We start from the raw sequence: 41,702 nt of genomic DNA on the forward strand, positions 1-41,702 counted from the left end.
CCTCGGCGGACGAGGTGAGCCAGTACAGCTCGTCCAGGACCACCGCGGTGAACCGGTCGGGGTCCTCGAAGGCGGTCTGCCGGGCGATCGCGGCGATCAGGTAGAGCACCGCCCGGCCGATCAGCGCCTCCAGCGGCTGTTGGTGCAGGATCTCGGGGTTGGCGAACGCGGCCTTCGGGGGCAGCTTCAGACCCGTGGTGGTGATCACGATCATGTCGGAGGCGCTGGAGGCGTCCAGCCGCACCGGCGGCAGCGTCGGGTCGAAGACCATCGCCGCCAGAGAGTTGGTGGCGACGACCCGGATGAGGCCGGCGAGGGTCGCGGCCGCGTCCTGCCGCTTGCCCGCCTCGCGCGTCGCCATCTCCTCGAGGACCTCAAGGACACGGTGGATGGACGGGGCGCTGCTGAGGGCGGCCTGTTCGACGGCGTGGTGCAGGACCTCGCCACTGGTGCTCATCGGGCCGATGCCGAGCTGCAGGGTCAGATAGGACAGGGCGTAGTGACGGCCCTCGGGCCCGTCGAACATGCGCAGCGGGTCGATGGACACCTCGGCCTGCGCGGCATCGATGATCTGGACCCGGCCCTTGGCCGCAGTGCGGGCGAAGGTCGCCCACTCGCGGACCGGGGTTCGGTCGATGCAGATCGCGCAGCCGCCGCGCGCCCACACCGCCTCCGCGATCAGCTTCTGCAGGACACTCTTGCCCGCGCCCAGATCCCCGACGATGCCCATCGACGCGGAGGCGTCGACCTTGGGCGCGTCCGCCACGTTGATCATGACGGGGCGGGTGGTGCCGCAGTCCAGGTCGATGCCGAGGAACATGCCGCCCGGGTCGCCGACCTCCGCAGCGGTGAAGGCGCCGGCAAGCGCCCAGTCTTCGGAGACCTGGTGCTGGGTGAACTCCCGCACGACCCCCGGCCGTACCGTGCCGGGCAGGCCGAGAGCGAAGAGAGCTTCCTGCAGGCCGGCCGGGCGTACAGCCCGGTAGTCGGCGCCGCCGAGCAGCGCGGCCAGGGCGCGGGCCCTCGCGTCGCAGACGGCGGCGGTCGGTCCCCACACCGTCAGCACGGTGACGGACTGCACCTCGACCTCCACGCTGGTGCGGGAGAGACGGGCATCGAGCTCGCCCAGGTCGCGGGCGGCTTCGGTCAGGGACGCGGGCATTCCGGTCGGGCGGGCGTCGTACTGGTCGGCTTGGTCGATGAGTTCGTTCTTCTTGCGCCGCACTTGGTCGCGGGCCTTCTCCGCGGGCACGAGCGTCAGGTCGACGGTGTAGTCGACGGGAAAGTCGAGCATCTCCAGCTGGGCGAACAGGTCGGCGGCATCCTGGCTGATGGCGGGCGGGCACTCGGCCAGCGCCAACTGCGCCTGGTAGCCGACCCCGTTGTCGGACTCGACCTGCAGCCAGCGCCGCCCAAGCGGCGAGCCGGTGTTCACTCGCCACCAGGCCTTACGCCCGGATCGTGTGATCTGCCCCGCGCTCTTGAGCTCGTCGACGTCGTCGAGGTCGGGGTCGATGCCGCCTTCCTGCAGGCGGACCTGGCCCAGGTCGGCGTAGCTGGGGGAGCGCAGCACGCCCTCACGGATCTGCCCGCCGTGCAACTCGCTGGTCTCGGCCTCCGCCAGCAGCGGCTCGGCAAGTCCGCGGTGCAGGGCGTGCTGGATCATCCACACGATCTCCGCCGGCCGGGCCGGGCGGAAAGCGATGCCGCCAGCGAGCGCGGCCTCCACTCGTGAGGCCTGCTCGTGATACGCGCTCACCTCCCGCCGGGCCACCGGTGCCGGCCGCATGCCCAGCATTGGTGCGACCTCGGCCCACGCAGGGCCGAGCGACGCCGACACCTGCAGGCCGCCTGTTTCCGTCTGAAGCGGCACGGCCAGCCACAGGGTGCGGCGGTGCATTTCCTGGTCGTCCAGCAGGTCAAGGGCGGCCTCGACGTTCTCCACCCACGGGTGCCGGCCCGCACCGGGTGCCTGCTCGGCCGGCTCGATGCCCTCGATCATCCTGAGGGCGATCTCACCCGGGTCGACCTGCGCGCACAGTGAGTACAGGCGCGGGGCCCCGGACAGCGAGCGCACCAAGTGGGTGATCTTTGCCAGTTGTTCGTCGCGGACCGGGTCGGGCACATAGGTGCCCTGGACGGTCTCCTCGCGGCGTCCCTGAGTGTCCGGGCCCGGGTGCAGGCGGTAGATCGCCCACACGCTGCCCTGCGTCGACCACACCAGGTGCCCGGCGATGTGACGGATCGGAACCCTCACCGCGCACCCCCTTGCTGGGCGAGCGCGAGCAGCTGCTGCACACCCGACACCGGCCCTGCCGCTGCCGCGGGAACAACCAGCTGGGTGCGGCGGGGTTTCGACGAGCGGTCTGGGGCCGGGCTCAGGTGCGGCACCCGGACTGGACGCCGCTGCACCGCACGAGAAGGTGCGGACTGCGCAAGGGGGCCGGGGGCGGGCGCTGGCGTGTCCTCGATGGTGAAGCCGCCGAGGAACGGGTGCGCAGCGCGGTCGCGGGCGGCCCGCCCGCCGATCCGCCCACCGCGGGGCTGCCAGAGAAGCAGCACCCAGCCCAATGCGGCCTGCATCGGCGCCCGGCCCCGGACCTTGGGCTGGCGCACCATCCAGATGACCAGGCCCCACCCGACGACGGGGACCGGCCCCATCCACGACCACCAGCCGATCGTCTTGACCAGAAGGAAGCCGCCCCCGACGGCGACCGCGATCTGCGCGGGCGTGTACGGGCCGAGCGGGATCCTCCAGTCGGCGACCTTGCCCAGCACCCAGGGGTGGCGGCGGGCCGAGGTGTAGAAGCGGCCTACCCGTGCCGCGGCGATCGTGCTCACAGCCAGCCCCCGACGCCCGGCGAGTGATCACGAGAGGCCGAAGGTTCGGACCGGACGACCCCAGGAGCGGCGGGCGCGCCCTTGGCCGGGTTCTTCACCTCGTCGGTGAACATGTTCGCCAGGTCGTTGCGCGAGTTGTACAGACCGAGCGCGATCACCATCAGCAGCAGGGCGCCGATCCCCGCCTTCAGCGAGAACTTCTGGATCATGATGACGACGACCAGGCAGATCAGACCGGCCTGCAGACCCTTGGTTGCCCACTCCTTGAACATGCTGATCCACGAGTTGCCGAGGTCGTCCAGCTGACCGGCGAGCACGAGGCTGTGCACGGTGTTCATCGGCCACCCCCGTCCTTGGCCATGCCGGACTGAAGCGCGGCGACTTCCCACCGGCCCGAGCGGGCCTTGAGCGTGAGCTCGTACACCAGCGGCCACCGGCCGGTCGCGTCCCGGGCTTCCACCGAGGAGAGGATCCGCACTTTCGTGCCGTCCGCCGGCACCTCCTCGGCGGCCGCGGCTTCCTCGACGGCGGACACCTCCTGGACGGCGACCGTCTGGTACGGGGCGGGAGACACGGCGGTGAGCTTCACGCCTGGGGCGAGGTAGCGGTCGACTTCCCCGGCACCCGTCAGGTAGGCGGCGAGGAACTGCCCGACGGCGGACGATAGATCCCCCTCCGGCACGGTCACGGTGTACGACGACTTCGGCACCTCGGCCCGGGCCGGGCCGGCCACCACGCCGGGCGCACCGGTCACCGTGAACGAGGAGCCCGCGTGGTCGGTGACCACCGGCACGGCGTAATACCGCACCGACCCGTTGGGGTACTGCGCAGCCACGGTCACCGACCACGCGCTGGCGCCGCGCTGCGCACTGCGCACCGCCGTCACGGAGCCCGGCGCCGACTGCGCATCGGCGGCCGGGGCGGGCAGTTCGACGTCCGGCGCCATCGAGTGCGCAAGCCGCGCCTGCGCACTCGTCTCGTCGTTCGCGCTGCTGCGCAGCCACGCGCCGACGAACACCTGCGCATAGCCGCCCGGGTCGGCGGCGGATGTCGCGGTGCGCATGGTGGTGGGCTTGGTCGCGGGGGCTGCCGCGACCGTGGTCGGGGTGGAGGCGACGGCGACGGCGAGGGCGATGGGGCCGGCCGCGATGACGGTCCAGACTGCCATGCGTGAGAGGCGTACGCGGCGGCGCATCGCCTCCAGCCGGGCGCCGGCCGCCATCGGAGCAGCGGCCTCGCTCTGTGAGGCCTGCTTGCCAGGGGACATGGTCAAACTCCCAGGTCAGAACGGATGTTGCTGACCTCGAGAAAACCCGGCGACCCCGACCCGACCACCGACCATGAACCCCCGACCATGGTCACGATGGGGACACGAAGTCCATGGTCGGGGTCATGGTCGGCCCGACCATGACCCCGACCATGGGTCAGCCGCGAGCCGGTGACAGGCCACCGCGTCCGGTGCTGTTCCCCGGACAGGCGACCGCTGCGCGATCACGTGGCGCCCGGCCACAGGGCCCCGGACACCGATGCGCAGACGGAAGCCGGCGGGGCCGTGACAGACGCCTGCGCAGTGCGCGATACGGACCTGCGCAACAGAAGATCAGGAAGTCCGGGTGGACTGCGCAGCGCCCCCATCACAACTCGACTGCGCAGGGCCCCCGGGCCGGTTGCGCAGCCCGATTGCGCAACCCCAGTCCGGGGCTGCGCAGTCGGCTGCGCAATCACTGAGCGCCCGGGCTGCAGGCGCTGTGGTCGGCCCGACCATGAGCCCGACCATGGCTGCTAGACGCCTCCGTTGCCGGATCGTGACCGATGGTCGGGGCTCGTGGCCGTCAGCCTGGTCGGGGTGGGCGGGTGAGCTGACGCCATGGAACGCACGCACGCCTCCACGCCCAGGACTCCCCGCCGCCCCACCGCGGCGGGGCCGGTGTGCCACCGCGGTCATGACGCGCGGCATGCGTCGGGGACACGGCGGTGAGCCGCTTGGGGGCGGGGATCCGCCGGGGCGTCATGGCGGCCGATCAGTTCACCCAGATCGCCAACGCTCTGTTTCGTGACTCCCGGCTGTCGTTCAAAGCCAAAGGGATCTTCGGGTACGTCTCCACGCACATCAACGGCTGGCAGGTGACGGTAACCGACCTCGTCCGCCTCGGCCCGGACGGACGCGAAGCGGTACGCACCGGCCTGCGGGAGCTCGAGGCACACGGCTACCTGATCCGTGAACGCCTGCGCCGCCCGGACGGCACCCTCGGCGAGATCGTCTACTGCATCACCGACCGACCGGCCATCTTGGACAACGCACTGCTCGAAGCCGGCTTGATGGTCACGTCCCCCGAGGCCGAGCACGCCGCCGGCCTCCCGGCGGGCATCCGGCGAGGCGTGATGGCGGCCGATCAGTTCACCCAGATCGCCAACCAGCTCTTCCGCGAGCCCCAGTTGTCCTTCAAGGCCAAGGGCCTCTTCGGCCTGCTCTCCACGCACCGGGACGGCTGGCGAATGACCGTCACCGACATCGCCCGCCGTGGCCGCGACGGTGAGGCAGCCGTCAAGAGCGGGCTGAAGGAGCTTCAGAAGCACGGCTTTCTGGTGCGGGAACGCGAGCGCGGTCCAGACGGGACCCTCGGCGCGGCCGCGTACTTCCTCACCGACCTGCCCGCTCTGCAAAGCAGCAGGTCACAACCAGAGTCGGGTTTTCCACCAGTGGATGAACCTACGTTGGCTGATCGCTCCACTAAGAACACCAACAGAAAGAAGACCAACAAGCAGAACACCAGCCCCCTCCGTCCGTGCCGCGGCGGCGCATCGCGCACACCGGGACGGACCAACCGGCCGGCCACACCGACGTCCCCGCCGGCCGCTCCCCCGGCGGATGAGTTGCACCCGGGGATCCGGCTGCTGCTCGACCTTGGGGCGGCTCGCCCCGAGCTGCTGCTGACGGGGCAGGCGCTGACCGACCAAGGCCGCGTCGTGACCGTGATGCTGGAATCCGGCTGGAGCCGCGATCAGCTGAGGCACGTCATCGCCGCCCGGCCCCTGCCCCATCCGGTACGTACCTCGGTCGGCGCGATCATCGCCGCCCGCCTGCGCGCTGCCCAGGCCTACCCGCCGCCCACCCTCGCGGCCGACCACCACGACCAGCCCGTGTGGGACGACCCGCCGCCGCAGCCGATGACCGGCTCCGCCGCCGCCCGCACGGTGAGCGAGGCCCTGACCTACCGGGCCCTTACCGAGTGCGCCGGCTGCGGGGTTCCCGGAACCGCCCCCGGCGAGGACCTCTGCCCGGCCTGCCTCGGCTGGCCGCTCTGCCGCACCTGCCCGGGACCCACACCCCGCCGCGCCCACCCCGACGGTGACGGCCGCTGCACCACGTGCGCCTCCGCCCTGACAGACCACCACCTGGAAGGAAGCACCTCGTGACGGACACGCTCCACACACCGCCACCGACCGCGCCCGCGTACCACGAGCGCCCCTTCACCCGTGACCCGCGGCGGTGGGACAGAGAACGCTCCCGCGCCCTGCGGACCGGCCACGTCCGCGACCACACCTGCTCGGCCGCCTGCGAACTGGTGCTCGTCCACGAGCGCACCCCCTGGGGCTGGCTCGCCTGGACCGTCCCCGGCGACGGCAGCCCGCCCGAGATCCCCCACCGGATCGCGGTGCTCACTCCCGGCGCGACGCGGACGCAGCGCCTTGCCCTGTGCTGGCTCACCCGGTGCCCCGCCCCGGACAGCGTCCCCGGGTCCCTGCCCTTCTCCGCCGCGGCCGTCGTGCTCCTCAGCCTGGTCGCCGGCCTGTTCGCCATAAATCACGGAGTCCCCGTCGACGTCGCCCTGCCAGCGATTCTCCTCGCCCCGCTGCTCGCCGAACACCTGCCCGACCGGCTGGACAGCCGGGCCCGCGAACACGTCCGCATCGTCGAAGGCGACGACGCCTGCCGCTACCTGCAGCGCCTCGCCGCCCTGCACACCTCCCTCGTCCAGGCCGCCGCCGGCAGCGACCGCTACGAACTGCGCCGCTCGGCCGAGATCGGCCAGGGCTTGCTGTGGGATGCCGCAGGCCTGCTCCAGACCCAGGACATCCGCTCGGCCTCAGACGGCCTCATCGCCCGTGAACGGCTGATGCTCCAACTCGTCCACCAGGTCGCGCAGATCGTTGAGCGCGACGCCACCGAGGGCGGCGCCGCCGATGCGGGCCAAACCCGCGAGCCCCGGCGATCACCGGGCCCATCGGGTTTTCGGCCGACGACACCTCGCACCACACCCAGCACACCACCGCTGAGAACCGTCCACATGCCCAAGCCTCAGCCTCAGCCCGAGTCGGGCCCGGCCGTCCGCACTCAGGACGTCTACCTGCTCTTCGCACACGAGCCGTACTACGTCGGCCCCGGAACTCAGGAGATCAACACCACCGTCGTGGCCGCTGGCTCCCTGCTCCACCCGCAAGTGCTCCAGCCCGACGGCACCCGGATCCACGACCTTCTCACCCAAGGACGCAAGCCGGGAGAGATCGTCCCGCTGTCCACCCTCACCTATGAACTGAACGGCGGCGTCGACTGGCCGACCGTCGGCGACTGGGAACACGTCACCACCGACCTGCTGCAGCTCGTTCGCTTCGGGAACTGCGATGCCCTCAGTCTCGGCCTGCCCGAGATCGCGCGAGCCCTCGTTTGCACCGGCCCGCACAGCCACGTGCGCGCCTTCGACGCCGCAGCCGACGAGTTCGTCGTCTACGGGGTCGCCGAGCGGGCCGCCGTGCTGGCCGAGGTCGACGTCTTCCTTGCCGGCCTCGTGGCCGAACAAGACCTTTGGCCCGGCGATGGCCTGCTCTCCCCGCAAGCCCGCGTGTGAGTCGGCGAGGGACCGCCGTGGTGCGGCGTGTACCTGCGGCAGCGCAGCAAAGGGGAGCTGAGTGCGGGCGGGCGACGCCGGCGACGTACGCCTTGAGCCCGTAGCGGCTGTAGGTGCCGCCCTTGACGAGCTTTGCTCCCGGGGGAGGAGTGGGGGCCGGCTTGCGCTTCGCACGCACCGACTGGTCGCCGCCGATGAGGTGCCGGTTGTCGACGAGGGCTTCGCAGTCGAACGCGGACACGTCGGCGAAGGGGCGGCGGCAGCTCTTGCAGCAGGTGTCCAGCGCGTCGATGCGCTGCTCGACCTTGGTCTTGAAGGAGCCGCGGAAGTCCGCGACGCGAGCCACGGCCTCCTCGACAACGATCTCGGCTGCGACGACCCAGGTGTGGGGGTGCTTGGTCGTGGTGGCGGAACGGGACGAGGACTCGTCGGTCACGTGCTGGTCTCTCCCTGAGAAATCCGGGCCCGCTCCAAGGCCGTGGTCACTCAGCGAGACGCGGCAGTGAACGATTCCGTTACGTCCACCGCCGCGTACTGCGGCGGAGCGCCTTCACGTGCTGGGCCAATGGCACGTCATTCTTGAGCCAGTTCCAGGGGGATGGACGGTTGCACAACGCCGTCCTCGATGTAAGCCGTCCCGCTAGTGGCGAGGGCCTGCAACGCGACTAGGAACCGGAGCCTGCCCTGTGGTGGGAGGTCGTCGAGGACACGCATGGTCGGCAGTACGCGGACGTTTGCCCGCGGGTCGCGGTACTCAAGGTGCCCGACGGCCTCGCGGGTCATCGGCTCAGTCGCCCAAACGTGCGTGATGACCTTCCTACGCCTCATCCGGGTGCAGGTCAGAGCGACGCGCCGAAGCAGGGGGAGGCCCTCCTTAGCGCCGCGAAGTACGCTGTGGGCGGCTTCCCTTGGTTGCTGCCCGTCGTACACGGGCCCGGTAGGTATCAGGATGAGCTCGCGCAGGTCAGCGACGACCAGCGAGTCCGGCCCCACCGGTACAAGCAAGGACACCCCGATCACTGGGGGGCGCCAATCCTCGTACGCAGCCGTACCTCGCTCAGGGGCTGCGTGGCGCAAGGCTGGCATGGCGGCTGTGATGGTCGGCATCAGCCGCTGCTCTCCACTGCGGCCACGATCTCGGCGAGGTGATGCGGCTGGCTGGTGCTGGGGATGGGGGCGATGTGGCTGCCGTGGTTGAGGAGCCATTGCAGTGGTGCGACTGGTCCGTTCGCGTTGGCGAGAGTTCCGGCGTCCAGCGGCCGGTAGGCGACGTACGGGATGTTCAGTTCCGCGCACACTTCGACGGCGGGGTCGAAGTGGTCGGTCGTGTTGAGGACGTTCTGCACGGTGGCGACGGTCAGGTACTTGCCGGCGCGGAGGATGTCCTCGCGGGTAACCTTGGAGAGGCCGATGTACCCGATCTTGCCTTCTTCCTGGAGGGCTTCCAGGACGGCGAGTTGGTCTTCGAGTGCCACCTCGGGGTCGATGCGGTGCAGGTAGCACAGCTCCAGGCGCTCGACGCGTAGTCGGCGCAGGCTCGCTTCGACGCAGGCCCGCAGATAGAAGGGACTGCCGAGCGGCCTCCATTGGCCCGGGGCGGGGCGGACCATGCCGACCTTCGTGGCGATCAGCACTTGCTCGGGGTAGGGGTAGAGCGCGTCGCGGATCAGGTGCTCGACGGTGTGGGGGCCGTAGGCGTCGGCGGTGTCGATGTGGGTGATGTCGTACGTGTGTACGGCCTGGCGCAGGACGCTCAGCGCTGTGTCACGGTCGGTGGGATCGCCCCAGGTGCCGGGGCCGGTCAGGCGCATCGTGCCGAGGCCGAGGCGGGAGACGGTCTTCCCGGCGATGGTGATGGTGCCTGCGGGAGAGGTCATACCAGGGCCTCCTTCAGGCAGAGCTGGATCGCGGTGTCGATCGCGTGGGCCTGGCTGTCGGGGTCGCTGGTCACGCGCTGGTGGGCGATGTCGTCCTGGTCCAGGAGGAGCTGGACGTGTTGGTCGACGAGGCGGCGGAAGCGGGCGTCGTACTCGTGGCCGGTGTCCACGGGCATGCTCTCGTCGAGCGTGGTGGCGAACAGCAGGTCGTACTTGGGGAGTTGGGTGGAGGCGAGTGTGAGGAGGCGCTCGCGCTCCAGCCGGGGCGGGACCTCGCCGCGGTATGCGAGCGCGGCGTGGAAGTAGGCGATGGCGTCGTGGGCGGCCCGGTCGATGAGCACGACCTCGGCGCCCTGGACGGTCGCGGCGATTTCGTCGGCGATGCCCTGCGTGATGATCCACTCCGTGGAGTCGGCGGTGTGGTGGTGCATCTTGGGCAGGCCAGCCGCCGCGGCGCGTTTGCCGAGGCGGCCGGTGCGGGCCACGGTGACGCCTTCGGCACGCAGCTCCATCTCGATCCGTTTGAGGAGCGTGGTCTTGCCGGTGGAGTGGGTGCCGAGTATGGCGATGCGGAGGGGCTGTCGGGTGGTCACCACAGTTTGGGGTCCTCTGCTGGTTCGGGGGTGCCGGGCAGGCCCGGGGGGACGGCGGCGGTGATGAGCTGGTCCCAGGTCTCGTAGTGGTCGGCCATGGCGAGCAGGAGTTGCGCCGTGGCGTACGCGTCGTATGTCGCGCGGTGCCGGCCGACGTGCGGGGCCTGTGACAGGTCCGGCTGCGCGTGCTTGATCAGCGCGTCGAGCGTGTAGGTGGGCAGGTCCTTGTACGTCGTCCTGGCCAGGCGCAGGGTGTCGAGGACGCCGGCCGGCTCCCATGCGGGGAGATGGCGGCTCAGCTCGCGGTAGTCGACGTGCGCGTGGTGGGCGCAGATCCAGGCGGTGCCTAGGAAGTCGCCGACCGGACCGGAGAGTTCGGGCCACGTCGGCTTGTCGGCCAGGAGGTCGTTGGTCAGGCCGTGGATGGAGGCCGCGCGTGCGGTGACCGGCCGCTCCGGTCGGATCAGCCAGGCCCCGGCCGTCGTGGTGTCCGGCCGCCCGTCAAGGATCGGCAGCGCGGCGATCTCGACGAGGTCGGGCGGGTTGGTGCCGTTGCCCTCGACGTCGACGACGAGCAAATCGGGCCAGCTCTCGAACTTCATGGGGTGTCGAGTCCGTTCTCCGCCTCCCAGCCGATGGGCGCCCGGCCGTGCTGGCGGTAGTGGTGGGGCTTGTCGCGGTCGTGGCACTGGTAGCCGAACCCGTGCTGCAGGAAGTAGCGGGGCGGCTCGTCCAGTCCCTCGACGACGATGGCACGATCGTTGACCTCAACCGTGCCGATCGCCCCCAGGGCGCGCGCCTCGCGGGTGACCTCGGCCAGGTCGGGCCTGACCCACGCCTTCGCGCACAGCGCGATCTGCTTGGGCGGGCAGATGCTGCACAACTCCCGCACCCCGTAGTGGCCGTTGTAGTCGGCTTCGCCGTGCGCGTAGGCGACCCCGCAGCTCGTCTTGCGGAACAGCGTCCCCCACGGCTCGCCGCCGAGCTGGGCCTGTTCGAACGCGTCCAGGATGCGCTGCTCGGCCAACTCCGGCATGATCTTGCGGCGGGCGGTGCCGTCGTACGGTTCCGGAATGCCGTTCGCTTCGTAGTAGGCCTTGATCTCCTCGCGGAAGAACAGGCCCGTGAAGACGGTGGCGTGCGCGTGCAGGGACAGTTCACGGGCCCGTTCGATGTGCTCGTCGGAGTCGTTGAGCCCGGGAACGATGGGCCGCCAGTACAGGACGGTGCGGTAGCGCTCGGCGTGCTCGTACAGCATGCGCAGGCTGTCCGCGGCGTACGCCGAGTTCACCGGCTCGATCTTCGGGTGGTCGATGCCTGAGTGAGTGACCAGGATCGTCAGCCGCAGGTTGCGGAAGGAGTTGAGGACGGCGCAGTCCTTGGCGCTCACCCGCCACCGGGTGATGACCAGCACGTGGTTGGTCAGGCCCCGGTCGTCGAGCTGCTGGAGTACGGCGAACAGGTGCGGCTTGACCACCGGCAGCATCGGGTCCGTGGCCCGGTTGAACAGCTGGAGCGGGGTTGTGTGGGGCCGGAAGTAGGGGTGGGCGAGCAGGGCGCTCACGGCGGCCTCGTCGCTCATCAGGCGCTTGGGGGTCTTCATGGTGAAGTTGTCGAAGAGATGGCGCACGCAGTAGGCGCAGTCCAGCGGGCAGCCGACGATGTGGTTCAGCGACAGGCCGGACTTGCGGTACTCGATCACGTCGGCGAGTTCGGGCTTCAGCTCGCCGATCTGCTCGGCGGTCAGCAGCGGCAGCAGGCGGCGCGGTACGGCGGGAGCGGTCACAGGGCACCTCCGGAGCGGTTGGCGGTCGTGGGCTGGCGAGGCACGCCGTTGGGGGCGGTGAGCAGCGATCGGCGGGATGCGCCGAACCAGGTGCCGAAGTCGCGGCGGGCGGCGTCTGCGTCGTCCGAGGTGTGCACGAGGTTGTGCACGAGGCGCTGTTCGGCGCTGGCGCGCTCCAGGCTGTCGTTGCCGAGGTCGCCGCGGATCGTGCCGGCCGCAGCCCGGCTCGGGTCGAAGTGGCCGAGAAGTTGGCGCAGTTGGGCGTGCAGGCCCGGTTCCCCGTAGGCGAGTGCGACGGTGACGGCCTTGCCGGTGTAGACGTCGTCCAGGCAGGCGGGGATGTCTCGGTCGGTGAAGTGGTCGGCGTCGACAAGCAGGTCCCAGTAGTGCACGTCGATCTGCCACCGCTGCACGATCATGTCGCGGCGGTTGGCCACCGTGATCCCGCAGGCCTTGATCCGCTGCAGGACGGCGTCCACCAGGCCGTGCTCGATGGCGTCCGGCTTGCACAGGATCACCGAGCAGCGGTCGAAGTCCGAGACCTCCAAGCGGCGCCCGGGCCCGTACCAGGTGCCGTACTCCCGCTGCGCGGCGCCCGGATCGTCGCTGGTGTGCACGAGGTTGCGCACCAGGCGCTGTTCGGCGCTGGCGGCGGCCAGGCTGTCGTTGCCGAGGTCGCCGCGGATCGTGCCCGCCACCGCCCGTGTCGGATCGGTGTCGCCGATGAGCTGGCGCAGCCGGGCATGGATGCCGGGTGCCCCGTGCGCCAACGCCACGGTGACTGGCCGTCCCGTGAACGCGGCGTCGATGGCGTCCGGCAGGTGGGGCAGCTGGCGCCGGCCGGTGTCGGCCAGCAGGTCCCGGTAGGCGACGTGCGGCTGCCACGGCTCGGCGATCAGGTCGCGGCGGGAGGAGACGGCGACGCCCGCGGCGGTGATCCGGTCCAGGACCTGGTTGACCAGGCCGCGCACGACCGCGTCCGGCTTGCACAGGATGACCGCCCAGCGGTGGAAGTCGACGCCGTCCACGACGGCGCCGCTCATCGGATGACGGCCCGTCACCGGACACCACCGACCGCCGCCGCGCAGGCCGGCCACTTGCGCACCATCAGCCAGCGCAGACCGGTGCCCAGCGCGGCCAGGAGATCGGCGTCGACCGCTTCGCGCTTCTCGTGCCGGATCTGCCGGTACAGCTCAAACAGCACCACTACCTGCTGCCAGTACGGCGCCAGATCCAGTCCCGCAATGTGCTCGGCGCTGTACCGCGTTTCGTTCGTCCGCAGCGCCTCTTCGTGCTCCAAGATGTACGCGATGGTCGCGCTCCCGGTGGTCTCCGGCATCGACGGGAACGGGAAGTAGGGGACGCTGGGACGGTGGTCGGCCTCGTCCAGGACGCGCTTGACGCGGTCGGCGTTGGCGTCGTTGACGTGCGCGGAGCCGATCGTATGGGTGTAGGTCCCCAGGTCCAGGCCGAGTTGGGCGGCCGCGTACTCCTGGATCATGGTGAAGGAGAAGACGTCGGACAGCAGACCGCAGTCGAGATCGTTCGCCCGCATGTGGCAGACCATGTGCAGTTGTCCATCGCGCGCCAGCAGGTGCAGTCCGGCCAGGCACGCGACGTCGGGGTTGGCGCGATCCCTGAGCTCCTTCGCCGAGAAGACCGGCAGGTAGCCGCGCTTGCTGTCCGGCTCGCTCACCAGGAGCTCCAGCACCTGGTTGAACGGCGACTGCCCGGTGCCGCCGGCCGGGCTGAACAGCGAGTAGCCGTAGGCGGAGCCGCCCAGACGGATGCCGTCGGCGCTGCTGGCCCGCATGGACGGGGCGTAGTAGCCGATCATGTCCAGATCCCGGCGGCCGGCGAGGTACCAGAGCGCCTCGGCGAACTGGAAGACCACATTCGCCTTGCGCTCGGCCAGGTACGGCAGACGCTGGCGGGGATCGGTGAGCCGGAAACTGGTCCCGATCACCTCACGGGCGGCATGGCCGCGCGCGTCAATCAGGTGCTCCGGTCGCTCGGTGGCGAGCCGCAGCAGGGATAGGTAGGCCTCTTCGACGGTGGTGAAGGTCGACGCTGTGAGCACAGCACTCTCCAGATCGAGGGAACGGATGGGGCCGGCGGCCCGCGGTGTGGCCGCGCGCCGCCGGGTGACTGCTAGCCGGCGATGCGTTGGCACCACGTCTCGGGGGCGGCGGCCTCCTCCGCAGTGGGCAGCAGGTCGGGGTCCTTCCAGACCCGGTTGGCCAGGTCGATGCCGTGTGCGCCGACGGCATGGGCGATCAGGCGAGCTCCGGTCTCGTACGCCGCGCTGCTCGGGCCTGCCTTGCGGATGCCGGGGATGGCGGAGGTGAGCCGGCAGCGCCACGACCGGCGGGCCTGCGTAGCGAAGTCGACCTGGGCGCCGAAGAGGTGGGCAGTGACCTGTCGGTCGGTCCAGCGGGCATGCCCTTCGAGGAAGGTGGAGATGCCGCGATGCCCAGCTGTGATCCCGCGCTTGTCTGGAAAGAAGGTGTCCCACACCGTGGCGCTGTGGGCCGCCATCTGCAGATGGTGCGTCAGCTCGTGTGCGATCAGCTGGTAGAGACACGGCTCGGCGGCCAGGAGGCCGATGTGGTGCAGGGCCCGGGCCGCGATGATGGTCTCGCTCTGTCCGTCGGCGGCCACGTGGGTCTCCCCACCCACCATCGGCCAGACCAGGGCCAAGAAGACACGAGCGGCCTTGAGCTGGAGGGAAACGGCAGCGCCCTCTTCGGGCGCCAGTCCGAGGTCGAGCACGTCCTGGGCAAGCAGGCGTTCCTTGTCCCGGAGGGACTCCTTGCGCCAGTTGCTAGGAGTCAGCAGTCGGAAGCGGACCTCCGGAGGCAGGGGAAGAGCGGTCGTCTCCTGCACGAGCGGGGCCACGGTGCGCAGGATCGTGGAGATCCTGTCGCGCAGGTCGAGGTGGCGGTGGGTGTCGTCGAGGACGGTAAAGAGGGTCACTGGGTCCTGTCCGTGATTCATCTGGTCATGGGTGCCGAGGGGCTTCCGGCCCTGTACCGCAGCGCTCCACGCACGGCGCGCAGGGCCGGAAGTGTCCCCTTCATCCCCTGGACCGCCGACAGCCCGGGAAAGGAAGGAGGGTGCCCCTGCCGCCGAGGGGGGAGTTTCACTCGGCGGCAGGGAGTTTCAGCGGGCGCCGCGGAGCCGTTCCGTGTCGGTGACGTGCGTGCGGTGCCACAGGAGCTCGGTGCGCGCCAGGTGGGAGTAGTGCCGTACGACGTCCTTGCCGAGCAGGCGCTCGGCCACGGGGCTGGCGTCGAAGTGCTGCAGCGCCTCGCCGAGATCGCTGTAGAGCGGCATCGCGCTCTGGTCCTGGTACGCGTCCCCGTTGCAGGCCGGCGGCGCGGTCAGCTCTTCCTCGATGCCGTAGCCCATGGAGGCGACGTAGGAGGCGAGTGCGAGATAGACGTTCGCGTCGGCGCCCGCCAGGCGGCACTCCAGGTGGGCGCCGTCACCATGTCCGGTGAGGCGGATGGCGCAACCGCGGTGATCGTGGCCCCAGTTGTAGGAGTGAGGGGCGAACGAGTGCGGCCCGTAGCGCTTCCAGGAGTTGACGTTCGGCGCGTACAACGGGCCCATGTGCGGCAAGACGCCGAGCAGTCCCGCGACGGCTTGATCGGCCACCGTGGACAGCGGCTGCCCCGGATGATGGGCGAAGTGAGCCGTGCCGTCATCTGACCACAGCGACAGGTGCAGGTGCAGGCCGCTGCCGACACCCGTCTCCGGGGCCGCCATGAAGGCGGGGATCATGCCGTGCCGTCCGGCGATGTCACGGACAACGTGCCGGAAGACGGCATAGTCGTCACAGGCGCGCAGCGCGTCGCCGTAGGCAAACGACACCTCGGCCTGCCCCGCCGCCCCCTCCGTTTTGATGGCCTCGTGGACGATGCCGGCATCGCCCAGGGCGTCGCTCACGTGGCGGAAGAAGTCACTGACCGCGGGCGGGTGCTGCAGGCCGTAGTCGAGGTTCTCGCGCCATGCCGGTGTCCGCCCGGACGGCGTATCCGTGTAGAGCAGGAACTCGATCTCCACGCCGACGCGTGCCTGGTATCCCAGTTCACCCAGGCGGTCGAGCTGTGTCTGCAGCATGCTGCGGGGGGCTACGGGGACGGGTACGGCGCCGTCGAAGGGAGTACCGATCACCAGGGCGGTTCCGGGCCGGTGCGGCAGCAGGCGGGCGGTCGCCAGGTCGGGGCGGACGAGGAAGTCGCCGTAGCCCTGATTCCAGCCGGTGAGGTCGAAGCCGTCCAGGGGGGCCATGTCGACGTCGGTTGCCAGGATGTACGAGCACATCTCGGCACCGTCCGCCATCCGGTCGAGGAAGACTCGGGCGTTGAAGATCTTGCCCTGGAGTCGTCCCAGGTGGTCCGGGACAGCCAGCATGATTTCGGTGATGGCCTCCTCCTCCAGGAGGCGTTCCAGCACCTCCCGTGAGACTGGGTCGGCCAGCCAGGGGGTCTCGGTGCGGATCGGCGTTTCTGCGCTCATCAGAATCCGCCTTCGGCGAGCAGGGCCTCACCGGGCTGGGCCGTGTGCGCGGTGGTGAGCCGGTAGTCCCGCTTACCGACGGCGATCCACGTGCCCCAGGCCAGCAGCAGAGCGACCAGCAGTGTCACGCCGGCATAGTTGAAGGAGTCGACGGTGATCGGCTTCGACTGGGGCAGGCAGAAGACGACGGTGATGATCACGACGTAGGTGACGGCGATGATGCCGATCGGCCGACGCCAGCGCCCCAGGCTCCACGTGCCCGGCTGATATGCGTGGCCCTTGCGCAGGGCGAGGAAGACTGGGATCCCGTACGCGGGAATCATCCCAACCGCGTTGATCGCGGTGATCGCGCCATAGGCAACAGGCGACCACAGCGCCGGAAACGCGAGCGCATAGGGGACGGCGACCGCGAACCAGACCGCCCGGACCGGCGTCCTGCGCGCGTTGACCCTCCGCCAACTCTTCGACCCCCACAAGGCCCCGCTGCGGGAGAACGCGTAGACCATCCGCGAGGCCGCGGCGACCTCCGCGTTCCCGCAGAACAGCATCGCGACGATCACGATCAGCAGCAGCGCCTTCGCCCCGCTTGCGCCGAGCACATCGAGGAAGATCTGCGCCGGGGGCACTCCGGTCTCGGTGTTCTGGGTCTTGGCGTAGTCCTGGATGGCGAACAGCAGCCCGGCCAGGAGCACGAACCCGGCTGCCCACGACCAGCCGATGGCGCGGACGATGCCCCTGGGCACGGAGTTCTGGGCGTCGGTGGTCTCCTCGGCGACGTGCGCGGAGGCGTCGTACCCGCAGAACGTGTAGCCCGCCAGGAGGGAGCCGATGAGCACAACATAGAACGGACTGGAGAAGCCAGTGTCGTTGTGGAAGTGCGTGAAGACGAAGCTCACCGACTGGTGCTTGGCCGGCGCCAGGGTGAGCGCGCCGACGATGACGGCGACGCCCCCGAGCTGCCACCACACCGATATCGAGTTCAGCACGTTCACCAGCCGCACCCCGGCCGAGTTGAGCAGTCCGTGCAGGACCAGGATGGCCGCGAAGATCAGCATGGTGCCGCCGGAGGTCGGGGTGACGTCCCATTGCAACTGGGCGAAAGCCCCGATGAACGCCGCGGCGCCGTAGTCGATGCCGGCGATCGCGCCGAGCAGACCGAGGAGGTTGAGCCAGCCCGTCACCCAGCCCCAGGGTGCTCCGCCCAGCTTCTCGGCCATGAAATAGGGGCCCCCGCTGGTGGGGTAGGCGGAGACGACGTCAGCGAGGGACAGACCCACCAGCAGCGTGAAGAAGCCGATCACGACCCAGGTGCCGATCATCACCGCGGGCCCGCCGTGTCCGAGGCCGAAGCCAAACAAAGACATCCCGCCGGCCAGGATGCAGATCACCGAGAAACTGATCGCGAAGTTGCCGAACGCGCCCATCTTGCGGGACAGCTCGGGCTTGATTCCGAGGGCTGCGAGAACATCATCGTCACTGGCCGGTTCAACGGGGCGAGCGTGTTTATGAGTCACCAGAGAGCCACTTTCGACAGAAGAGGGGTGCAAAGAGCGGAGCGGGGAGCCGATCGCCAGGCGGTGCACGGCTGTTCATGGCGGCCGCTCTACCGCTGGACGGACGAGCGGATGCGGAGGAACTCGTGCCTCCAGTCCTTGGAGCGGCCCAGGCTGGCGTTGATGTCCTGCCACGGCTGCGGCACGGCGTAGGGGCCCATCGCCTGGAACACGCGTGCCGCACGGTGGGTCTCGCCGCACGCCACCAGGGCGTGGGCCAGGTAGTTCAGGTCCCACTGGGACAGCCACGCATGCTCGGTGTGGGGAACGCGGACGAACCATCCGTCGTAGGCCTGGACGGCGAAGTGCCGCACCTGTTCCGTCTGGAAGAACCCCAGCGCGCCGGTCTGGCCTTGGCCGTGGCGCTGCCGGTAGACGTCCATGAGCGCGTACAGCGGCAGCACCAGGAGTTCGGGATTGACCACCCGGCCGGCGACCAGCCAGTGCACGTACTGCAGGGCGACAGCGGGGCTTTGGCGGTACATGAAGTACTCGCGCATGCGGTGGTGGCCTTCCCGACTGCCGAGATCACGCCAATTGATTTCGTTCAGGAGCGGCCACGGCCCCAAGAAGTGCATCACCGGGTCATTTAGCCGGTCCCACGGCTGGACCCGCCTGTTCCAGTAGGGGTCAACAGAGCTTGGGTCTAGGACGAGTTGGGCCAGTTGGAGTCTGCCGATCCACGGCTCCGGCGACTTCGGCCAAAGGTATTCCGCTCTCTTCCACTCCTGCTGCGCCATCGCCGCCGCGCGCCCCACCACGTCGGCGACTCCGCCGCCGCGGTGCAGGTCGAGGGCGGCCTCGGTCAGGGCCTTGGCCCAGAGAGTGACCGCGTGCGGGTTGTTCGGGTCCTCGTCCCGCCACATCTTGATGATGCTGCGATCGCGTGCATCGGCCACCAGTTGATGACAGCGCCTCGCCCGCAGTGACCAGTTCTCGGCTGTTCTGGCGAGGAGGTCGTGGGTGGCTGCGTAGCGCCCCATTTTCAGGTCCTCCAGGGCGGCACGCAGATCCGTGTCGGCACCGACAGGACTGACTATCAGGTTCATGTCACCGGGGGGCGCCGTTCGTTCTCCACTGCGGGCGGAGGGGGCGCTGGTCGTTAATGAATCGGGCATTGGGGGCCTCGGAGTCTTTTGGGGGAGCGGGCCTGTCCTGGGGCTAGTCCACGGGCCACGTCTTCGGCAGCACGACCTGGACTGTCTTCCCGATGACCTCATCCGCGTCGTTCCGCTTCACCCGCCATGACAGGCGCCCGCGGTAGTGAGGCACCCACCACAGTCCAGTGGGCTTCCCATCCACGGCTGCTGTGGTCGCCACCTCGTCGAAGCGCGGGAAGTCGGGGTCGGCGTCGTCGACCTCGATGACCAGGTCGTCGGACTCGTCCAAGCAGATGAGCCGTAGCCAGATCCGATTGCCGTAGAAGGCCTTTCCATGCTTTGCAGCGTTGTCCGCGAGCACAGCGGCGACCCGGCAGGCCGCATCGATGTTTCCGGACCAGCGCGCGGCGTTGAGACGGGGACGAGTACGCAGCCGCGTGTTGGGGCCGATGAACTGCTCCGCGCTCATCCAGTCCTCCCACAGGAACTTCGGCTCGCTGTCGATCTCCAAGAACGCAGGAGACGTGGTATTCGACTGGGTCACGGGTACTCCCGGGAAACATCTGTGCTCGCTCGGACACGCTCCGCTAAGAGCTGGTATGAGCGTTGCAACGGCAAGCAGACGGATCTACCCCCAAACCGCCCTCGGCTCTTTGCTGCATTTTGAAGGTCGCCCCCGGATTTCCCTCGGACTCCCCTCGGTCTCACCTCGGACTGATAAGTAACGTCTGTAGAGGGCAACTTGATGAGGGAAGGGCTCTACCGTCGGCACAGTGACATGCCAGACAAACCGATGAGAGGCGGGCGCCGTGTTGTTCTTCCGGTTCGCACTTGAACAACGCGGAATACGCACCCCCGAGGATGTGCGGGAGCTCTACCGCGAGACGGCGAGGAAGCTTGGCGACCGTAGCGGAGAACCAGCGCTCAAGACCGTCGAGGGGTGGTTGTACGAAGGGCGGAAGCCGCAACGAGCCTTCCGCCCGGTCATCACTTCGATGCTCGGTCACACCATCGAGGCCCTGTGGACCGACGTAGCCGCCGGTACGCCGCCGGGCTACATCTCGCCGAACGGCACGTCACTGACTGACTCCCGTGCCGAGGTTGGCGCGGGCCTGATCGAGATGCAAAGGACGGGCGCGATGGCCGTGCAACGCGCGAAAGAATTCATCCTGGGGAAGGACCGTGGGACGGTGGGCGACGACACGCTGGGGCTACTTGACGATGAAGTCAACCGGCTCGTGCTCGCCTACCCCCGCGAACCCCTCCCTTCAATCTGGGACGACTTGCTGACTGCTCAAGACCAGGTCTTCCGGCTTCTGGAGGGCGGTCGGATGAAGCCGTCGCAGCTACGCGACCTCTACTTCAAGGGCGCCGTGCTGTCGTTCCTCGTCGCTAAGGGCTTCAACGACATGCAGGCCCCGCATCAGGCGATGACCATGACCCGCGTCGCCGCTTCCTGCGCACGCGACGCCGAACACCCCGGTCTCATAGCTCTCACCGACGGGCTCAAGTCTCTCATCGCCTACTGGGCAAACAAGCCCGACGACGCGCATCACTACGCCAGCCAGGGGGCAACGATCGCAAGCCCCCTCCGTGGAACCGTGGGACTGTGGCTCCTGGGGCTGCAGGCGCGCGCGGCCGCCGTGCTCGGCGACGACGAGACGGTACGTCGGGTCAATCACCAGGCAACCGAGCAGCGTGACCGCGTCGTGCCTGACGACCTGGATGCTCTCGGCGGCCTCTTCACCTACTCGTCAGCGAAGCAGCTGTACTACGTGGTGGAGTCGGAAGCTCTCCTCGGCCACGGCACTCCAGAGCTCGGCATGCAGGCCGAAGAGGCTGTGCGCGCCTTCGCCGACACCACGTCCCCGGACTGGGCGTTCGGAGACCTGGCCGGCGCGCAGTGCGACCTCGCGATGGTCCGCCTGAACGGCGGAGACGTCGACGGGACCGCTGCAGCTCTGCGACCGGTCCTCGATCTTCCCGTCACACACCGCAATAACGGCATCATCGTGTCCGCGCTCCGCGTGCGGCAGGCCCTGGTGCAGAGCCCGGCCGCAACCGGGAGGATCGCTCGCGACCTGCGCCAGGAAATCGATGTCTTCCCGGCGAGCCGCACGGCTCTGCCCGCCGGGTAGAGTCCGCAGCATGTACCCGGTCCAGCGTTCCGGCCCCCGCCTCGGCCTCCGTGAACTCTCACTTGACGACGCGGAAGCGGTACTCGCCATCTACGGCAGCCCCGAGGCGACAGAGCACCTGTCGTTCGAACCGCGTACGCGCGACCAGGTGGGCCAGATCGTGGCCAAGTCCATTGCCTCGGCCACGACGGAGCCCCGAAGCGAGTACGCCCTTGCCGTAGTCGAGCGTGACACGAACGGCTTGATCGGGTTCGGTCGTATCGCCCTCGACCCACATCAGCAGCACGCGGCCACCTTCGGTTTCGCACTGCGCCCAGATGCCTGGGGGGTCGGCTACGGCCTCGAGACGGTGCGCCTCCTGTTGGGACTTGGATTTGAGGACATTGGCCTACACAGGATCTGGGGCGCCCGATCTCCACTGAACGAAGCTTCGGCGAAAACGATGGCGGCAGCGGGCATGGTGGAGGAAGGCATCATCCGAGGCCACATCAAGAAGGCAGGTCGGTGGCGGGACTCGGTCGTGCATTCGATGCTTGATGAGGAATGGCCGTCGAGTTCACGCCCTGCCCAAGGGTGAGTAGGCCTGGCGGGATACGAGGGGCTGACCGGCCTCTTGGATCCCGCCGCACGAAGAGGCGGAGGACGTAACTACACTGCCCGCCAGCCGCGCAACCGCTCAGCGATTCCGTACGAGTCCAGCCGCAGAGCGCGTACGTCAGCAATCAGCTCTCGCCACGCCTCGAACTTCATGTTCACCTGCTCGCCATGCATCCCCAGGTACGCGATGGCCAGGCCGTAGCCGTACAGCTCGTTGCGGGCCGGGAGCGGGCGCAGCATCACGCACTCTTCCAGGATCACCGCGGCCGCCAGAAGGCCCTGCTATCCCCACCACGGACGTCCACCTCCTATTCGCGCACGAGCCCTACTACCCGGCCGCCGCCCAGGAGATCAACACCACCGTCGTGGCCGCAGCCTCCCTGCTCCACCCCCGCGTACGGCAGCCCGCCGGCGCCCGCATCCACAACCGGCTCACCCGCGGCCGCCGGCCGGGCGAGATCGTGCCGCTGTCCACCCTCACCCACGAACTCGACGCAGGCGAGCGCTGGCCGGAGGCCGGAGACTGGGAGTCAGCCACCGAAGACCCTCGATCAGCCCGGCCCAGTCGGTCTCGGTCATCGGCGGTCCGTCCGGGGTGATCCCGGACGCCTCCGCTGGAGCCAGGTACTTCCTGACCGTCTTGCGGTCCACCCCCAGTGACGCGGCCAGCGCGCTCTTCGAGCGGCCTGCGTACCAGTGGACGTAGATCTCGGTGATGTCGACCACGACGAACGTTCTCCTCGCCATCCGGGCTGCCCATCGGCCTGCCGAACCACGGGACGAGGAACACGGACAGCTCCGCGACGACCAGGTTCCTCGATCCCGGACTCCGCGCCACCCATGGCCAAATAGGAGGAACCGCCACAGAGAGTCACATGACGCTCAAACCGCCCCGCATAGTGAAAATGTCGTGTCTCGGCGATCTCCGGGCAGTCTCAAAGATCTCCGGGCATCGGCCCCTACGTCCCGCTCAAGTCCGGACACTCGGGTACCGGCTTACTCATCCCATGCCTCTCCCGGGTCTGGCGGTGGCGGCTGGTCCGCCGGACGATGACTGGATGGGCAAGCGAGAGACGCCGGAGGAAGCGGTCCGCCGACTCGGGCGGGAGGTTTTCGGGTTCCTGGCGGAGGCGGGATTTACCGGACCTAACGACGTCGATGGTGGCTTCGATTATGCCGGTCACGACCTGCGGATCACCATTTACCACTACTTCTGGAAGAACGAGGCTGAAGTGGTCGCAGATGTCGGCATCCTGGGGGACTCTGGCCCCAAGAGCCACGCAAGCATTGCCCAGCTCTACGCCGAGTGCAGCCTCGGGGCCATCAATCATCTGCCAGGCGGCGCCAGCAGCACCAGGCTGGCTGAACTTCGCGTCCGAGCCTTCGCCTCCGCTCTGAGAGCCTTGCTGCCATACCTCCTCACCCCCAATCGCACCGCGCTCGTCCGCCAGGCATCTGCCCGGCCATGACGCTCGATGCCCGGGTGCCGGGCAACGTTGATGTTCCAGTACGGTTCTGCGGCGGGCTGACGCATCAGATCGTAGAGCCGGTCATGGTCTGCCGAGTGCACAGCGACGGATGCGCCGTCCCCAGGGGAAGCCGTGGTCGCCAGGATGGGGAATTCTGTGAAGCTGATCATGTAGATCGCGGGGAATTACCGAATTAACTGATCGTCGACACACCGTGGCCCACGGAGCGAAGTCGTGCGGGAGACAGCGCCAGGGGATGCCGGTGCGGTCCACGTACAGGATGGGGTTCATGATCTGGCGCAGGTCGTGTTCGGGCGGGCGGCCGATGGCCAGTGCGTGGGCGCGGCGCTGGTCCCGCCAGGAGTCAGGACGGGCTCGATCAGGTTCCAGCGGGCGTCCGACAGGTCGCTGGGACAGGGGCCGTGCAGAGTCATGTTTGCGAAGTAGCCGACTGCGGCCGGCCCCGCCAGCGGTCAAAGGGCGGCGCTCGGGGGTGTGTTGGGAGCAGACAGGAGCAGTCGGAGCGAAACGGCTCCCAGGCGTCCCGGGCGCGTTGACTGCCGCATCAAACACAGCAGCCCCGGCGTTGCAGGACTCAGGAAACGCCACCAACTCGGCCGAGACAGGACCAAACGCTCAGTTAGCAACCCTGCTCACAGCTGAGGCCCCCGGTAGAGGGCCACAGACAGGCGTCTCGTGGCCGCGCGTGGTGGTGATTCCGTCTCCCGCGTGGCGATCACACGGCGGGCAGCAGATCTGGCACGTCGTCCACACCGAGGAGCAGGACGTGGTGGCCGACGGTCTCCGTGACGCCGTCGGTGACCTGCTCGAGGTCCAGGCGCAGCCGGATGCGGCCGGCGCCTTCGCCATTGGCCGCAAGAGCATGTTCCAGTTCGTCGTCGAGGCGGTCCGCCACGGTCTCGGCCGCGGCGTAGTCGGCCAGGTCGCGGGCGAGGAGCTGGCGGGTGGTGGTGTCGCGGAGCTGGTAGCTGGTCATCGGGGCTCGTCCTTCGGTGTGGGGTGAGCCGTGGTCGAGTCGGCGATCCCGCGGGCCGCGTTCACTGCGCGCGACCAGACGTCGGGGCTGCCTCCGTGCTCGCGGGCGAGGGAGGCAGCGAGTCCACGGATGTCGCCGCGCTTGCGCAGGGCGGCCAGGGCGACGGCCGTCCGCCGGTCGGTTTCCGTTCGGGCCGGCGCGGCCGCAGGGCGGTGCTTGAGGGCGGTGCGCACGACGTACTCCCAGGACCTTTGCGGGCCGCCGTACTGCACGCTGAGCTCTGCGGCCAGCCCCGGGTGGTAGCCGTCGCGGTCGATCGCCTCGGCGGCGTACTGCTCGGCCAGCTGCGTGGCGGTGAGCGGCTCACCGCCAGCGCGGGCGCTCAGCTCGGCCGCGAGAGCCTCCTCGAGGGCGGAGGGCCGGCCGACGGCCGCGTCGGCCTGGTGCCCGGGGCGGCGGCCTGCCTTGCCGAGCTTGTCCCCGGTGCGCTTCTTGTCGAAGTCCTGCAGGTCGCCGACACGGAAGGCGGGGATCATGCGGCCGGTCGGGCCCTCGACCGGCTCGGCGAGGGGCTTGGGGAAGTAGCCGGGGTTGTCCTTGAGGTACTTGCGGATGGCCGATGCTCCGTTGAAGCCCAGCCACTTGGCGGCCGTGTTGATGGAGACGACGTCCTCCGGGTCGGCCTCGTACAGCTCGGGGTCGGCCTTGAGGACCTTGCTCGCCTTCTCCTGCTGGAACCAGATGTAGAAGTCGCGGAACTGCTGCTCGTCGTAGAAGTCGCTCCCGTCGATACGCTCCTTCTCCGGGTGGCGGTGCTCCTCCGGCTGCTCGAGCCGGATCTTGTACCAGCGGGCCGCGGTACCGACGCTGGCGCCGGTGAACTCGCGGATCCAGTCGCGGTTGACCACGGCACGGTCGCCGACGACGCGACGCCGCGGGTTCAGGGCCTTTGACATTGCACTCTCCGGTTCGGATCGCGGCCCTATACTGAGGGCCTGCTCCTCTTGGTCCTTCGGCGCTCACGCGCCGGCGGGCGAGTCGAGTTGGTGAAGGTGGTCGGCGGGACGTTCGGTCGGGGTTGCCGCCCTGGGCCGACACCCTCGTGAGAGGGTGCCTTCCGCCGCCCACCGCTTTTGCCGCGTGTTTCGCGTAATCAATATGACGCTCTTGGTGGGTGGCTGTCAATCGTCGGCACCCAAAGCACGTCACGACCGGCTGCCACGATGTGCGGCCCACTTCCGTTCGAAGTGCGGCACCTTCTTGTCCCGGACGTGGAACGGGGCGGTGACCATCAGCTCCTCCACGGTCGGAAGCTCCGGCCCGCGCTGTTGGATCCACGCCCGCACCCTCCCGGAGCGCGCGTCGACCTCGACGGGGGGACGCCGTGCCGCTCCGAGACGCTCTGCAGCCTCCGGCCGAGAGTGGATGCCCGGCCCACGTCGACTCGCTCCACCGAGCGCATCGCCCGCCTGCGCTGGGTCGGCTCCGCCTTCGCGACGGGCTGGATCCGGCGACACGTGGTACAGCGCCCACGGGCAGGCGAGCTTCTCCTTGAAAGCGGCGAGCACGGGCCGGTCGGCGGCCCGGCCGGGGTCGAACTGCTCCAGCAGACTGCGCCGGCCGAACAGCCTCGCCTGCGGGTTGAGGCTGACCGAGGTGTACTCCAGGCGCAGCACCCGTCCGGCGATGTCCGGATGGGCGCGCATCAGGTCCAGGTGCGCATCCATGGCCCCCATCGACACCGGGAAACGGCAGGTTATTGAGAATTGAGACAGGGGGGTGACCTTTCAACTAAGGGTGATCAGGGGAAGGGCGGCGTTCGGCCTGCTACTGCTGTAGCCACGCCTCGACGCGACGCGAACACCGGGCCAAAACCACTTGAGGCGTCCTGCCTGCGCTGACAAGGTGGCGCCTTGTGCCTGCAGCAGATGTGCCAGAGAGCCGAGATCGTGAACCATCTGACGGGGACGAGGCGTTGCAGGTGGCCAGTAGTGACCCCGCATCTGGGCGGCCGCTCCGCTCCGCTGCCTTCCGGTGGTTTCTGGCCGGGCAGTCGATTTCCATGGCCGGCAGTGCTATGTCGCCCGTCGCTCTGGCCTTCGGTGTCCTGGAGGCCACCGACAGTGCGGCCTGGCTGTCTGCGGTCACTACTGCGGCCCTGCTCCCGATGGTCGCGGCGCTACTTCTCGGTGGAGGTGTCGCGGATCGCCACCGGCGCGACACTGTCCTCCGCATCACCAGTCTGGGTGCCGGACTCACCCAGGCCGGTGTTGCCTTCGTCCTCCTGACTCACCAGCACCCGGCGTTCCTGCTGCCGTTGTCTGCCCTCAACGGCGTCTTCCAGGGACTGACCAAGCCCGCTCTGCGCGGCATCGTCGCGAATCTCGCGGCAGGACGCGGAATCCAGCGGGCCAGCTCCCTGCTGGCGTCCGTCAGGAACACCTCGAAGATCCTCGGTCCGACGGCGGCTGGTCTGCTGACCGCTTCCGTGGGCGGCGGCTGGGCAATCGCCGCGGACGCCGTGTCTTTTCTCCTGGCGGCCGTGTGCTTCGCTCGAATGTCCCTCCCGGACCTGCCGCCACGTACCGCGGACGACCCGACGATGCTCGGCGCGCTGCGGGAGGGCTGGGGCTACTTCAGCTCCCAGCCGTGGATCTGGGCGGTGACGGCGGCCTTCGCCGTCAACAACGGCCTCAACATGGGGGTCTGGCAGATCCTTGGCCCGGTGATCGCCAACGACACGATCGGCGCGGAGGGCTGGGGCGTGGTGCTGAGCGCGCGCGGTGTCGGGGCGTTGTTGGCCAGCGTGGTCATGGTGAAGTTGACCGTGCGACGGCCGATGGGGCCGGCGCTGGCCTCGATGTCGCTGGCTGCCGTCCCGCTGATCCTGCTCGGCGCCGGGGCGAACACCTTCTGGTTGGCAGCGGCGTCATTCGTGGCGGGAGTGGTCGCCGAGTTCTTCACCGTCGTATGGGAGACCGTCAACAACACCCACATCCCGGAACGGCTGCTCTCCAGGGTCGGCGCCCACGACGAGTTCTGGTCTTTCGTGCCCGCTCCCATCGGACAGCTGTCCACGCCCTTCCTCGCTGTGGCTTTCGGAGCCGCGACGGTCGCGGTCACTGGCGGAGGGGTCGCCGCGGTGGCGATGTTCTTGCCGTTGCTGTTGCCCTCTCTTCGACGGATCGAGATCAACCGGACCAGTGATTGACCCGCAGGGAACGCCGCCACGGAAGGCGATGCGACCTCGTGGTAGCGGTCACCGGGCCATGGCGCGGTTTCCTGTGTAGGTCGGTGAGAGCTATGAAGGCGGGGTTTGTACCCAGCTGCGTGGCTTTGAGGCAAGTCACCCCCCGGTGCCTGGTGAGAGGGATGTGCATGGAGCGAAGTGCAGGGCGCTGGACTGCTCTGGTGGCTGCGGCGACAGCGCTGACCGTGTCCTGCGGCTTGGCGGCGTCGGTCTATGCGGCGGATATCTCCGTGAACGAACTGGCGGGCCGATGGATCAGCAAGGCGGGCACATCCCTGACATTCCACAAGGACCACACCTTCACCAGCGAGCACTTCACTGCATCGGATTGTGGCGACCTCGCAACGCCGGAATCCGGTACCTGGGCGTTCTACGCGTTCACCGGAAGCCACGAACGCGGTACTCCTGATGATGCAGCTATGCGTGGTTCTGTCCTGTCCCTGGCCTCGGTTGCCAGCAGTTGCACGGTGACGGTCTATCTGTTCGGAGATGAAGACAACCCCGTCATGTGCCCAACGGGCGATGCGGATGCAGGCTGCCCCTCCGATGAGTATCTCCGTCGCTCTGGGTAGCCCGTTGAGTAGATGTGCTCGCTTATTGGGGTTGTTCAATTCCACATAAAGCAGAAGCTGCAGGTGAGTTTCGGCAGCACCTCGTGATCCGACGGCGGAGGGCACCAAAGTTCCGCCCGGTCTGCTCGCTTGGTGCGATGATCATCCGCGTGTCTTCGCTGCGCGTCATGGAGTGGGAGGACGAGGAGACTTGGATGTGTACGAAGCCGTGGCCAGTCGCCGGGCCGTGCGGGCGTTCAGCGATGAGCCGGTACCTATAGAGGTGCTCGAACGAGTACTGGCCGCAGCGACGCGGGCTCCGTCGAGCGGGAACCTCCAGCCGTGGCATGTGTATGTCGTGACCGGCGAGCCCTTGGCCGAACTGAAGAGACGCGCGACGGCCAGGGCACTGGCGGGAGACCCGGGTGATGAGCGGGAGTATCCGATGTACCCGGCCGGACTGGCGTCACCGTATCTGGACCGTTTTTCCGCCGCGGCCGCTCAGCGGTACAAAGCGCTGGGAATCGAGCGCGACGACCCCGACAGACCCGTAAAGATCGCCGCCTTGAACTCGGAGGCGTTCGGGGCGCCGGCCGTACTGTTCTGCTACCTCGACCGGACGATGGGGCCCGGACAGTGGGGAGACGCGGGGATGTACTTGCAGACGGTCATGCTGCTACTGAGGGCGGAAGGGTTGCACAGCTGCCCCCAGGTGATGTGGACGATGTATCGCAAGACCGTCAGCCGGATAGTCGGAGCCGATGACAAGCTCGCACTGTTCTGCGGTGTCGCGGTGGGATACGAGAAGGAAGGCGTGCCGCCGCTGCGTACCGGGCGGGCGGACATGACAGAAACAGTCAGCTTCATCGGAGCGTGACCCGCTGGCCAGTGATCGCTGCAGACGGGTCGTCAGTCCGTGTCGCTCCACTCATTGCGGGCTCGGGTTTGGGCTTCGGTGGCATCCATGCCCCTCACCATGTAGAGCGCTTCGATGCTCCCACCGCAAGCACCAGGCGGCGGCGTTGACCAGCCGCCTCGCGGCGGGGCCCGAGCGATGGGCCAGGCCAATGTGCTGGGGGCAGGTCGGCGGGTAGGAACGTCGTGCGGGTGTTGCCCAACTCGTCCGGGTCGAAGACGCCGTCACCCACCACCTTGCGGACCAGGCGGGGGACGGCGCGATCGCGCGGGCTTACACGCAGGGCCACGGCCGAGCCGTCGGCGGAGATCAGTCCCTGGAAGTCCCAGGCCGGCTGTGCCGAGCTCAGGTCGTGCTGGACCTCGCGCAGCGCTCGGGAGACACGGCGGCCGAGCGGGTCTTCCGGGTCCACGCGGCGGGATGTGGGCAGGACGAGGGCGGCGTCCGGGTGCCACTGGTCGGACAGGACCTGCCACGGTACGGGCTGCAGCAGCGAGGCGACCTGGCCGGTGAACTGGTCGGCCTCGGTCAGCTCGCGCAGGACGGCGGCGGTGAGGCAGGCGGTGGACGGAGCATCCCACGGGCCGCCCAGGACCAGGCTGAGGCCGCTGCCCAGGCTGCCCAGGGTGACGCTGAGCCGCCTGCCTTCCAGCCAGGCTTCCGCATGCCCGAACCGGACGAACAGTCCCGGCTCACCGGGCCATTGGAAGGGGGCGCCGGTGGTGAGCAGGCGGGTAACGGCCGCCAGGGGCGGGTGGGCGTCGGGGTGTGGGCGCTGGTGCGGGCGGTGCAGATCCGGGCGGGGCCGGTGGGCGACGGAGCGGCCGGGGCGGCCTCAAGCTGGCCGTGCAGTTGGCGGGTGCGCAGGGTCAGCTGGTAGCCGCCGGGCAGGTCGGCGCGGGTGCGGTCCCGGCCGCGCAGGCGGTGTTCGGCGATGGTGTCGGAGATCGCGTAGGTCGGAGAGGCGGGCTCGAACTCGTGCATGGCGCAGGCCTCCAGCGGCGGCAGTAGGCGCGGGTGTGCGGGGGCGGTCAGCGGGTGATGCGGGCGCGGGCGCGGTCGGCCTGGACGTGGACGGCATCGGCGTGCGCGGCGGCGCGGACCTTGTCGGCCCACTCGGCGGCGCGCTGGGCCAGTTGGGCGAGGTGAACGAAGGCGGCGTCCTGGTGCTGGCGGGCGCGGTCCATCAGCGCCGCGTGCTCGGCGGTCAGCTCCTGGGCGGTGTACGCGGCGATCGCTTCGACCCCGTGGCGGCGGGTGACGCGTCCGAAGGGGCAGGCGCCTTCCTCCTGCTCGATGACGGCGAGGTCGGCGGCGGGCCAGCCGGTGTCCTCGTCGCGCGGGCCGAGCTGGATGTCGAGCACGCACACCGCGTCCGCATCGTGCAGGCCGTCACCGTGGTAGCGGATGTGCGGCCGGGGCACGGGGCCGGTCTGGCGTTCGGTGTGCGCGCGCCACAGTTCGGGGGAGGGGTCCTCCTCGCACCTGTGGAGGCGGTGAAGGTAGGAGAGAAGGGCGGGCAGCTGCCAGGCGGGGGAGCCGAACGGCGCGGCCGGCATGGCGAGACCGGCCCGGGCGATCAGGCCCGTGTGGTTGCTGACGGCAGCCTGGGCAACGAACAGCGAGGCGTCCAGGCGGAGTTCGGAGCGGAGCATGGCGAGGCCTTCCGGGCGGGCAGCGCGCAGAGAGGGAAGGGGGAGGGGGCCCGGGCCGGACCTGACAGGTACGGCCCGGGCAGCAGGTCAGGACGCGTTTTCGGAGTCCTCGGCGCTCATGCCGTCCGGGTCGTCCCGGGTGTCCTCGTCGGCCTGGCCGTCGCTGTCGGCCGCGTCCGGTTCGCCCTCCTGGTAGGGCTCGTCGTCGACGATGGCCTGTTCGACGCTGGAGAGCGGGTAGCCGATCTCGGCGAGGAAGGACAGCCACGTGCGGGCGTCCTCGCGGATCTCCCGCAGCTCGTGGACGGCGGGACGGGCGGCGGGGTCGGTGCGCCACGTGCGGACCTCGCCCATGCGCTTCTCGAACGTCGCGGCCAGCACCGCGAAGTTGAGCAGGGTGAGCTTGGCCGGGGTCGCCGACTTGGCGCGCTCGGCGGGCTGGTCGTAGCCGGTCAGCTCCTTGACCAGGTCCCGGCGGCCCGCGTCGCCCACCCACTGAGCCACCGGCTTGGGGCAGGAAAGGAGCTGCTCGGTGATGAACGCGGCGAGTGGCTTCGGCGTGGTCTTCCGGCCGACCAGGTCCTTCAGCCATGCCTGCCGGGCCTTCTCGGCGGCGCGGTAGGCCTTGTTTCCCGCCTTGACATACTCGCGTGACGGCTCCGACGGCTTGGCCTCTCCCGCCGCCTGCGGCTGCTCCTCGTCCTGGTCGCCGTCCGCCTCGGGGGTGTCCTCCTGGGGCGGGTAGTGGCCGAAGCGCTCCGGGTCGGTGCAGAAGTAGTCCACCTCGCCGGGCTCGCGGGGGTTCTCGGCCCAGGTCGCCACGTGGCCGGGGCAGTCGGCGTGCGCCTGGGCGCTCATGGGCTCGCCGTCCGGGCCGTCCAGCTCGCTGACCGGCTCGGCGGTCTGCGGAAGCGTGTCGCCGTCCTCGGCCAGCCGCACCCCGGCCGCCTGCAGTTGCGGGCGGACCTGCTCACGGGCGCGCTGCTCGGCGCGGTCGTCGCGCTCCCACTGCACCTGGAACTCGAAGCGGCCCTTGGCGTAGGCGTCCAGCAGCCGGTCAACGGCGGCGGAGTCGTCGTCGAACTCGCCTAGCACACCGAGCACTTCGAGGTCGAGGTCGTACGTACCGGCTTCGGCGAGTGCCGATCGGGTCCGCTCGCCGACGGACTTGGCGGTCTGCACCGCCTGGGACACGTCCCTGCGTGAGCGGCCGGTGAGCTCTGCCACCCTGGCCTGCTTCATGCCCGCGCCGACCGCGCCGAACAGGGCGTCGGCCTGCTCCAGCTCGGTCAGGCCCCGGCGGTAGTCGTCGTCGTTCTCGATGAGCTGGTCGATGAAGTCCTCGCCCGCCTCGCGCAGGGAGGGGTCGAGCACGTACGCGGGGACCTCGATCGCGTCCTGCTCCGCCTCGGTCTCCTTGGTGGCCCGGGTGGCGAAGTAGCGCCGGTGGCCCATCTTCAGCTCGTAGGTGTCCTCGCCGAGCGGGAGGACCACGACGGGGACCTTCACGCCGTTGACCGCGACGGACTTGAGGAACTTCTCGTCCAGGTTGAGGTCCTGGCGGACGTTGTGTTCATTGACGCGGATCTGGCCGAGCTGCAGGGTGACCCGCTGCATCGGTGTGGTGGTTGCGGTGTCGCTCACGGATTGCTCCTCGTGCGATCGGTTGGTGTCGAGCAAGTTGCCGCTTGCTCTCAAGAATCAATTATACGCTCTTTTGGGGTTGAGGCAAGACCCTTTTCCCTGGCCGGATGTGGCGCGGTGCTCGCGGATCGCCTCCGCGATGCCCTCGGCAACCGCCTCGATCTCCTCGATGGCGTGCACTTCGCGGAACACGGCAATAGGGCCAGAGGGGTTGAGGCTGGCCCACAGGCACAGCTCGCCGCGCTCGTCGACGTCCAGCGAGTACGTGTCGGCGCGCTCGGCTTCCAGATGGCCGGAGGCCTTCCACGGGCCGGGAGTGGCCGTCCAGCGGTCGCCGAGGATCTCGGCCACGCGGTCCGCGACCGCAGCGGGGGTAGTCATGAGAACCGGTCCTTTCGGGTTGGAAGCCCGGGGGCGGTGCGCCCCCGGGTTGGCCGGGCGCTCAGTCCTCGTCAGGCTCCATGATGGTAATCACGGGCTCGCCTTGGTCGCCTGGGCCGATCGCGCAGACGAGCTGGACCGGTTGGGCCTGCCGGGCGCGGCCGTCGCGCGGTACCCGCCGCAGGTCGACGGTGACCTGCCTGTCGCCCCCACCGCTGCGCCGGATCGCGTGACGGGCCATGGTCAGCACGTCCCACAGGCGGCCCCGTTCGTCCTGCGGCACCTGCCGTTCGCTGTCGTCCTCGTTCCAGGCCACGCAGTCCTCCCATACGGCGCTGGTCAGGGCGACCGGGACACGGAAGCAGGCCTCCCGGACCGAGTCGGCGTCGGCGGCGACCAGGACGCCGTCTGCCAGGGCCCGGGCGCGGGTGTAGGCGTGGATGATCTCGCCTGGGTCGGTCAGGGGGACCGACCGCATGGCGTCGCCGCTGACGGTGCAGTCGTCTCTGACGGCGGCGTCGTGCAGAACCGAGTCGATGCGGGACAGCACGCTGTCGCTGCTCACCCGCCGTTCGCGCGGCGAGCCGGGGCGGTGCCGGGCGGGCTGCTGTTCCTCCGGTGAGCTGTGGCCGTGGTCGGCTGGGGCGGGGCCGGTGAGCGAGGAGGCGGCGTTCTCCTCGGTCACCATTGCCGCGTGCACCGCGAGCACCGTCCCCAGGGCCGCGACCCTCCCGGCGTCTCCGGCGGCCTGCGCCTCGGCCCGCTCCTGCTCGCACTCGTCCCGGATCTGCTCGTGGCTGTAGCCCTGGGCGAGCTTGACGCGGACGGTCTTGCCTACGAGATCGACCGCCAGGTCGGGCAGGGCTCCCAGGCGGTCACCGCCCGGCATGCCGGAGGCTTGCACGCGCCGGACCAGCGTGCGGGCCGCGATGTGATCGCGTACCCGGGTCGGTTCGGGGGGCCGGTGCCCGGGCGTGCGTCCGGGGGTGGCGGCGGGCGTCGCGGGACGCTCGGCGGCAGTGGCCGGCGTGCTGTCGCCCGGGGCGTCGGGTTCCTCGGCGGTCAGGACGTAGAACCGGTTGGAGTGAACGCGGACTGTCCACTTCTGTCCGGGGGTGTCCTCGGTGAGCCGGGCGCGCGGTGTGCTCTCCCACGCTTCGAATGCGTTCGCCGGGGCGACCGGCACCATGTTGCCGCTGTCGGAGTCGTAGGCGCGGCAGGCGCGGGCCGTCGCGCGGATCTCCGCCACGCGGTTGGTCCAGTTCCGGCGGATCGTGGTCATTGCGGGTCCTCCTGTATCGGGTGGTGCCGGATGAGTTGCCGCTCATCCGGTAACGGGGCCGGGCGCCGTGGTCGGCGCCCGGCGGGGTGGTCAGGCCTGGACTGCTGACCCGGTGGGGAGGTCGGCGACCAGGGCGGTCGCGTTGTCGGCGTAGGCCCCTGTGTGGGCGATCGCGGAATCGGCGACGTCCCGCGCGGCCTGTTCCGGGGAACCGGTGAGGTAGTCGGCGAGGTTGCGGCCCGAGTCCTCCAGGGGCTCGTACGCGCCGTCGCTGGCCAGCAGGAGACGGCCACCGCCCAGGGACTGTGTGACGGACTCGATCGCAGGGTGCCCGGACTCGTCCATCCGCTCCTGGTCGCTCTCCGTCGCACCGAGCCAGGAAGTGACCAGGTTGCGGCTGCCCTGGGAGACCCGGCGGCGGTTGTGGTCCTCGGTGAGACGCAGGAGAGCGCCGTCAGATGTGAGGACGTAGGCGCGGCTGTCTCCGCACCAGGCGACGGTGAGCGGCTTGCCGGGAGCGGTGACGGCCACAACGACGCAGGCAGCGGGCATGTAGTCGCGTGCGTAGACGTCCTGGCGCTCGGGCTGGTGGGCGTAGAGGTCGTACACCTCCCGCAATCCCGCCTCGGCGTCGGCATGGCGTGCGGCGGCACGGGCGATCTGGTCGGCGGCCGCGCGGGTCCAGTCGCGCACCTCGTCGCTGGAGCCGATGCCGTCGCACACGACGTAGGCGCGGGTGTCGCCGTGGCTGTGGGAGGCGGTGGCGTCGCACTGGTGTGAGCGGTCGCCGATGAGCTGATACGTGCCGTGGGCCTGCAGACCGGAGGCGTCCTCCTGGGAATCCACGGAGCTGGCGGTCACGTGCTTGGTGTTGATCTGGTCCATGTCCTGTCCTCCTGCTGCGAGTTGGCGTCAGCGAGTTGCCGCTCACTATTAAAATCAATAATACGCTTCTGCGGGGGAGGGTTCAACGCTTCGTCCGCACCAGTCGGCGAACCCGGTGACGGGGCGGGCTCTGGGGTGATGTCGCGCGGGTCGGCTGGGATTGCCTCGCCCGCCAGGGCGGCCCGCATCTGCTCGGCCGACATGCGCCGGCTCACCTCGTTGTAGGGGAGCGTGTACGTGCTGCCCTTGTGCCGGGTCTTCGCCGTTGCCGCGCGGGTGACTACGCGGCATCCGTCGACGGCACCGACGACGCCGCCGTCAAACGCGGCGTGGATGTGCGGCACGGTCACCGTCTTGGGGTTGACCCGGGTCACCTCGTACCAGGACCCCCGCCACCGCACGAAATCACCCTTGATGAAGTCGGCCCGACCCCACACCTTGAAACCGCGCCGCTCCGCCTCCTTGATCGTCTCCGCCCAGTACGACAGTTCTTCGTCGTACTCGGCCAGACGGCGCGTCAGCTCCTCCCGGCGCGCCTCGGACGGCTCGCGTCGCCACACATCAGCCGTACGGCCCTTGTCGTCAACGCCGTCCCGCTCCCGCAGCACGCCGCGCCGCTCCGCCTCCAGTTTCTCGATGCGGCGCAGCGTGCGCCCCGGGTTCTTCCGGTACCGCTCGTAGGCGTCCGCCGCCGCCGCACGGGATGCCCAGTAACCGGCCCGCTCGCTCTCGGCGATGCTCGTGCGCATCGCGTTGTGCATGCGCTCCTGGTCCCGGCGGGCGCGCCCTTCCGAATGGTGGCCCACCAGGATCGGCTGACCCATCCAGAACCGTTCGCCGATCCGATCCGAGGCATCCCGCGCGGACTGCGACGATGCCGCCGCCCGTCCGGCCCGGTCCGTGAACCGGTCCGCCCTCTGCTCGGCCGCATCCACGCGGGCGGCCTCCCGCTCGGCAAACGACATGCCCTCTTCGATCACCACAGCGCACGACAGGCCGAGTGCGCGCACCGCCTCCGCAGCCCGGTTGATCTTCCACCGGTCGGCGCCCTTGTAGCGGCTGCCACGGATGAAGATCCCCGGGGTACGCCGGTAGGCCCAGCCCAGTGGGCGCAACGCTTCCCACACCCCGTCACCCTTGGCGGAGCCTTCAACGGTGGTGCCGTTTTCGTGGGTGTGCCGGATGACGATGTCCGCCGCCTCGGCCTCCTCCTCCGCTTCCACGATGTCCCCGGGCGGGGTGAGCGCGCGCAGTGCCGCCGGAGAGTGCCCCATGACCCGTGCGGCGCACTCGGCGCAACGCGGAGCACAGCCGGGCAGGTCCCACAGCAGCACCCCGGACCCGCCACACGTGTTTGCCGCCGCGCAGTCACCGCGCCCGGCAGGCTTCGCCCAGTCGATCGGCATTACCGCCACAGCCGCCGCGGCGGGGGCCGGGGTGCCGATGCCCGGCACCGTGCCGCCCTCTGCCTCCCACACGTCCGCCCCGGACGGGTCGGACACCACGTCAGCCGCCCGCGCGGACACCTCGTCACGGGGTGCCGGCGGGGGGAGTTCTCTGCCATCACCCCGCGCGAGCGCCCCGCCCTCGCCCTCCCACCCGTCCATGCCGCCCGGGTCGCTCACACCCTCAGGGGCAGGCGCCGAGCTGCTCAGGGCGACCCGTGCGAGCGTGCCCGGCTCCGCCGCATGCTGCACCGTCCCCAACATCGACGGATCCTGGTGCTGGCCCGACCGGCCCACCCGGACCGGTGCCGACCACAACGGCGTGCGCTTGCCCGTCACCTGCCGACCGGTCACCCACACCGCCGAACGGTCCTCACGGAACACCCCGCCGTCCCACACCGCGAGCAACTCGTAGGCGAGCGGCTCACCGTCCTTGACCGCGACACCGGCGACGCGCACCGCCACCGTGCCCCCGTCGGTGCCGCGCTGCATGGCCACCGTCCAACCGTTGGCCATGGCCGTTTCCGCAAACGACACGGCAGCCATGGGCAGCCACACCCCGGGCGCCGTCTCACTCTCCGCCACGACGTCCCCCGCCGTGTCCCACGTGGCGAGCGTCTCGCTATCCAGCGGCGAGCCCTCCGCCAGAACCCTCGGAGCCTTCCACGGTGTGACGTCCAGCCTCTTGACCGAGGCGGACGCCTGGCCCTTCCCGACTCCGGCCGTACGTCCGTGCGTCTTCAACGACGGGAGGTCACGGCCGATCAGCGCGCGGCCTTCATCCCGTGCGGCAACGGCATCGGCCAACAGGTCGACGAATGCCCGATGCTGCTCGTTCGCTTTCCCGTGCCTCACGTCCGGGTTCACGTCGACGTCTGCGGGAAGCTCGAACATCACCGCCGTACCGCCGTCGGCGGACACCCACGCCCCACGGCCGGCCGGAACATCCCCGGACACGGCACGCGCCAGGAACGCACGCGCTGACTTCGACCGGCGCCCCGGTTCCGCCGCCTCCGCCTCCAGGCCGGACAGCTCACGCTCACACCGCCGGACCGCATCCCGCGCGTTCATCCGCCGCACATCCGCCGCCCGCGACGCCTCACGGGCACGCTGCGACCACCCGCCGGACGTCTCGTAATGCACCACCACGCGCTCACCCAGCACACCAGCCGACCGGCGTACTTCCTGGTGAAGGTCGTGCGTATCCCTCCGCCACGCTGCGCACGTCTCTGCGTACTCCTCGGCCACCGTCAGCAACTCACGCGCTACGGCCAGTTCACGGCGCGCACGCTCCGTCAGCCATGCCCGCGACATCCGCACCGTGCCCTCATAGGGGCCACGGAATGCCACCGGGAACACTCCACCCGCGTTGCCGTGGCAGATCACCGGCAGCACCTCAACCGCGCCCCCGTCGGTCTCCCACCCGTCCACCCCGCCGGGGTCCGACACGACGTCGGGCAATACCGCCGGACGTTCCACCACGACCGGCACACCCTCGGCCGGAGCGGCGTCCGCCGCCACCTCGGGCGCCTCCCCCGAGTTCTCTCTCGACGCCTCCGCCTCCGCGCGCTGGCCAGCCGAGGGGGCGCCGGCACCGGCTGGAACCTCGGCCTCCCCTGCCGGTCGCTCCCATCCCGGGCGGGTGATCCGCAGCAGGAACGCCGACGCCTGGGGCCGCACCCGCCCAGCAACCGCGCGCGGTCCGGGCGCACGCTCCGCGCACACCTGGGCCGACGGCACGTCAAGCCCGAACCAGCGCACGACGGCGAGAGCGTCACGCGCTTCCCAACGGGCCGCGTCGACGTCGCCCCGCCCGTACGCAAACTCTGCGCCCTCTGCGCACTCTTCGACCTCACGGACCGCACCCCGGGCGCTGTCGTACTGCTCATCCGTCAGCCCGTCCCAATCGATGCACTGAGCGAACGCACGGACCGTGTCCAGGGCAGCGCGCGCCATGCCGACCGACACGGCCGTTTGCGCGCACTCCTCGGCCCTCTCCGCCGCCCGCTCCGCATGGATGGCGTACACGCGCGCCGTCTCGGCCGTCGCCCGCAGCACCGACGCCGGACGCTCAGCGATCACGTACGCGATAGCGGCCCCCGTGACCTCACCCCACGTACCGCGCACGTCCCCTGTCGGAAGGGTCACGGTGTGTCCGCCGCCCGACTGGAAATGGAAGCGGAACGGGAACCGCTCACCGCACACAGACAGTTCCGAGAGCAGGTCGGAGCGCCGGAACTCCCCCTCGTAACGGTCGCCCAGCGACAGCGCTTGCAGTGCTTCCGGCCACTCCTCCGCCGCCCTACGCGCGCTCTCGACTTCCGCCACGGACGGCGCCCTACGGGCACGCTTCCGTGGGGCCGAAGTCTCCGCCGCGGTCTCGGCCGGAACGGGCGCCGGAGCGTCCGCCCGGTCCGGCGCGGTCGGCTGTGTGCGGGCGGTGGGGGCCTCGGCGGCCACCAGGTCGCCGACGGCGCGCCATGCGATGCCCTCGGCGGTCAGCTGGCCGTTACGGGTGAGGGTCGCGCCGTCCCAGCGGTGCCCCCGGGCGGTGAGTCGCCATACGCAGCGCAGGACGGTTTCGCTGGCCTCCAGGCGGGCGGTGAGCACCAGGGCGCAGTGTCCGGGCTGCGTCTGGACGGTGGGGGTCCATCCGGCCTCCTCGGCTTGGGCGGTGAGGCGGGCCAGGTTGCGGGGGAGTTCGGCGGTCGGGGCGGCGGGTGCCGGCGCTTCGGCAGGGATCAGGGCCGGCTCCTGGGCTCGGGTGCGCGAGCTGCTGGCGGTGCGCGTGGTCGTGGTCATGTCGCGTCACTCCTGGGCGGGTTGGTGCCGGGTGAGTTGCCGCTCACACCGGGAGGCAGGGCAAGGGGGGCAGGGGTGTTCCCGCCGGGGCCGGTCGCCCGACCGGCCCCGGCGGGGTGGTGCTCAGTTGCGTTGGTTCGGGGGCCGGTTGTCCCTCGGCGCGGTGTGGCTGGCGCTCTCGTAGCCCCCCTCCGCCTCAAGGCGGGGCACACGCTCGGCCTGGCGGAACTCAAGGTCCGGAGGCGGGTCCAGCGGTGCGCCGGTTTCGGCGTCGACGGTGTACGCCTGCCGGATCTCGGGCTCACGGAGCGGGCGCAGCCATCCGTGCCGGACGGCCCAGCCGCGCACCGACTCCACCCCGTTGGGGGCGGAGGTGCGCACCACCACGCTGCCGGTCGAGCACGCGACCATGGCGGCCGCGACGGTGACGGTTACGCGCAGGGCTTCCGCCTCATCGAGGACCACGGCGTCACCGATCACGGTGAGTTCCTGGCACTCGGTCAGCTCGCCCTGAGGGGTGCTGGCGACTGCCACCACGCGGTGGTCGCCGTCTTCGAGGAGATCTACAAGGGCGAGAAACGCGTTGGTCGCCTGGTCGAGGAGCGCGTGTGCCTCGGCGATGGCGGCCGTGGTCGTGGCGTCCGGAACGGTGTTGCCGGTGGGCGCGGGGGTCCATCGCATCGCGTCAATGCCGAGATCCTCGCTCGGGTCGACGTTCTGCCCTTCGAGGCTCTGCCGTACGTGGTCTTGGTGCTCGCTCATCGTTCCCCTGCCTTGGGTTGTCGAGTTGGTGGCGGGTGAGTTGCCGCTCATCCACAAAATCAATAATACACTCTAGCGGGGGATGATCGTCAACCCTCAATCCCCCCGGACCTGATGAGTTACGGCGACTCCACCGGCGTCACGCTCGTACGAAAGAACGGGTTGCGACTGAGGCTGAACGTGGCGCGCTTGGTCTCGCCGGTGCTCTTGCGCTTGCAGTAGACCTCGACGTCGGTCAACTCGCCTTCGTCGTACGTCACTTGCAACACGACGCCTTCCCAGACCTCGGGCCACGGGGCGGGCCGGTTCACGGTCCTCGGACGGGCGTGGGCGGCCAGACTCCGGGTGGGGTTGCGCTCGATGCGTACCCGCTGCCCCCGGCTGATCGGTCCTGTGGCGGTCATGCTGTCCTCCCTCTCTGGCGGCTGTGACTCCGGGAGGGTGGGGCGACCGGCGCCCCACCCTGGGCGCGTCACTGCGTCCGGGCTGCCCGCTGCTCCTCGGCGGCCGTCAACAGCTCGCTGACTCCGTGGCGGGCGTGATCGGCCCGGACGCGCGCGGCCACCTCGTCGGCGGACGGCAGACCGAACCCCCCGTCACTGGCGAACACGTCGTACGCCTCGCGCCACCCGCGCACCTGGCACTCGACAGCCGCGCGGGACGCGCACGCGATCGTCAGACCTCCGACGGTGACGGACAATGCGCCGATTCCATCGGGGCTTACAGCCGCGCTGCGGGCCCGGACCTTGGCGCGACGGGGCGCGTCGTCCAGGATCACAAACGAATTGATGGTCAATTCGGGCTCGCGTAATTCTCCCGCGTCGACCTGCTCGGGAAAGATCCTGTCGAGCATTGCGGCGGCCTCGCACCAGCCTTCCCACCAAACGCGCGCGCCGGTAGGGTGCCGGAATTCGATGATTGCCGTGGGGATCTTCAGAAGGGGAATGAGCGTCAGACCGATAGAGGCGTCGGTCTCGTGCTCGCCCGCAATGTGGATCGTGAGTCGGCTTACCGCGTCAACGGTTTCCGCTTCAGTGTTCAAGGGGGCTCCTCGTGTTGGTGATTGAGACTGAGCCAGGTTGCCGCCTGACTTCAAAATCAATAATACACTCTCCGGTCTGGGGAAGCATCCGAAACGCCGAACCCTGCGACATCTCTTGCGGATACTCCTGCGCCTTCTCTTGCGACATCTCTTGCGCGAGCCTCTCCGGGACGGGCGACGTATCCGCAGGTCAACCAAGGGTTACGCGCGTGGTCGGGGGGCTGACATCCCCTCTGCTGCCGCTCTCCCTGCCCGAATGAGAAAGAAGGTGGGGGCGGGCAAGGGCGGCGCGGCGGCCTCGGGGATCGGGGCCGGGGTTTCAGGTTGCGCGTCGGCGGGGGCCTCCGCGCTCGGGCGCTGACGCGCCGAACCGCGCAGTCCTTTGCGGTGGGCGTGAGCTCTGGCCAGACTCGCCCAATAGCCTTGAATGGCGTACCGTTTCACGAACTACAAACGAATAGCAAGGAATTGAGGGACGATCAGGTTCCCGAATTTATCGAAGTCACGGGCGACGGCGGGAAGATCGAATGATGGGAAGTGGAGAGGAATGCAAATTGATGGGTCGTCAATTCGGCGCTAGTATCCGGCAGTCCAGCGCAGCACCGAACCCCCTAGGCGCGCTTTTCGGAATTCGCGGAGCGAATTCCTGGCAGAATTGCGGAGCAATTCAGCAGATCGTCGCGGAGCGACGATCTGCCAACTCCCTTGCCCTTCCGCCCCGACCGCTTCACCGAGGAGGCCGCATGAGTTCGCCGCTCGACCTGG

Annotated in this window: 40 protein-coding genes and 1 pseudogene (1 of these 41 only partly in view); 10 read left to right on the top strand and 31 right to left on the bottom strand. The window is 69.5% G+C overall.

Features of this window, described 5'->3' with window-relative positions:
• The 4 genes in view from ABZT17_RS10000 to ABZT17_RS10015 are tightly spaced (each overlapping or abutting the next) and all read right to left on the bottom strand, a layout consistent with a single transcriptional unit that may run on beyond the window.
• Positions 1-2,257, bottom strand: the 5' portion of a protein-coding gene (locus tag ABZT17_RS10000) for an ATP-binding protein (protein WP_356346104.1). Its footprint begins 434 nt before the window's first position; 2,257 of the gene's 2,691 nt are visible here — the first part of the coding sequence; its start codon is at positions 2,255-2,257; the stop codon falls past the left edge of the window.
• Positions 2,254-2,841: a hypothetical protein gene (locus tag ABZT17_RS10005; protein WP_356346107.1), complete on the bottom strand. Its 588-nt coding sequence runs from the start codon at positions 2,839-2,841 to the stop codon at positions 2,254-2,256. The genes ABZT17_RS10000 and ABZT17_RS10005 overlap by 4 nt, the downstream gene beginning before the upstream one ends.
• Positions 2,838-3,179: a hypothetical protein gene (locus ABZT17_RS10010; protein ID WP_356346109.1), complete on the bottom strand. Its 342-nt coding sequence runs from the start codon at positions 3,177-3,179 to the stop codon at positions 2,838-2,840. Before ABZT17_RS10010 ends, ABZT17_RS10005 begins: the two co-directional genes overlap by 4 nt.
• Entirely contained in the window at positions 3,176-4,108 is a 933-nt protein-coding gene (locus ABZT17_RS10015; RefSeq protein WP_356346111.1) for a conjugal transfer protein, read from the bottom strand. The genes ABZT17_RS10010 and ABZT17_RS10015 overlap by 4 nt, the downstream gene beginning before the upstream one ends.
• Positions 4,109-4,815: 707 nt before the next feature.
• Between ABZT17_RS10015 and ABZT17_RS10020 the strand changes: the two genes are divergently transcribed.
• From ABZT17_RS10020 to ABZT17_RS10030, 3 genes are all read left to right on the top strand, one after another.
• Positions 4,816-6,258, top strand: a complete 1,443-nt coding sequence (locus ABZT17_RS10020) for a hypothetical protein (RefSeq protein ID WP_356346114.1) — start codon at positions 4,816-4,818, stop codon at positions 6,256-6,258.
• Positions 6,255-7,688 carry a hypothetical protein gene (locus tag ABZT17_RS10025; protein ID WP_356346117.1) on the top strand — a complete coding sequence of 478 codons (1,434 nt, stop codon included), beginning with the start codon at positions 6,255-6,257 and terminating at the stop codon, positions 7,686-7,688. The genes ABZT17_RS10020 and ABZT17_RS10025 overlap by 4 nt, the downstream gene beginning before the upstream one ends.
• Positions 7,689-7,749: 61 nt before the next feature.
• On the top strand, positions 7,750-8,142 hold the full coding sequence (locus ABZT17_RS10030; RefSeq protein WP_356346119.1) for a hypothetical protein: 393 nt from the start codon (positions 7,750-7,752) through the stop codon (positions 8,140-8,142).
• Between the two features lie 119 nt (positions 8,143-8,261).
• Here ABZT17_RS10030 and ABZT17_RS10035 read toward each other — a convergent pair whose 3' ends face one another.
• The 12 genes from ABZT17_RS10035 to ABZT17_RS10090 all read right to left on the bottom strand — a co-directional run bounded on the left by ABZT17_RS10035 (position 8,262) and on the right by ABZT17_RS10090 (position 19,632).
• Positions 8,262-8,708 (bottom strand): hypothetical protein, encoded by a 447-nt coding sequence (locus ABZT17_RS10035; RefSeq protein WP_356346122.1) that lies wholly within the window; start codon positions 8,706-8,708, stop codon positions 8,262-8,264.
• 86 nt (positions 8,709-8,794) lie between these two features.
• The gene (locus ABZT17_RS10040) at positions 8,795-9,565 is read right to left on the bottom strand and encodes an aldo/keto reductase (protein WP_356346124.1); all 771 of its coding nucleotides are present in this window, start codon (positions 9,563-9,565) and stop codon (positions 8,795-8,797) included.
• Positions 9,562-10,158: an AAA family ATPase gene (locus tag ABZT17_RS10045; RefSeq protein WP_356346126.1), complete on the bottom strand. Its 597-nt coding sequence runs from the start codon at positions 10,156-10,158 to the stop codon at positions 9,562-9,564. Before ABZT17_RS10045 ends, ABZT17_RS10040 begins: the two co-directional genes overlap by 4 nt.
• Complete coding sequence (locus ABZT17_RS10050) at positions 10,155-10,760, bottom strand: 3'-5' exonuclease (RefSeq protein ID WP_356346128.1); 606 nt, start codon at positions 10,758-10,760, stop codon at positions 10,155-10,157. The genes ABZT17_RS10045 and ABZT17_RS10050 overlap by 4 nt, the downstream gene beginning before the upstream one ends.
• The gene (locus ABZT17_RS10055) at positions 10,757-11,944 is read right to left on the bottom strand and encodes a radical SAM protein (RefSeq protein WP_356346131.1); all 1,188 of its coding nucleotides are present in this window, start codon (positions 11,942-11,944) and stop codon (positions 10,757-10,759) included. The genes ABZT17_RS10050 and ABZT17_RS10055 overlap by 4 nt, the downstream gene beginning before the upstream one ends.
• Positions 11,941-12,987, bottom strand: coding sequence for a nucleoside-diphosphate kinase (locus ABZT17_RS10060; RefSeq protein ID WP_356346133.1), 1,047 nt, complete (start codon positions 12,985-12,987; stop codon positions 11,941-11,943). The genes ABZT17_RS10055 and ABZT17_RS10060 overlap by 4 nt, the downstream gene beginning before the upstream one ends.
• A 14-nt stretch (positions 12,988-13,001) precedes the next feature.
• Positions 13,002-14,024: a thymidylate synthase gene (locus tag ABZT17_RS10065; RefSeq protein ID WP_356346136.1), complete on the bottom strand. Its 1,023-nt coding sequence runs from the start codon at positions 14,022-14,024 to the stop codon at positions 13,002-13,004.
• A 71-nt stretch (positions 14,025-14,095) separates the two neighbouring features.
• Positions 14,096-14,920 (bottom strand): zinc-dependent metalloprotease, encoded by an 825-nt coding sequence (locus ABZT17_RS10070; protein ID WP_356346140.1) that lies wholly within the window; start codon positions 14,918-14,920, stop codon positions 14,096-14,098.
• Between the two features lie 186 nt (positions 14,921-15,106).
• On the bottom strand, positions 15,107-16,468 hold the full coding sequence (locus ABZT17_RS10075; protein WP_356346142.1) for a glutamine synthetase family protein: 1,362 nt from the start codon (positions 16,466-16,468) through the stop codon (positions 15,107-15,109).
• Entirely contained in the window at positions 16,468-17,982 is a 1,515-nt protein-coding gene (locus ABZT17_RS10080) for an amino acid permease (RefSeq protein WP_356346145.1), read from the bottom strand. Before ABZT17_RS10080 ends, ABZT17_RS10075 begins: the two co-directional genes overlap by 1 nt.
• An 89-nt stretch (positions 17,983-18,071) precedes the next feature.
• Positions 18,072-19,070, bottom strand: coding sequence for a hypothetical protein (locus ABZT17_RS10085; protein ID WP_356346147.1), 999 nt, complete (start codon positions 19,068-19,070; stop codon positions 18,072-18,074).
• Positions 19,071-19,182: 112 nt separating this feature from the next.
• Positions 19,183-19,632, bottom strand: a complete 450-nt coding sequence (locus ABZT17_RS10090; protein WP_356346149.1) for a hypothetical protein — start codon at positions 19,630-19,632, stop codon at positions 19,183-19,185.
• 298 nt (positions 19,633-19,930) lie between these two features.
• Between ABZT17_RS10090 and ABZT17_RS10095 the strand changes: the two genes are divergently transcribed.
• Positions 19,931-21,259: a hypothetical protein gene (locus ABZT17_RS10095; RefSeq protein ID WP_356346151.1), complete on the top strand. Its 1,329-nt coding sequence runs from the start codon at positions 19,931-19,933 to the stop codon at positions 21,257-21,259.
• Positions 21,260-21,269: 10 nt separating this feature from the next.
• On the top strand, positions 21,270-21,836 hold the full coding sequence (locus ABZT17_RS10100; RefSeq protein WP_356346153.1) for a GNAT family protein: 567 nt from the start codon (positions 21,270-21,272) through the stop codon (positions 21,834-21,836).
• 71 nt (positions 21,837-21,907) lie between these two features.
• Here the strand turns inward: ABZT17_RS10100 and ABZT17_RS10105 are convergent, their stop codons facing one another.
• On the bottom strand, positions 21,908-22,117 hold the full coding sequence (locus ABZT17_RS10105; RefSeq protein ID WP_356346155.1) for a hypothetical protein: 210 nt from the start codon (positions 22,115-22,117) through the stop codon (positions 21,908-21,910).
• 216 nt (positions 22,118-22,333) lie between these two features.
• Positions 22,334-22,582 carry a hypothetical protein gene (locus ABZT17_RS10110; RefSeq protein ID WP_356346158.1) on the bottom strand — a complete coding sequence of 83 codons (249 nt, stop codon included), beginning with the start codon at positions 22,580-22,582 and terminating at the stop codon, positions 22,334-22,336.
• 332 nt (positions 22,583-22,914) lie between these two features.
• Between ABZT17_RS10110 and ABZT17_RS10115 the strand changes: the two genes are divergently transcribed.
• Positions 22,915-23,325, top strand: a complete 411-nt coding sequence (locus tag ABZT17_RS10115; RefSeq protein WP_356346160.1) for a hypothetical protein — start codon at positions 22,915-22,917, stop codon at positions 23,323-23,325.
• Positions 23,326-23,535: 210 nt separating this feature from the next.
• Here ABZT17_RS10115 and ABZT17_RS10120 read toward each other — a convergent pair.
• The 4 genes and pseudogenes from ABZT17_RS10120 to ABZT17_RS10135 form a co-directional block, all read right to left on the bottom strand.
• Positions 23,536-23,759, bottom strand: a pseudogene (locus ABZT17_RS10120) (transposase); the annotation flags it as partial.
• 302 nt (positions 23,760-24,061) lie between these two features.
• A complete protein-coding gene (locus ABZT17_RS10125) occupies positions 24,062-24,322 on the bottom strand; it encodes a hypothetical protein (RefSeq protein ID WP_356346162.1) in 261 nt (86 codons plus the stop codon).
• A complete protein-coding gene (locus ABZT17_RS10130) occupies positions 24,319-25,278 on the bottom strand; it encodes a hypothetical protein (RefSeq protein ID WP_356346164.1) in 960 nt (319 codons plus the stop codon). The genes ABZT17_RS10125 and ABZT17_RS10130 overlap by 4 nt, the downstream gene beginning before the upstream one ends.
• A gap of 249 nt (positions 25,279-25,527) precedes the next feature.
• The gene (locus ABZT17_RS10135) at positions 25,528-26,049 is read right to left on the bottom strand and encodes a hypothetical protein (protein ID WP_356346167.1); all 522 of its coding nucleotides are present in this window, start codon (positions 26,047-26,049) and stop codon (positions 25,528-25,530) included.
• A gap of 188 nt (positions 26,050-26,237) precedes the next feature.
• On the opposite strand from ABZT17_RS10135, the gene ABZT17_RS10140 reads away from it, so the two are divergent.
• The 4 genes from ABZT17_RS10140 to ABZT17_RS10155 all read left to right on the top strand — a co-directional run bounded on the left by ABZT17_RS10140 (position 26,238) and on the right by ABZT17_RS10155 (position 29,919).
• The gene (locus ABZT17_RS10140) at positions 26,238-27,533 is read left to right on the top strand and encodes an MFS transporter (protein ID WP_356346170.1); all 1,296 of its coding nucleotides are present in this window, start codon (positions 26,238-26,240) and stop codon (positions 27,531-27,533) included.
• Between the two features lie 167 nt (positions 27,534-27,700).
• Positions 27,701-28,144, top strand: a complete 444-nt coding sequence (locus tag ABZT17_RS10145; RefSeq protein ID WP_356346173.1) for a hypothetical protein — start codon at positions 27,701-27,703, stop codon at positions 28,142-28,144.
• Between the two features lie 190 nt (positions 28,145-28,334).
• Positions 28,335-29,000: a nitroreductase gene (locus ABZT17_RS10150; protein ID WP_356346175.1), complete on the top strand. Its 666-nt coding sequence runs from the start codon at positions 28,335-28,337 to the stop codon at positions 28,998-29,000.
• A gap of 391 nt (positions 29,001-29,391) precedes the next feature.
• Positions 29,392-29,919, top strand: a complete 528-nt coding sequence (locus ABZT17_RS10155; protein ID WP_356346178.1) for a hypothetical protein — start codon at positions 29,392-29,394, stop codon at positions 29,917-29,919.
• Between the two features lie 151 nt (positions 29,920-30,070).
• On the opposite strand, the gene ABZT17_RS10160 is transcribed toward ABZT17_RS10155, so the two are convergent.
• The 9 genes from ABZT17_RS10160 to ABZT17_RS10200 all read right to left on the bottom strand — a co-directional run bounded on the left by ABZT17_RS10160 (position 30,071) and on the right by ABZT17_RS10200 (position 40,937).
• On the bottom strand, positions 30,071-30,694 hold the full coding sequence (locus ABZT17_RS10160) for a hypothetical protein (RefSeq protein WP_356346181.1): 624 nt from the start codon (positions 30,692-30,694) through the stop codon (positions 30,071-30,073).
• Positions 30,695-30,781: 87 nt separating this feature from the next.
• Positions 30,782-32,338: a ParB N-terminal domain-containing protein gene (locus ABZT17_RS10165; protein WP_356346183.1), complete on the bottom strand. Its 1,557-nt coding sequence runs from the start codon at positions 32,336-32,338 to the stop codon at positions 30,782-30,784.
• 57 nt (positions 32,339-32,395) lie between these two features.
• Entirely contained in the window at positions 32,396-32,719 is a 324-nt protein-coding gene (locus ABZT17_RS10170; RefSeq protein WP_356346185.1) for a hypothetical protein, read from the bottom strand.
• Between the two features lie 61 nt (positions 32,720-32,780).
• Positions 32,781-34,001 carry a DUF6573 family protein gene (locus ABZT17_RS10175; RefSeq protein WP_356346187.1) on the bottom strand — a complete coding sequence of 407 codons (1,221 nt, stop codon included), beginning with the start codon at positions 33,999-34,001 and terminating at the stop codon, positions 32,781-32,783.
• Positions 34,002-34,091: 90 nt separating this feature from the next.
• Positions 34,092-34,886 (bottom strand): protein phosphatase 2C domain-containing protein, encoded by a 795-nt coding sequence (locus ABZT17_RS10180; protein ID WP_356346190.1) that lies wholly within the window; start codon positions 34,884-34,886, stop codon positions 34,092-34,094.
• The gene (locus ABZT17_RS10185; protein WP_356346193.1) at positions 34,859-39,133 is read right to left on the bottom strand and encodes a DUF3560 domain-containing protein; all 4,275 of its coding nucleotides are present in this window, start codon (positions 39,131-39,133) and stop codon (positions 34,859-34,861) included. The genes ABZT17_RS10180 and ABZT17_RS10185 overlap by 28 nt, the downstream gene beginning before the upstream one ends.
• A gap of 123 nt (positions 39,134-39,256) precedes the next feature.
• Positions 39,257-39,895, bottom strand: coding sequence for a hypothetical protein (locus ABZT17_RS10190; protein WP_356346196.1), 639 nt, complete (start codon positions 39,893-39,895; stop codon positions 39,257-39,259).
• A 119-nt stretch (positions 39,896-40,014) separates the two neighbouring features.
• On the bottom strand, positions 40,015-40,299 hold the full coding sequence (locus ABZT17_RS10195; protein WP_356346199.1) for a hypothetical protein: 285 nt from the start codon (positions 40,297-40,299) through the stop codon (positions 40,015-40,017).
• A gap of 68 nt (positions 40,300-40,367) precedes the next feature.
• On the bottom strand, positions 40,368-40,937 hold the full coding sequence (locus ABZT17_RS10200) for a hypothetical protein (RefSeq protein WP_356346202.1): 570 nt from the start codon (positions 40,935-40,937) through the stop codon (positions 40,368-40,370).
• Positions 40,938-41,702 lie beyond the last annotated feature (765 nt).

Origin of the sequence: Streptomyces sp. NPDC005648 (assembly GCF_040605395.1) — a bacterium.
Taxonomy (GTDB): Bacteria; Actinomycetota; Actinomycetes; order Streptomycetales; family Streptomycetaceae; genus Streptomyces.

Bases quoted from the DNA above. Each gene is read 5' to 3' on its own strand.
- ABZT17_RS10085 (WP_356346147.1), bottom strand. From the start codon at position 19,070: ATGAACCTGATAGTCAGTCCTGTCGGTGCCGACACGGATCTGCGTGCC.
- ABZT17_RS10100 (WP_356346153.1), top strand. From the start codon at position 21,270: ATGTACCCGGTCCAGCGTTCCGGCCCCCGCCTCGGCCTCCGTGAACTC.
- ABZT17_RS10185 (WP_356346193.1), bottom strand. From the start codon at position 39,133: ATGACCACGACCACGCGCACCGCCAGCAGCTCGCGCACCCGAGCCCAG.
- ABZT17_RS10060 (WP_356346133.1), bottom strand. From the start codon at position 12,987: ATGAGCGGCGCCGTCGTGGACGGCGTCGACTTCCACCGCTGGGCGGTC.
- ABZT17_RS10175 (WP_356346187.1), bottom strand. From the start codon at position 34,001: ATGACCACGATCCGCCGGAACTGGACCAACCGCGTGGCGGAGATCCGC.
- ABZT17_RS10075 (WP_356346142.1), bottom strand. From the start codon at position 16,468: ATGAGCGCAGAAACGCCGATCCGCACCGAGACCCCCTGGCTGGCCGAC.
- ABZT17_RS10040 (WP_356346124.1), bottom strand. From the start codon at position 9,565: ATGACCTCTCCCGCAGGCACCATCACCATCGCCGGGAAGACCGTCTCC.
- ABZT17_RS10180 (WP_356346190.1), bottom strand. From the start codon at position 34,886: ATGGACCAGATCAACACCAAGCACGTGACCGCCAGCTCCGTGGATTCC.
- ABZT17_RS10010 (WP_356346109.1), bottom strand. From the start codon at position 3,179: ATGAACACCGTGCACAGCCTCGTGCTCGCCGGTCAGCTGGACGACCTC.
- ABZT17_RS10135 (WP_356346167.1), bottom strand. From the start codon at position 26,049: ATGGATGCGCACCTGGACCTGATGCGCGCCCATCCGGACATCGCCGGA.
- ABZT17_RS10050 (WP_356346128.1), bottom strand. From the start codon at position 10,760: ATGAAGTTCGAGAGCTGGCCCGATTTGCTCGTCGTCGACGTCGAGGGC.
- ABZT17_RS10170 (WP_356346185.1), bottom strand. From the start codon at position 32,719: ATGACTACCCCCGCTGCGGTCGCGGACCGCGTGGCCGAGATCCTCGGC.
- ABZT17_RS10115 (WP_356346160.1), top strand. From the start codon at position 22,915: ATGGGCAAGCGAGAGACGCCGGAGGAAGCGGTCCGCCGACTCGGGCGG.
- ABZT17_RS10195 (WP_356346199.1), bottom strand. From the start codon at position 40,299: ATGACCGCCACAGGACCGATCAGCCGGGGGCAGCGGGTACGCATCGAG.
- ABZT17_RS10145 (WP_356346173.1), top strand. From the start codon at position 27,701: ATGGAGCGAAGTGCAGGGCGCTGGACTGCTCTGGTGGCTGCGGCGACA.
- ABZT17_RS10160 (WP_356346181.1), bottom strand. From the start codon at position 30,694: ATGCTCCGCTCCGAACTCCGCCTGGACGCCTCGCTGTTCGTTGCCCAG.
- ABZT17_RS10130 (WP_356346164.1), bottom strand. From the start codon at position 25,278: ATGTCAAAGGCCCTGAACCCGCGGCGTCGCGTCGTCGGCGACCGTGCC.
- ABZT17_RS10015 (WP_356346111.1), bottom strand. From the start codon at position 4,108: ATGTCCCCTGGCAAGCAGGCCTCACAGAGCGAGGCCGCTGCTCCGATG.
- ABZT17_RS10190 (WP_356346196.1), bottom strand. From the start codon at position 39,895: ATGAGCGAGCACCAAGACCACGTACGGCAGAGCCTCGAAGGGCAGAAC.
- ABZT17_RS10125 (WP_356346162.1), bottom strand. From the start codon at position 24,322: ATGACCAGCTACCAGCTCCGCGACACCACCACCCGCCAGCTCCTCGCC.